Below are 56896 nucleotides of genomic sequence, written 5' to 3'. Positions count from 1 at the left end.
GCTACCTCGATCAGTTACTGTTCAAACCGGGCACGGTACTGACCAAAACCGGCACCTACTTTCAAGTGTTCAGTCAGTTCCGCAAGGTCTGCTATGAACGCCTGCACCGCTCGATGCCAGCCTTGGTAAAAGCCCCCGGCAAACAGGCCGCCCTGAAGCTGGCAAGCGATCCGATTCCCGACGCCGTCAAAGGCTTCGCCACCCCGAGCGAAGCGCTGCGCACCCTGTGGCCCGCCGGTGAAAAGGAAGCGCAACGCCGCCTCGACACCTTCGCCGACGCGCAGATCGATTACTACCAAAGCGAGCGCGACTTCCCGGCCAAACCCGGCACCAGCCAACTCTCGGCCTATCTCGCCGCCGGGGTGATTTCGCCGCGTCAATGCCTGCACGCAGCCCTGCAAAGCAATCAGGGCGAGTTCGAAAGCGGCAAGGTTGGCGCGGTCACCTGGATCAACGAACTGCTGTGGCGCGAGTTCTACAAACACATTCTGGTCGGCTATCCACGGGTGTCACGTCACCGCGCCTTTCGCCCGGAAACCGAAGCGCTGGCCTGGCGTGATGCGCCGGACGAACTGGCCGCCTGGCAAGAGGCGCGCACCGGTCTGCCGATCATCGATGCGGCCATGCGCCAACTGCTCGAAACCGGCTGGATGCACAACCGCCTGCGCATGGTCGTGGCGATGTTCCTGACCAAAAACCTGCTGATCGACTGGCGCGAAGGCGAACGCTTTTTCATGCGCCATTTGATCGACGGCGACTTGGCCGCAAACAACGGTGGTTGGCAGTGGAGCGCTTCGACCGGCACCGATTCGGCGCCGTATTTCCGCATCTTCAACCCGCTGAGCCAGTCGGAAAAATTCGACAGCGAAGGCCTGTTCATCAAGCACTGGCTGCCGCAACTGGCCGGGCTGAACAAGAAGGAAATACACAACCCGGCTAACCTCGGCGGGCTGTTTGGCGTCGCCGATTACCCATCGCCCATCGTCAACCTCAGTGCCTCACGCGAGCGCGCCTTGGCGGCGTTCAAGAACCTGCCTTCGCGCGCCGCGACAGGAGGCGCAGATGAGTGAATTCCTGCGCCGCTTCGCTCAACAATTCTGCGAGTTGAACAAAGACAACCTGCACCGCTTGGGCGAGCTGTACAGCGATGACATTCACTTCACTGACCCGTTGCACGAAGTGCAGGGGCTGGCGCAGTTGCGCGACTATTTCCAGGCGCTGTACGCCAACGTCAGCGAGCTGCGTTTCGATTTTCATGGGTACGACCAGGTTGGCGAGGGCGAAGGTTACCTGCGCTGGGTCATGAGTTATCGCCATTCGCGCCTGGCCGCTGGCCAGGTGATTCGCGTCAGCGGCTGTTCGCATCTGCTATGGCACGACAAGGTTTATCGCCACCGGGACTATTTCGATGCCGGGGCGCTGTTGTATGAGCATTTACCCGTATTGGGCCGGGTTATCGCCTGGCTAAAAAGGAGAATGGGATGAGTCGTACACCTCCACGGCGCTATTGGTTGACCGGGGCCAGCAGTGGCATCGGCGCGGCGCTGGCTGAAGAAATCCTCAAGACCGGTGCACATCTGGCCGTGAGTGCGCGTCAGGTGCCGCCACTCAAAGTGTTGTCGCTGCGTTACCCCGGCCAGGTATTGGTGGTGCCGGGGGATTTGACCAACAGTCAGACCGTCCGCGAAATCGGCGAGCAGATCAGCGAGGACTGGGGATCGCTGGACTCGGTGATCCTCAATGCCGGCACCTGTGAATACGTCGATGCCAAGCAGTTCGATGCCTCGATCGTCGAACATGTGGTGCGCACTAATCTGCTCGCCAGCAGCTATTGCATCGAAGCCGCCCTGCCGTTGTTGCGCAAAGGCACTGCGCCGCATCTGGTCGGCGTGGCCAGTTCGGTGACGTATCTGCCACTGCCCAGAGCCGAAGCTTACGGTGCATCGAAGGCCGGGCTGCGCTATCTGTTCGAATCGTTGCGCATCGATCTGGCGGACGAAGGCATTGAAGTCACCGTGGTCAGCCCGGGTTTCGTCGAAACCCCGCTGACCGCCAAAAACGATTTCCCGATGCCGCTGAGCTGGCCTGTGGATAAAGCCGCGCGGCACATCTTCGCCAAGCTCAAGGATCGGCCACTGGAAATCGCCTTCCCGGCACTGTTCATGGCCGCGCTGTGGCCGTTGTCGAAACTCCCGGCCCGCGCACAACTGGCGATTGGCAAGCGCATGGTGCGCAAGCCGCCACCGCTGCAGGATCCAGCGTGAAAATCGCCATCGTCGGCAGCGGGATAGCGGGGCTCACCTGCGCCTACCTGCTCAATCGCCGCCACGACGTCACGGTGTTCGAGGCCAGTGACTGGGTCGGCGGCCACACGCACACGGTCGAGGTGACGGTCGACGGTCGCCAGTACGCGGTGGACACTGGGTTCATCGTGTTCAACGACTGGACCTATCCGAACTTCATTCGCCTGCTCGACCAGCTTGGCGTGCCGTTCAAGGCCACCGAAATGAGTTTTTCGGTGACCGACCCGGACACCGGCCTGGAATACAACGGCAACAACCTCAACAGCCTGTTCGCCCAGCGCAGCAATCTGTTCTCGCCCGGCTTCTGGGGCATGTTGCGCGACATTCTGCGCTTCAATAAAGAAGCCCAGCGTGACCTCGCCGAACTGCGCATTTCCAGCGACATGACCCTCGACGATTACTTGAAAGCAGGCAACTACGGCGAGCGTTTCATCCTCCATTACATCGTGCCGATGGGTGCGGCGATCTGGTCGATGCCGATGGCCGAGATGCTCAACTTCCCGCTGCAATTCTTCGTGCGCTTCTTCAAGAATCACGGATTGTTGTCGGTCAGCAACCGCCCGCAATGGCGCGTCATCGAGGGCGGTTCCAGTGCCTACATCGCACCACTGACAGCTTCGTTCAAAGAAAACATTCGCCTCAACTGCGCGGTGACCCGGGTTGATCGCGATGAACACGGCGTGGTTATCCACAGCCCGGCGGGCATCGAGCATTTCGACAAAGTGGTGTTCGCCTGCCACAGCGATCAAGCGTTGCAACTGCTGGCGATCCCGAGCGATGCCGAACGGGCGATTCTCGGCGCCCTGCCCTACGCCGACAATGAAGTGGTGCTGCACACCGACACGCGCCTGCTGCCCAGTCGCAAACTGGCCTGGGCCAGTTGGAACTATCGCCTCAGTGGCGCCGGCCATACCCACGCCGCCGTCACCTATGACATGAACATTCTGCAAGGCATTCAGAGCGACACCACGTTCTGCGTCAGCCTCAATCAGAGCGCCGGCATCAGCCCGGCCCAAGTGCTCGCCAGATACACCTACGCTCACCCGCAATACAGCCTCGCGGCGGTGGCGGCACAACATCGCTGGGCAGAACTGGACGGCGCGCAGCACACCCACTATTGCGGCGCCTACTGGGCCAATGGTTTTCATGAAGACGGCGTGGTCAGCGCGTTGCGCGTGGCGTCGGCGTTCGGGGAAACCTTATGAACAGCGCCCTCTACAGCGGCTGGATCGGCCATCGACGCTTTTCGCCGCGCCCGCATGCGTTTCGCTACAAGATCGGTTTGCTCTACCTCGATCTGAGCGAACAGGACGCGGTGCTGGCGTTGTCGCCATTGGCGGGGCGCAGCCGCTTTGCGCCGTTCTCCTTTCGCGAGACCGACTACCTGAAGACCTTCACCGGTCGAGGTGTGCGTTTGATCGATGCCGTGCGCCGGCAGGTTGGTGCCGCCATCGGCCATGAGCCGCAAGGCGCGATTTGCCTGCTGACCCAGGCCCGCAGTTGGGGCTTGTCGTTCAACCCGGTGAGTTTCTTTTATTGCCACGAGGCTGACGGGCAACTGGCGGCGATTGTCTGCGAGGTCACCAATACCCCGTGGCGCGAGCGCTACCACTATGTGCTGCCGGCGCGTACGCCCGCCAACCTGCAGGATTTTCATCAGCACTTCGCCGTGGCCAAGGCGTTTCACGTCTCGCCGTTTCTGCCACGCGATCTCGAATACCGCATGAGCTTCAGTCCCGCCGCGCAAAACCTCGGCGTGCACATGGCTGACTGGCAGGGCGAGGACAAACTGTTCGACGCCACGCTCAATCTGCAGCGCGAAACCCTCGATCGCCAGAGCCTGCATCGGTATTTGCGCCGCTTCCCGTGGATGACCGCGAAAACCGCCTTGGCGATCTACTGGCAAGCGCTGCGACTGCTGCTCAAACGCGCACCGATTTTTGCTCATCAGGCTGCCGACGGCAGCTTTCAAACCGCCACTGTGCCTCCCAAGGAGCACCGCCATGAAATCCTCTAGCCTGTCGGTCAGTCGGCTCAGCACTAACGGTTTGACCGGTTCGCTGTTGCGCCGGGGCGTATTGCGCCAGTTAGGCCAGCTCAAACACGGGCAACTGTTGGTGGTCGAGGATGGCGAACGCCTGATGTTCGGCACCCCGGGCAGCCCGTTGCTCGGGGAAATTCATGTGGCCGATCCGGCCGTCTGGGGCATGGTCGCCGGCAACGGTTCCATCGGCGCTGGCGAGGCGTTTATCCACGGCTACTGGAGTTCGCCGGACCTGACCGCAGTGGTGCGCGTGTTTGTCAGTAACCTTGAGGTGCTCGACGCGATGGAGGGCGGTCTGGCCCGCCTCGGCCGGCCGTTGGTGCAAGGCTTGCACTGGCTCAACCGCAACACGCGCAAGGGCTCGCAGAAAAACATCGCCGCGCATTACGACCTCGGCAATGATCTGTTCGAGCAGTTTCTCGACCCGACCATGATGTATTCGGCGGCGCAATTCCTCACCCCTGAAGACAGCCTCGAACAGGCGCAACTGAACAAGCTGGAGCGGATCTGCCAGAAACTCGCGCTCAAGCCCGGCGACCATTTGCTCGAGATCGGCACCGGTTGGGGCAGCATGGCGCTCTACGCCGCGCAACATTACGGCTGCCGCGTGACCACCACGACCCTGTCGAAAGAGCAGTACGCGTTTACCGCGCAACGCATTGAACAACTCGGTTTGCAGGATCAGGTCACGCTGTTGCTCAAGGACTACCGCGACCTCACTGGCGAGTACGACAAACTGGTGTCGATCGAGATGATCGAAGCGGTCGGTCATCGCTTCCTGCCGACCTACTTCAAACAGTGCGCGCACCTGCTCAAGAGCAACGGCCTGATGCTGATTCAGGCGATCACCATTCGTGAGCAGCGCTATGAACAGGCCAAGCGCGGCGTCGATTTCATCCAGCGGTACATCTTCCCCGGCGGCGCCCTGCCCTGCGTGCAGAAGATGCTCGAAGTGGTCAGCCGCGACACCGATATGAACCTGCTGCACATGGAAGATTTTGGCCTGCATTACGCGCGTACACTGCGCTTGTGGCACGAGAACTTCCGTCGCGCCCATGGCCGTTTGAGCGAGTTGGGTTACGACGACTATTTCCTGCGGCTGTGGGAGTTTTACCTGTGCTACTGCGAGGGCGGCTTCCTCGAACGCACCATCGGCACGGCGCAACTGTTGCTGGCCAAACCGGCCGCGATGCCCGCACCGTTGCTCGGCCGCTTCGATGCTTGAGCGTGTCGCCAATGCCGTTTTGTTCCAGATTGGCTGGCTGACCTGCGTGCTCGGCGGCAACAGCTTGTGGTTGCTGCTGGCGTTGGCGGTGCTGGTGATTCATCTGCGCTGGATCAGCAGTTGGGCGGCCGAGGGCCGTTTGATGTTGAGCGTGGTGATTGTCGGCACGGCGGTCGATAGCATTTTGCGCGCGGCGGGTGTGTTCGAATTTCAGGACCTGTCGCCGCTGATTCCGTTGTGGCTAATGTTGCTGTGGGCGTTGCTCGCGACCACCTTGCGTCATTGCCTGGCCTGGAGCGCGCGGCCCTGGTGGCTGGCGAGTGCACTCGGTGCTGTTGGCGGGGCGTTGTCGTACTACGGCGGCGGGCGACTGGCCGGTGTGGCTTTTCCCTACGGCGAGTGGCCGACGCTGATCGGCATCGGCCTGCTCTGGGCGCTGCTGTTTCCGTTGCTGCATGTGATGGCTCGGCGCTTAAGTCAGTGAGCGTCTGTCAGACCTTTCACACACGCCTCGGTCGCTGCCTTACACTGGCGCCATGAAAACCATCCCCCACCAGCAAATCGCCGAACCGGCCGTTACCTGCTCGACCTGCGCAGCCTGCTGCTGTCAGCTCGAAGTGATGCTGATCACCGACACCGGCGTGCCTGATCGCTTTATCGATACCGATGAGTGGGGCGGTGAAGTGATGCTGCGTCTGGACGATGGCTGGTGTGCAGCGCTGGATCGCGACAGCATGATGTGCACGATCTATGAGAAACGTCCGCTGATCTGCCGCGAGTTCGAAATGGGCGCGCCGGAATGCATTGAAGAGCGCAAAGGCATCACGACCGCTTACCGCTGACCTCAAGAACACCCCAAACCAAATGTGGGAGCGAGCCTGCTCGCGAAAGCGCTCTTCAATTCAACATCTTCGTTGAATGTGAAATAGCTTTCGCGAGCAGGCTCGCTCCCACAGGGTCAGGTGTGTATCAGTTAGAGCGGCATCGTGTAATGCAGCGAGTAACTTTCTACACCGTCGTTACTGCTGGCCAGACCGGCGTTGGAATAGTGCGTCGCACGGATCCCGACTTCATGTCCGCCATTGAAACGCAGACCAAAACCGAAGCGGTCTTCGAACTGGAAAGAGCCGCCCAGATTGTTGGATTCGTACTTGGTGTTAGAGAAGGCCGCCACACCAATCCCCGCCTCGACATACGGTTTCACCGATTGACCGGCAAATTCGTAAACAAAGACCGGCGAGAACGACAGGCTGTTGTTACTGGAGGTCTTGTCGCCTTCCCAGTAGGTGTAGGCGCCGCTCCAGTAACCGGTCAGGCGACCAACGTCACTCTGCAGCCAGCTCTTGTCCCAGTCGAAATTCATGCCCAGGCGGTATGTCATCGTCGAGTCGCTGGTGGCCCCCACTGCGAACTCCACGCCTGCCGCTTGTGCAGTAAAACTTTGCCCCATCAGTGCGGCCGCAATCGCGGCCAAGCAGAATAGTCGCTTCACGTTGAAACTTCCTTTTCCGGAACGATCGTTTGGTTTTCTAGGTAACTCTTCGCTATAGAAGCTAGCGCCTGCTCAGAAGTTCAGCTGATTTTTTAGTTATTTCACAATTTTTTTACAAGTCGAAGTTTTGCACTTCGCCAGCGTTTTGTCCCAGCAGCGGCAAGATGTTTTTCAAGTACGCAGGATCAGCGCTGGTCCAGAATCTGACCGGCTGGTTCGGGCCGGCAGCGAGTAAATCGCGCTCCGCCAAAAGCCGCTGCAGTTGCCGCGCCACGGCAGCGCCGGTATCGATCAGGCTGATGTCCTCGGGGAGCATCGACTTGAGCATCGGCTTGAGAAAGGGATAGTGCGTGCAACCAAGAATAATCGTGTCGCAACCGCTGGCCAGCAGCGGCTCGACATACCCCTGCAGCAACTGGCGCAGCTCGGCGCTGTGCAGATCGCCGCTTTCAATCAGCTCGACCAGACCGGGGCACGGCTGGGTAACCACGCGCACGTCGGTGGCGAAGCGATCAAGCAGCGCGGCGAACTTGGCGCTCTGCAACGTCCCGGTAGTGGCGAGCACGCCGACCACCCCGCTGCGTGTCGCGGCTGCCGCCGGTTTGACCGCAGGCTCCATGCCGACCAGCGGCCAGTCGGGAAAATCACGGCGTAGATCGGCGACACCTGCGACCGTCGCGGTATTACACGCGATGACCAAGGCCTTGGCGCCCTGCTCGCGGAAAAACCCGGCCATCACGCTGCAGCGCTGGCGGATGAACTCCGGGGTTTTCTCACCGTAGGGAATGTGCCCGCAATCGGCGACATAGAGCAGCGATTCATTGGGCAGCAAGCGCTGGATTTCTGCCAGGACCGACAAGCCGCCGACACCGGAGTCGAATACGCCGATCGGCGCTTCACGCATGGCGCGAACCACAGACGCTGCAACCCGGATCACGCTTGACCCGCAGCTCACGGAAACGCGACCCCAAGGCATCGATCAACAGCAAGCGCCCCACCAGCGGTTCACCGAAACCGACCAAGACCTTCAAGGCCTCAAGCGCTTGCAGGCTGCCGACCAGACCGACCAGCGGCCCGACCACACCGGCCTCGCTGCAGGTCAGTTCAGCTTCGCTGCCGTGGCCGTATAAACAGTGGTAACACGGGCTCTCGGCGCGACGCGGATCGAACACCGACAACTGCCCTTCCAGACGAATCGCCGCGCCGCTGACCAACGGTTTGCACGCGGCCACACAGGCAGCGTTGACCGCTTCGCGGGTGGAAAAGTTATCGGAACAGTCGAGCACCAGATCCACCGCCGCCACGGCAGCCGCGAGAGAATCCTCGTCCAGCGCCTGACGATGGGCGATCAATTGAATCTCTGGGTTGATCGCACTCAAACGCTTGAGCGCCGAATCGACCTTGCTCATCCCGACGCTGTCGGTGTCATGAATGATCTGGCGTTGCAGGTTGGTCAGGTCGACCGTGTCGAAATCCGCCAGATGCAACTCGCCGACACCCGCCGCCGCCAGATACAAGGCAACCGGCGCGCCGAGACCGCCGAGGCCGACGATCAACACGCGACTGTCTTTGAGCTTCAATTGCCCGTCGATATCGATGTGTTGCAGCAGAATCTGCCGGCTGTAGCGCAGCAATTCCTGATCATTCAGCACGGCAGGCGTCCCAGACTGATGCGTTGATGGCCGCCCAGATCGGTGCGGCTGTGGACTTCTTCAAAACCGCGCGTCAGCAGCAGATCGCGCACGGCTTCGGCTTGATCATAGCCGTGTTCGAGCATCAGCCAGCCACCGGTCTGCAGATGCTCCGGTGCCTGGGCGACGATCAGACGCAGATCGTCGAGCCCGTCTTCACCGGCGACCAGTGCGCTGGCCGGTTCGAAGCGCACATCGCCTTCGACCAGATGCGGATCGGCGGCGGCAATGTACGGCGGGTTACTGATGATCAACTGGAAACGCTGACCTGCCAGCGCGCTAAACCAATGGCTGCTCAGCACGGTGGCGTTGTTCAAATGCAGGCGCTGACGATTACGCTCGGCCAAGGCAACGGCTTCGAGCACGCGATCCACCGCAGTGACTTTCCACGCCGGACGTTCGCTGGCCAAAGCCAACGCAATTGCGCCACTGCCAGTGCCGAGATCGAGCACTTTCGCCGGGGTCGCGGGCAGCAATTCCAGCGCCGCTTCCACTAGCAGTTCAGTGTCCGGGCGCGGGATCAGCGTGTGCGGTGCGACTTCCAGATCGAGTTTCCAGAAACCTTGCTGGCCGAGAATGTAGGCCACCGGCTCGCCGCCACGACGACGTTGCAGGTACTCGGCAAACGTCAGCGCCGCCTCACTCGGCACGATGCGCTCGGGCCAGGTGTGCAGAAAACTGCGCGACTTGCCCAGCGCAGCGGCCAGAAGCAATTCGGCATCCAGACGCGCCGTCGGTGAATCCGGCAGTTCGGCGGCGCGCAACAGGCTGGCAATGATGGTCATTTATTCACCTATCGCGGCGAGTTGGTCAGCCTGGTATTCGGCCAGCAACGGCTCGATTACCGCTTCAACGCCACCGGCAAGAATTTCATCCAGCGAGTACAGGGTCAGGTTGACGCGATGGTCGGTGACCCGGCCCTGGGCATAGTTGTAGGTGCGGATACGCTCGGAACGGTCGCCGGAACCAACGAGCAATTTACGCTCGCTGGCGATGGCATTGGCCGCCGCGGCGGTTTGCTGATCGTTGAGCTTGGCCGACAGCCAGGCCATCGCCCGGGCACGGTTCTTGTGCTGGGAACGTTCTTCCTGACACTCGACGACGGTGCCGGTCGGTATGTGCGTGATGCGGATCGCCGAATCGGTGGTGTTGACGTGCTGACCACCGGCCCCGGAGGAACGGTAAGTGTCGACGCGCAAATCCGCCGGGTTGATCTCGATGGCTTCGCGCTCGTCCGGCTCGGGCAACACCGCGACGGTGCAGGCCGAGGTGTGGATACGGCCCTGGGATTCGGTGGCGGGTACGCGCTGTACGCGGTGCGCCCCGGATTCGAACTTCAGCTTGCCGTAGACGTTGTCGCCTTCAATGCGCGCGATGACTTCTTTATAGCCACCGTGTTCGCCTTCGTTTGCCGAAAGAATCTCGACACGCCAGCCACGACGCTCGGCATAACGCGAGTACATGCGGAACAGGTCGCCGGAAAAGATCGCCGCCTCGTCACCACCGGTGCCGGCGCGAATTTCGAGGTACACGTTGCGCCCGTCATTCGGATCCTTGGGCAGCAACATGCGTTGCAGATCGTCTTCCAGGGTCACCAGCAATTCTTTGGCTTCGCGGACTTCTTCCACGGCCATTTCGCGCATGTCCGGGTCGTTGTCCTTGAGCAGCGCCTGCGCGCCTTCAAGATCGCTTTGTACGCCGAGCAGCTTTTTATAGGCGTGTACGACCGGCTCGAGTTCGGCGTATTCCTTGGAATAGGCGCGGAATCTGGTTTGATCGGCAATGACTTCGCCGTCGCCGAGCAGCGCGGTCAGTTCCTCGAATCGGTCCTGGAGCACATCCAGCTTATTGAGCAGTGACGCTTTCATTGCGGTTTTTTATCCGAAAAGCTATCCGGTGAGCCCTCAAGGGCAAAGAGTTCCTGGGCCATGGCCAGCGCATCGAGGCGGCCTTCGGCAGAAAGCTTTTTCAGTTGCACGCTGGGCGCGTGCAACAGTTTATTGGTCAGGCCACGGGCCAATTGCCCGAGCACCTCTTCGGCGTTGCCGCCATTGGCCAGCAGGCGCAGGGCTTTTTGCAGCTCCTCATCGCGCAGGCGTTCGCTCTGTTGACGATAGGCCTTGAGCACGTCGACCGCCGCCAGCTCGCGCAGGCGCACCATGAAATCGTCGGCACCGACCGACACCATCTCTTCGGCCGCTTGCGCGGCACCCTGACGGCTCTTGAGGTTTTCGGCGACCACTTCGTGGAGATCGTCGACGCTGTAGAGGTAAACGTCGTCCAACTCGCCGACTTCCGGCTCGATGTCGCGGGGAACGGCAATGTCGACCATGAAAATCGGTTTGTGCTTGCGCAGCTTCAATGCGCTCTCGACCGCGCCCTTGCCAAGAATCGGCAACTGACTGGCGGTGGAACTGATAACGATGTCACTGCGCACCAGTTCGGCCGGGATGTCCGAGAGCAACACCGCGTGGGCGCCGAACTGTTCGGCCAGCAGACTGGCGCGTTCAAGGGTGCGGTTGGCAACGACGATGCGCTTGACGCCCAGCTCGTGCAAATGGCGGGCGACCAGGGTGATGGTCTCGCCTGCGCCGATCAACAGAGCCTGGCTGCGCTGCAAATCACTGAAAATCTGTTTCGCCAGGCTTACCGCGGCAAACGCCACGGAAACCGGGTTTTCACCGATCGCCGTGTCGGTGCGCACCTGCTTGGCGGCATTGAACGTTGCCTGGAATAGCCGCCCCAACAGCGGGCCGATGGTGCCGGCCTCGCGGGCCACGGCGTAGGCCGACTTCATCTGACCGAGAATCTGCGGTTCACCGAGCACCAGCGAGTCGAGCCCGGAGGCGACGCGCATCATGTGACGAACTGCCGCATCATCTTCATGCACATAAGCACTCGCGCGCAGCTCATCGAGGCTTAAATGGTGATAGTCGGCCAGCCAGCGCAGCACGATATCGGCAGAAAGCTGATCCTGTTCTATATAAAGCTCACTGCGATTGCAGGTGGAGAGGATCGCGGCTTCGCGGCTGTCGGTCAGTCGGCAGAGCTGCTGCAAGGCCTCCACCAGCTGTTCAGGAGTAAAAGCCACGCGCTCGCGGACGTCTACTGAAGCAGTCTTGTGGTTGATACCGAGTGCAAGGAAGGCCATTCAAGGTCGCTGATGGTGACGTGAAGCCGGCAATTGTCCACCTTCGAAAGATTCAGAACAACTACCGCTGACTATTGTCCCAATCGTCAGCCCCTATAATGGGCACAATTGAGTCTCGGTTATGTTTGGCCGAAGGCTTGTGTCATGATGATCCGACCGCAGGTTAGTCGTCCTCTTCCTATATGAATAGATCTTCCGCGTTGCTCCTCGCTTTTGTCTTCCTCAGCGGCTGCCAGGCCTTGGCCCCCGTGTCGCCGGACGGTACGTCGCCGGTTGAAGACACCACGCCCGCGCCTGAAAAACCCAAGGTTTACAGCTCGTTCAGCGAAGAAACCGTTTTCAGCCTGTTGAGCGCCGAACTCGCCGGCCAGCGCAATCGTTTCGACATTGCCTTGGACAACTACGTGACCCAGGCCATCAATACCCAGGATCCGGGCGTCTCCGAACGCGCCTTCCGTATCGCCGAATATCTGGGCGCCGATCAACCGGCCCTCGATACCGCGCTGATCTGGGCGAAAAACGCTCCGGACGACCTCGAAGCGCAACGCGCCGCTGCCGTGCAACTGGCGCGCGCCGGGCGTTATGACGACTCCATGGTCTATATGGAGAAAGTCCTGCAGGGCAAGGGCGACACCCATTTCGATTTTCTCGCGCTGTCGGCGGCGGATACCGATCAGGAAACCCGCAACGGTCTGATGAAAAGTTTCGACCGCTTGCTGCAGCGTCATCCGAACAACAGCCAACTGATTTTCGGCAAGGCCCTGCTTTTGCAGCAGGATGGCGACAACAAGGCAGCACTGGCCCTGCTCGAAGACAATCCACCGGAAGACGGTGAGATTGCTCCGATTCTGCTGCGCGCACGCCTGCTTCAGTTGCTCAACCGTGGCGACGAAGCCCTGCCGCTGCTGCAAAAAAGCATCAAGAAGTACCCGGACGACAAGCGCCTGCGCCTGACTTACGCGCGCATGCTGGTCGAACAGGACCGCATGGACGACGCCAAGGCCGAGTTCTCCAGCCTCGTTCAGCAATACCCGGAAGACGACGAGTTGCGTTACTCGCTGGCGCTGGTCTGCCTGGAAGCCAAAGCCTGGGACGAGGCCAAAGGTTATCTGGAAGACTTGATCGCCCGGGAAAGCCACGTCGATTCGGCACACCTGAATCTGGGCCGCATCGCCGAAGAGCGCAATGACCCGCAAGGCGCCCTCATCGAATACGCCCAGGTCGGCCCGGGCAACGATTATCTGCCGGCGCAATTGCGTCAGGCCGATATTCTGATGAACAACGGCAAGACCGCTGAAGCGCAAAGCAAACTCGCCGCCCAGCGTGATGAGCAACCGGATTACGCGATTCAGTTGTACCTGATCGAATCGGAAACCCTGTCGGCCAACAAACAGGACGACAAAGCCTGGAAAGTCCTGCAACAAGCTTTGCAGCAATACCCGGACGATCTGAATCTGCTTTACACCCGGGCGATGCTCGCGGAAAAACGCAATGACCTGGCGCAGATGGAAAAAGATCTGCGCCTGATCATCAAGCGCGATCCGGACAACGCCATGGCGCTGAACGCCTTGGGCTACACCCTGTCCGATCGCACCACACGCTACGCTGAAGCGAAAGCGCTGATCGAACAGGCGCATCAGATCAATCCGGAAGATCCGGCCGTACTCGACAGCCTCGGCTGGGTGAATTACCGCATGGGCAATCTGGATGACGCCGAGAAATATCTGCGTCAAGCACTGGAGCGTTTCCCTGATCACGAAGTCGCCGCCCACCTCGGTGAAGTGTTGTGGACCAAGGGCAACCAACGCGAAGCCAAACAAATCTGGGGCAAATTCCTCAAGGATCAGCCCGACAGCACCATTCTGCGCAGCACCATCAAGCGCCTGACCGGATCCGAGACTCTTTAACTCATGTTTTTGCGCCACGTTATTGTTTTCAGCTTCATCGCCCTGCTCGCCGGCTGCTCGGGTTTTGGCACTCGCGAATCGGTCGAGGGCCACGGCAGCCCGGCTCAATGGGCCGCGAACAAACAGCAACTGACCGGCCTCGACGGCTGGCAGATCGACGGCAAGATCGGCATCCGTGCGCCAAAGGATTCCGGTAGCGGCACGCTGTTCTGGCTGCAACGTCAGGACTACTACGACATTCGCCTGTCCGGCCCGCTGGGTCGTGGCGCGGCACGCCTGACCGGGCGTCCGGGCAAGGTGTCACTGGAAGTCGCCAATCAGGGCCGCTACGAATCGCAATCGCCGGAAGCTTTGCTCGAAGAGCAGCTTGGCTGGAAGTTGCCGGTGTCGAATCTGGCCTGGTGGGTACGTGGCCTGCCGGCTCCAGACACTAAAAGTCGCCTGAATCTGGACGCCAACAGCCGTTTGGCCAGCCTTGAACAGGATGGCTGGAAAGTCGAATACACCGCTTACACCGAACAGAATGGTTACTGGTTGCCTGAGCGCATCAAGCTGCACGGCACCGACCTCGACGTGACGCTGGTGATCAAGACCTGGCAACCGCGCAAGCTGGGGCAATAACGCATGACCGCTGCACGTCTGACGCTGCCCTCGCCAGCCAAACTCAATCTGATGCTGCATATTCTCGGTCGTCGTGAAGACGGTTATCACGAGTTGCAGACTTTGTTTCAGTTTGTCGATTACGGCGATGAAATCACCTTTGCCGTGCGCGATGACGGCGTGATTCAGTTGCACACCGAATTCGAAGGCGTGCCTCACGACAGCAACCTGATCGTGCGCGCGGCGAAAATGCTCCAGCAACAATCCGCTTGCCCGCTCGGCATCGACATCTGGATTGATAAAGTCCTGCCCATGGGCGGCGGCATCGGTGGCGGCAGTTCGAATGCTGCGACGACTTTGCTCGGCCTGAATCATTTGTGGCAGCTGGGTTGGGATGAAGATCGCCTGGCCGCACTGGGCCTGACGCTTGGCGCTGACGTGCCGGTATTCGTCCGTGGCCATGCGGCGTTTGCCGAGGGCGTGGGCGAGAAACTCACCCCGGTGGATCCCGAAGAACCGTGGTATCTGGTGCTCGTGCCGCAAGTCTCTGTTAGTACGGCAGAAATTTTTTCCGATCCTTTGTTGACACGTAACACGCCGCCCATTAAAGTGCGCCCCGTTCCCGAGGGAAACAGTCGAAATGACTGCTTGCCGGTGGTTGCAAGGCGTTATCCAGAAGTACGTAACGCATTGGATTTGTTAGGTAAATTTACCGAAGCAAAACTCACCGGAACTGGAAGTTGTGTGTTTGGGGGCTTCCCAAGCAAAGCTGAAGCTGATAAAGTCTCGGCCCTTCTGACAGAGACCCTTACAGGGTTTGTAGCGAAAGGCAGCAACGTTTCGATGTTGCACCGCAAGCTGCAAAGTCTGCTCTAAAGGAACCAAGTGCTCGGCACTTGATGCAACAGATACAGGGGCGTCGCCAAGCGGTAAGGCAGCAGGTTTTGATCCTGCCATGCGTTGGTTCGAATCCAGCCGCCCCTGCCATTTTCTATACTCATCCAGGTTACCCTCAGCCTCTAGGTACTGCGCGTGTCCAAGATGATGGTCTTTACGGGGAACGCTAACCCCGATCTGGCTCGGCGTGTTGTACGTCAGCTGCATATCCCTCTCGGTGACATCTCTGTCGGTAAGTTCTCCGACGGCGAAATTACTGCCGAGATCAATGAAAACGTTCGCGGTAAAGACGTTTTCATTATTCAGCCGACTTGCGCTCCGACTAACGATAACCTGATGGAACTGGTAGTGATGGCTGATGCCTTCCGCCGCTCCTCGGCTACTCGTATCACTGCTGTTATTCCTTATTTTGGTTATGCCCGTCAGGATCGCCGTCCGCGTTCCGCACGTGTGGCTATCAGCGCGAAAGTCGTCGCTGACATGCTTACCGTAGTCGGCATCGACCGTGTTCTCACGGTTGATCTGCATGCTGACCAGATTCAGGGTTTCTTCGATATTCCGGTAGATAATATCTACGGCTCCCCGGTTCTGGTGGATGACATTGAAGATCAGCGCTTCGAAAACCTGATGATCGTGTCCCCGGACATTGGTGGCGTCGTGCGAGCACGTGCCGTTGCCAAATCCCTGGGCGTGGACCTCGGGATCATCGACAAACGCCGTGAGAAAGCCAATCACTCTGAAGTGATGCATATCATCGGTGATGTCGAAGGGCGTACCTGTATTCTGGTCGATGACATGGTCGATACCGCCGGCACTCTGTGCCACGCGGCCAAGGCCCTGAAAGAGCATGGCGCAGCCAAGGTCTTTGCCTACTGCACACACCCTGTGCTGTCGGGTCGGGCCATCGAGAATATCGAAAATTCCGTGCTGGACGAGCTGGTGGTGACGAACACCATCCCGCTGTCCGCTGCAGCACAAGCCTGTGCACGTATCCGTCAACTGGATATCGCACCGGTTGTTGCCGAAGCGGTTCGCCGCATCAGCAATGAAGAATCGATCAGCGCGATGTTCCGTTAAGGGCCCTGCCCTTCGCGAAATGTCTCGTTGACGAAAAGCGCCCCGCCCCGGCATTCCTGCCGGGGCGGGGCTTTTTTGCCCATACCGTGTTTGGCGCTGGTCGCAAACGCCACTCCGGTCATGGCTATTTTGGAGATACACAATGAACGATTTTACTCTGAATGCTGAAGTGCGTTCCGACCTGGGGAAAGGTGCGAGCCGCCGCCTGCGTCGTCTCGCCGCTCTGGTTCCAGCTGTTGTTTACGGTGGCGAGAAAGCCCCTGAATCCATCAGCATGCTGGCCAAAGAAGTTGCCAAACTGCTCGAAAACGAAGCGGCTTACAGCCACATCATCGAGCTGAACGTTGGCGGCACCAAGCAGAACGTCATCATCAAAGCTCTGCAACGTCACCCGGCCAAAGGCCACGTTCTGCACGCTGACTTCGTACGCGTTGTCGCTGGCCAGAAACTGACCGCTATCGTTCCTGTGCACTTCATCAACGAAGCTGCTCCAGTGAAGAAAGGCGGCGAGATTTCGCACGTTGTTGCTGAAATCGAAGTGACCTGCCTGCCGAAAGATCTGCCTGAGTTCATCGAAGTCGACCTGGCTGACGCTGAAATCGGTTCGATCATTCACCTGTCGGACCTCAAAGCTCCGAAAGGCGTTGAGTTCGTTGCTCTGGCACACGGCGATGACAAGGCTGTTGCCAACGTCCACGCTCCACGTGTTGCTCCAGAAGCTACCGAAGAAGGCGCAGCAGAGTAATTCACTCTGTCATGCCTGAGTGAGCAAGTAACATCGCGGACTGGAACGTAGCGAGAAAGCGGGCGAGAACGCGGAGTTTACATCCATGGTAAATGAGCATTTTTCGTCCACTTTCGCCGCTTTCCCTGATCGCGGCGATGTTACTCACCACTCAAAGGAAGGGCCCCTATCGTGACTGCCATCAAACTGATCGTTGGCCTGGGAAATCCAGGCGCCGAATACGACCAGACCCGGCATAACGCAGGGGCCCTTTTTGTTGAGCGCATCGCCCACGCACAGAATGTGAATCTTGTGGCCGATCGCAAATATTTCGGCCTGACCGGGCGCTATTCGCATCAGGGTCAGGATGTTCGTCTGCTGATTCCCACCACCTACATGAACCGCAGCGGCCAGGCCGTGGCGGCACTCGCCGGTTTCTTCCGCATCAAGCCTGAAGAAATCCTCGTGGCGCACGACGAACTCGACTTGCCTCCGGGCGTTGCCAAGCTCAAGCAGGGCGGCGGCCATGGCGGTCACAACGGGTTGCGCGACATCATTGCGCAACTGGGCAATCAGAATACGTTCTACCGCCTGCGGCTTGGCATTGGCCACCCGGGCGTCGCCAGTATGGTTTCAAATTTCGTCCTGGGTCGTGCGCCACGCGCCGAACAGGAAAAACTCGATGCCAGCATCGACTTTGCCCTCGGCGTGCTGCCGGATATCCTCGCCGGTGAATGGAACCGCGCGATGAAAAACCTGCACAGCCAGAAGGCCTGACTCTACTCCGAGGGGAAACACCATGGGATTCAATTGCGGCATCGTCGGCCTGCCTAACGTCGGCAAGTCCACCCTGTTCAACGCCCTGACCAAATCCGGTATCGCGGCCGAAAACTTCCCCTTCTGCACCATCGAGCCGAACAGCGGCATCGTACCGATGCCGGATCCGCGTCTGGAAGCCCTGGCGGCCATCGTCAATCCGAAGCGCATCCTGCCGACCACCATGGAATTCGTCGACATCGCAGGCCTGGTTGCCGGCGCCTCGAAAGGTGAAGGCCTGGGCAACAAGTTCCTCGCCAACATCCGCGAAACCGACGCGATCGCTCACGTGGTGCGCTGCTTCGAAGACGAAAACGTGATCCACGTTTCCAACAGCGTCGACCCGAAACGTGACATCGAAATCATCGACCTGGAACTGATCTTCGCCGACCTCGACAGCTGCGAGAAGCAACTGCAGAAAGTTGCGCGTAACGCCAAGGGCGGTGACAAGGACGCTGTGGTTCAGAAAGCTCTGCTGGAGCAACTGATCGCGCACTTCACCGAAGGCAAGCCAGCACGCAGCCTGATGAAGAACATGAGCGCTGACGAAAAGGCCGTGATCAAGGGCTTCCACCTGCTGACCACCAAGCCGGTCATGTACATCGCCAACGTCGCTGAAGACGGTTTCGAGAACAACCCGCACCTGGACGTGGTTCGCGCCATTGCCGAAGAAGAAGGCGCGATGGTCGTTCCGGTCTGCAACAAGATCGAAGCAGAAATCGCCGAGCTCGATGACGGCGAAGAGAAGGACATGTTCCTCGAGGCCCTGGGCCTGGAAGAGCCTGGCCTGAACCGCGTGATTCGCGCCGGCTACGAAATGCTGCACCTGCAGACCTACTTCACCGCCGGTGTCGAAGAAGTCCGCGCCTGGACCGTCAAAGTCGGTGCTACCGCGCCGCAAGCTGCTGGCGTGATCCACACCGACTTCGAGAAAGGCTTCATCCGCGCCGAAGTCATCGCCTACAACGACTTCATCCAGTACAAGGGCGAAGCCGGTACCAAAGAAGCCGGTAAATGGCGTCTGGAAGGCAAGGATTACATCGTCAAAGACGGCGACGTGATGCACTTCCGCTTCAACGTGTAAGCGTTAAGCCCAAGAAAAAGCCGCGTTTGATACGCGGCTTTTTTGTGCCTGAGATTTATGGCCGAACCTATTCCACCTGTGGGAGCGAGCCTGCTCGCGAAGAGGGAGTGTCAGCCACATATCTGCGGATGACACACCGCATTCGCGAGCAGGCTCGCTCCCACAGTTGGGGATTGTGTGGAATCAGGTCTTTTTGGTGCGCGGCAAGAAGATCGCCAACACGCCAAACAACGGCAGGAACGAACACAGGAAATACACGTACTCAATCCCGTGAATATCCGCCAGATGCCCGAGCAGCGCCGCGCCAATCCCGCCAAACCCAAACATCAAACCGAAGAACACCCCGGCAATCATCCCGACATTGCCCGGCACCAGTTCCTGCGCGTACACCACAATCGCCGAGAACGCCGAAGCCAGAATGAAGCCGATCACCACGCTGAGAACGGTGGTCCAGAACAGATCGACGTGAGGCATCAGCAACGTGAACGGCGCCACACCAAGGATCGAAAACCAGATCACCGCCTTACGCCCGATCTTGTCGCCAATCGGCCCGCCAAAGAACGTCCCCGCCGCCACCGCGCCCAAGAACAGGAACAAGTGCAACTGCGAACTGGCCACCGACAGGTCGAACTTCTCGATCAGGTAGAACGTGAAGTAACTGGTCAGGCTGGCCATGTAGAAATACTTCGAAAACACCAACAACCCCAACACCACCAGCGCACTGGTCACCCTGCCCTTCGACAGCCCGTGAGTCGCTGCCTGACCGGCCTTGAGCTTGAACAGATTGAGGTGATGGGCGTACCAGCGGCTGATGCGGTACAGCACGAACAGCGCAAACACCGCGAACAGGCCGAACCACGCCACATTGGCCTGGCCGAACGGAATGATGATCGCCGCCGCCAGCAACGGACCAAACGCCGAACCCGCGTTACCACCGACCTGGAAGGTCGATTGCGCCAGACCAAAGCGTCCACCGGACGCCAGCCGCGCAATCCGCGAGGCCTCGGGGTGGAACGTCGAGGAGCCGATACCGATCAGCGCCGCCGCCAGCAGGATCAACGGAAAACTGCCGACCATCGACATCATCACGATGCCAATCAGCGTGCAAATCGAACCGCCCGGCAACAGCCACGGTTTCGGATGCCGATCGGTGTGATAACCGACCCACGGCTGCAACAGCGACGCGGTCAGTTGAAAAGTCAGGGTGATCAGGCCGACCTGAGTAAAGGTCAGGCCGTAGTTAGCCTTGAGCATCGGATAGATGGAAGGCAGTACCGACTGAATCAAGTCGTTGATCAAATGCGCCAGCGCCACCGCACCGATGATACGCATCACCAATGGACTGCTTTGGGGAGCAGCGGGCGCCGAGGCAGCGGCGGTCTGAACGTTGCTGATAGCCATGGAAGTTTCCGGACAGCAGATGGGTGCACGCAGGCAGGTGCGTCAATGTGCCATTTTTCGGTGCGACAGCGCCATCCCCTTAGCCAGCTAACTAACTGACTGGTCGTCGACAGCAAGGTGATAGCGCAACGCCATGGTCTGAATCTTGCCTTGCTCTATCCCTTGAACGCGGCGCCCTTACAAAGGGCACCGACAATGGGAAGTTTCGCTACAGAGCCGGCCTACAGAGCGGGCGAGAGTGAACTTTCGAGGCCTTTTAGCAGGGCACAACATCCAGGTCGAACGACCGCGATGCACGCCAATGGTGCGTGGTGTCCAGAGGAGTCATGGGGCATGCAGGCTTTCCTTTCACCGGGGATCAAATTGCTGGGGCGGTTTGGCTTCGCAGGTAAATTCCAGTTGTTGTTTCTGCTGTTCATTCTGCCGTTGGCCGGCAGCCTGTTGATGATCGGCCAGGACTATCGCGACAAGCTCAATCTGATTTCCGGCGAACGTGCCGGCGTACGGCAGTTGCTCGCACTGGATGCGCTGGACAACCTGCTCGCCGCCCAACGTGACCGCGCCGCCCGTTGGCGCGCCACGGAAACCAATCGCCAGCCGACGCCCGCTACCCTCGCCGCCATGGGCGCGTTCGACGCGGTGCAACCGGCAGTTCTGCAAGCCACCACGGACTTGGGTAACGCGCTGAAAAACGAAGGTGCCGAAGGCGAAACCCTCAGCCGCTATCAGGCGCTGCAAACCGCGCTGAACGGGTTGGATTCGAAAAGCCTCAGCAGCGTCGGCTGGTGGCCAGACGGTTACGACCGTTTCACCAACGCCCTCAGCGCTCTGCAAGCGTTGCGCGAGCAGATCGTCATGGACAATCGCCTGACCCTCGCGCCGTGGCTGGAAACCTACCTGTTGACGCAGATTTCCACGCAACACGCGCCGGACCTGATCGAACGGGTCGGCCGCCTCGCCGCCGTCGGTCAAGCCTCGGTCGTCTCCGGCCAATTCACCCTGCAAAGCCGTCTGCAATTGCGCGACTTGCGCAGCCGCATCGGCGATGCCCGCGAGCAACTGGTGAAAACCGCCACGCTGCTCGAAGCACGCCTGCCGAAAGATCAACAGAGCTGGGCCAGCCAATACCACGACAGCCTGAAACGCCTCGACAGCGGGCTGAAAGTACTCGACGACGGCGTGTTCGGCGGCAGCATCACGCTCAAGCCGGACGACTTCGAACGCAACCTCGATGCCCTGTTGACCGACCTCGCCGCCCTGCGCCAGCAATCGCTGGTGTCGCTGGATCAGCGCCTCGACGCCTACCACAGTTCAGCAATCCGTCAGTTCATCATCGTCGCGGCGATCTTTGGTTGCTTGCTACTGGCGGCGCTGTACTTGTTTGTCTGCCTGCAAGCCTCGATCCGTCGCAGCGCCAGCGGCATCACCCTGCTCGCTGAAGCCCTGCGCGACGGCAACCTGAGCCTGCAAGTGCCGGTGGTGGGACGTGATGAGCTGGCGGCGATCAGCACCGCGCTCAACGTGGCCGTGGTGCAATTGCGCACGAGCATGCTCGGTGTCGATCACGAGACCTCCCAACTAAGCAACGCCGTGCGCAGCCTCAACGAACACTCCAGCGGCGCCCTCAGCGAAGTCGAGGCGCAGCAGTTGCAGATCAGCCAGATCGCCGCAGCCGCCACGCAATTGGCCGCCACCTCGCAAGGTGTGGCGCAGAGTTGCGAACAGGCCTCCGGCAGCGCTCAGCACACCCGGCGCATCGCGGCCGACAGCAGCCGTGACAGCCAACGCACCACGGCGAGCATCCAGCAACTCAATCAGCGTTTGAATGAAACGGCTGCGGCGTTGGGTCGGGTCAGCGAACAAGGCCAGCAGATTCAATTGGTGGTCGACACCATTCGCGGCGTCGCCGAGCAAACCAATCTGCTCGCACTCAACGCGGCCATCGAAGCCGCGCGCGCAGGTGAACAAGGTCGCGGCTTTGCCGTAGTGGCGGACGAAGTGCGCAGCCTGTCGCAACGCACACAATCGTCGACCGCGCAGATCGCCGGAACCGTCGACAGCTTGCGCGCGACGGTCAACGAAGCCGTGAGTTTGATGGAAGCCGCGTGCGGCCAGGCGCAAACCGATGCCGAGTCGGTCACCGGTCTCGGCGAACGCCTGGGCGAAATCGCCAGCGCCATGCAGAGCGTCACCGACACGTTGGCGCAGATCGCCACCGCCGTTGAGGAACAAGCGAGCACCGCCGACGAAGTTAGTGGCAACATCCAGCAGGTCGATCAGGCAGCCGTGCGTTTACTCGAAGGCGCACGCGCAGTGAATCTCGCCGCAGACACCCTCAGCCAAGGCAGCAAAGCACTCACCGACAACACCGCGCGTTTCCGCCTCAGTTGATTACCGCTTCAGGGAAATCCGCTTCCAGCTCAGCCTTGAGCCATTGAATGAACCACGCCACATCCGCCGAGAGTTCGGCGGACGGCGTCAGCACCCGATAGCTCTCAAGCTTCACCTCAGCATCGACGGCACGCACCAGTTTGCCGCTGGCGAGTTCATGGCGCACCAGCACCTCGTTGGCCAGCGCAATGCCCTGCCCGCTCTCGGCGACTGACAGCGCGTGGTCATTGTTGACGTAGAGCATGTCGGAATTGAGATGGATATCGAGATCGTGCGCGGCGAACCACAGGTTCCACCATTCGCCGTCATCGACGTGGATCAGGTCGTTTCTGACCAGGTCAGCGGGACTGCTGATCGGTGCGATGCTGGCCAGATACGCCGGCGTGCAGATCGGGAATACCCGTGGGCAAATCAGCGCCTCCCGTGAGTCGGCATACTGCCCGTCGAGGCCATAAACGATACCGAGGTCGGCACTTTTTCCATCCACTTCGGTGAAGGTCGAATTCGGCTCGATCGCCAGTTTCAATCCCGGGCGCAAATGCCGCAGCGCTTCGATCCTCGGCATCAACCAGCGCTTGGCAAAACCCGGCACCACCATGATTCGCAGCCAACGCTCGGCATCTTTCGGCTGCGCTTCCTTGCCCGCCTCGATGATCAACTGCAAAGCGGCGCTGATCTTGCGGTGGTACTTGTCCCCCGCCGGGGTCAGGTTGACCCCGCGCGAAGTGCGCTCGAACAATTGAATGCCCAACCAGTCCTCGAGCAATTTCACATGGCGGCCAATCGCAGGCTGGGTCACGTGCAGGGCTTTCGAGGCTTCGACGTAGCTGCCCAAACGCGCAGCGGCATCAAAGGCGCGCACCGCGTTGAGCGGTGGCAAACGGTGGTCGGGCATGATTCCTGGCACCTTCGGCTGTTAAATTAACTAACACCTGCCATGTTTAAATTGAAGTGTCGCGCCGCGCAAGCCCTGGCTGATAATCGAGCCACAGCAGAATAAAAAAACAGCTGGTTTCACACCCGAACGCAATCTCGATCCTGCCCAAAAAAATAATATCCATGGCCCGACGGCAACGCTTTGCAAAGCGAGTCGCAGGCGATGGGGGAATCGGAGGTAACGCATGAATGCCCTGCATTCGCTGCAAACGCTGGCGGTCTCGATCCGCTCAGTGCGCAAGGTTTACGGTGATCCGCAGACCGGTCCGGTGGCGCTGAAAAGCATCGACCTGGACATCCGCGACAACGAATTCTTCACCCTTCTCGGCCCGTCCGGCTGCGGCAAGACCACCCTGCTGCGGATGATCGCCGGATTCGAATTTCCCACCGAAGGCGAGATCCTTCTCTACGGCGAAAACATCGCCGATCGCCCGCCCTTCCAGCGTCCGGTCAACACGGTGTTCCAGCATTACGCGCTGTTCCCGCACATGACCATCGCCGAGAACCTGGCTTTCGGTCTTGAATCGCAGCCGATGGGCAAAGTCCTGACCAAGGCGCAAATCGCCGAGCGTGTGCGCGAGATGCTGGCGCTGGTGCAGATGGAACGCTTCGCCAACCGCAAGCCGGCGCAACTGTCTGGCGGCCAGCAACAACGCGTCGCCCTCGCCCGCGCTTTGGCACCGCATCCGAAAGTGCTGCTGCTCGATGAGCCGCTGTCGGCGCTCGATCTCAAGCTGCGTCAGGCGATGCGCGAAGAGCTGAAAAGCATTCAGGCCAAGACCGGTATCACTTTCATCTTCGTCACCCACGACCAGGAAGAAGCGCTGACCATGTCCGACCGCATCGCCGTGCTCTCCGAAGGCGAAGTGCAGCAGGTCGGGCGGCCTGAAGACATCTACGAACGCCCGCGCAATCGCTTCGTTGCTGACTTCATCGGCGAAACCAATTTCATCGAAGGCACCGTCACTCGTGTGGAAGACGGTCAGGCGTGGTTCGCCGGGCCGGCCGGGCATCCACTGCCGGCGCAACCGTGCAGCGATGTGCAGGTCGGCGCCAACGTGACTTTGTCGGTACGCCCGGAGCGCCTGCATCTGCTGCCGGCCAACAGCGAAAACGCGTTGCCGTGCCGGATCGAAGCGCAGATCTATCTGGGCACCGACCTGCAATATCAGGTCAGCCTCAGCGACGGTTCGCGCCTCACCGTGCGTACGCCCAACTGCGTCGACCAGAGCCTGCGCTTTGCTGTCGGCTCTCAGGCCGGTCTGTTGTTCGACCGTGGAAGCGCCAGCGTCCTGCACGATTGAGCCGGAGGAATTGCCATGCACGCCTTACCGATTGCCAACACGCTGGAGCGGCGCAAAGCCTTCCAGAGTTTCCTCGGGGTCAGCCCGGCGCTGATCGCCATCGGCCTGTTTCTGCTGGTGCCGATCCTGATCGTCATCGGCTATTCGCTGATGGAGGCCAACCCCTACGGCGGGGTCAACAAAGTCTTCAGCAGCGACGCCTACACCTCGCTGCTGTTCGAGCGCCAACTGGATGACAGCCTCGCGTTTGCGGATTCGTATTTGATCATTGCCCTGCGCTCGATCGGCATCGCCGGGCTGACCACAATCATCACATTGCTGATCGGTTTTCCGGTCGCCGTGTGGCTGGCCATGCAGCCGGCGCATCGACGCGGTTTGCTGATCTTTCTGATCACCGTGCCGTTCTGGGCCAACCTGTTGATCCGCACCTACGCGTGGATTCTGCTGCTGCGTAACACTGGAGTGATCAACAACAGCCTGATGGGCATGGGCGTTATCCACGAACCTTTGCAGTTGTTGTACACCGACGGCGCGGTGCTGCTAGGGCTGGTTTACACCTATGCGCCGTTCGTGGTGTTGCCGATCTACGCGACGCTGGAAAAGATGGATATCCGCCTGCTCGAAGCCGCGCAGGATCTCTATGCCGGGCGCATCCGCACCTTGCGCAAAGTGGTTTTACCGATCGCCAAACCGGGAATTCTCGCCGGCGCCATCCTCACCTTCGTGCCGTGTCTGGGCGCAATGATCGCCCCGGAACTGCTCGGCGGTGGCACGCGAATGATGCTCGGCAACCTGATCTTCCGGCAGTTCAGCGATGCGCGTAACTGGCCGTTTGGTGCAGCGCTGTCGCTGGTGCTGATGGCTGCGGTGATGCTGGTGCTGACCGTTTATGCCTTGCGCGCCGAGCGCCAGCGCATCGCCAAAGGAGGTGCGTAATGCTCGCGCTATTCAAACGCAAAGGGCTGGGCGTGCAGGACTTCCCCGGCTTCGGCGGCTTCAGTTTTCTGTTCTATCTGTACCTCTACGCGCCGATCGTGGTGCTGGTGGTGTTCTCGTTCAACGCCAACCAATCGGCGACGGTGTGGACCGGTTTCAGCCTCGACTGGTATCGCGCCGCGTTCGCCAATCAGGCCTTGCGCCAGGCCGCCGGCAACAGCCTGTTGATCGCCGTTTGCGCGAGCATGATCGCCACGGCGATTGCCACCCTCGCCGCCCTCGGCACCTCGCGCGGCGCCAAGTTCAAGGGCCTGCAATTGTCGATGGGCGCGATCATGTTGCCGCTGGTGTTGCCGGAAATTGTCGTCGGTGTGGCGACGCTGGCGCTGTTCTCAACCATCGGTCTGTCGCTGGGCTACGGCAACCTGATCATCGCCCATACGGTGTTCTGCATCCCCTTCGCCTACCTGCCGATCCGTGCGCGGTTGAACGATATGGACCTGTCGCTGGAGCAGGCTTCCGCCGACCTCTACGCCGGCCCTTGGCGAACCTTTCGCAAAGTGACCTTGCCGCTGCTGATGCCGGGGATTTTCTCCGGGCTGATGCTGGCCTTCATCGTTTCGCTGGATAACTTCGTCATCTCAATGATGGTCTCGCAGGCCGGCACGACAACGCTGCCGATCTTCATTTTCGGCCTGCTGCGCATGGGCGTGACACCCGACGTCAATGCCGTGTCGACGCTGATCCTCGGCGTCTCGGTGCTGTTCGTCAGCCTCTCTTACCTGTTGGGCAAAAAGAACGCCTGAACCTTCTACGACCTGTGGGGAAATAGCATGAGCAAGTGGATAAAAAGCGTTGGCACTTCGTTGTTCCTGGCTGTGCCGCTGGCGATGGCTGGCAGCGTTCAGGCCGCCGAAAAACTCAACGTGGTCAGTTGGAGTGGCTACTTTTCGCCGGAGATTCTCGCCAAGTTCCAGAAGCAGACCGGCATCGAAGTCACCGTCGATTCCTACGATTCCAACGAGACGCTGCTGGCGAAGTTGAAACAGGGCGGCGCCGGTTATGACGTGGCGATTCCGTCGCACCAGTTCGTGCCGATCCTGATCAAGGAAAACCTGCTGGAACGCTTCGACCCGGTCAAGGAGCCCTACTACGCCAGCGTTGTGGATAACCTGAAAAAACCGAGCTGGGACCCGGAAGGTGCGTATTCGGTGCCGTTCATTTGGGGCACAACCAGCGTCGTGCTGGACTCGGCGCGCTACAAAGGCCCGGCCGACAGCTACAAGGTTTTGTATGAGCCGCCAGCCGAATTGCAGGGACGGATCAACATGTTCGATTCGGTCAGCGACATGGTCGACATGGCCAACCTCTATCTGAACATTCCGCTGTGCAGTGAAGACCCGAAACAGATGCAGCAGGTGCTGACGCTGCTCAAGGCGCAGAAGCCGTTCGTGAAAACCTACAGCTCCAAGGCCGGCTCGATTCGCGAGAACCTCGCCTCGGGTGAAATCGACATGTCGATGTTCTGGGGCGGCTCGTCGATGCGTGCCCGCGAGATGAAACCAACGCTGAAATACCTCTACCCGAAAGAAGGCGTGCTGGCCTGGGTCGACAACATGGTCATCCCCACCGGCAGCAAGAATCCGGCGAATGCCAAGGCGTTCATCGCCTTCCTCAGCCAGCCGGAAAACTCGGCGATGACGCAGAACTTCCTCAAGCACCAGAGCCCGATCAAAGGCGTCGAACCGTTCCTCGACGCAGCGCTCAAGGACGCGCCGGAACTGCACATTCCCGAAGGCACCAACGTGGTGTTCAGCAAGACCTGCGGCGAAGGCGCAATCCGCCTCGCCGACCGTCTCTGGACCAACCTGATGCGTTGATCGCTACCGCCCCGGCGCACTGGCGGGGCGTTTTTCCAGCCGTCTGAAAGGCCGCTTGCAATGAACTCTAATAACATCAGCGAACTGGTCCTGTTGCAGGCCCACGAGCTCGCCGAACGCATCCGCCTGCGTCAAGTTTCCTGCCGGGAAGTGATGCAGACTTACCTTGCCCATATCGAACGCTTCAACCCTTTGGTGAATGCGCTGATCAGCCTCCAATCACCGGAACATCTGCTGGCTCAGGCCGATGAACGCGACGCCGAACTGGCGCGTGGCCAATACCGTGGCTGGATGCATGGTTTGCCTCATGCGATCAAGGATCTGTCGCTGACCCAAGGCATCCGCACCACGCTGGGGTCGCCGCTGTACAAGGACTTTGTCCCTGAGCGCGACGGCATCATGGTCGAGCGGATCAAGGCCGCCGGCGCAATCATTATCGGCAAAACCAACACCCCGGAATTCGGTCTCGGTTCGCAAAGCTACAACCCGTTGTTTGGCGCCACCGCTTGCGCGTATGACCCGAGCAAAACGGCGGGCGGCAGCAGTGGCGGCGCGGCGGCGGCGCTGGCGATGCATCTGGTGCCTGTCGCGGATGGCAGCGACATGATGGGCTCGCTGCGCAATCCGGCGGCGTTCAACAACATTTTTGGTTTTCGTCCGTCGCAGGGTCGCGTGCCGTTTGATGACAGTGCCGATCTGTTTTTTGATCAGCTCGGTTATGAGGGGCCAATGGCGCGCAGCGTGAGGGATGCGGCGTTGCTGTTGTCGGTGCAGGCTGGCGGTGATGCGCGGGCGCCGCTGTCCATCGCTGAATCCGGTGAGGCGTTTGCGGCGCCGCTGGAGCGTGATTTCAAAGGCACGCGGTTGGGTTGGCTGGGCGATTTCGGTGGGTATCTGCCGATGGAGCAAGGCGTGCTGTCGTTGTGTGAGAAGACCTTTGCCGACTTTGAGAGCCTCGGCTGTCACGTTGAGTCAGTTGAGCCTGGTTTCGCGCCTGAGCGGCTGTGGAGCAGTTGGCGCACGTTGCGGCACTGGATGGTCGCGGGGTCTTTGGGCGCGACGTATGCCGATCCGCAAAAACGCGCGTTGTTGAAACCGGAGGCGATCTGGGAAGTGGAAAACGGCCTGAAGCTGTCGGCCAGCGAAGTGTTCGCGGCCTCGGTGGTGCGCAGCGATTGGTATCGGGCGATTTCTCGGCTGTTCGAAAAGTACGATTACCTGCTGCTGCCCAGCGCCCAGGTGTTCCCGTTCGATAAAACCCAACCGTGGCCAACGTCGATTGAGGGCGTGGCGATGGACACCTATCACCGTTGGATGGAGGTAGTGATTCCCGGCACTTTATCGGGTTGCCCCGTAGCGAGCGTTCAGGCCGGATTCAATTCGGACGGTTTACCGATGGGGCTGCAAATCATCGGCAAGCACCAGGCCGACTTCGCTGTCCTGCAATTGGCGCACGCGTATGAACAGGCCAGTCGCTGGTTCCAACGCTGCCCTTCGCCGCTGCTGCGTCAGTGATTTTGATAAACGGTTGAAAGCGTAGAAAAAATTTTTAAATTTACGCTTGACGCTTTTCCATTTCAGGGGAATAATGCGCGCCACTTGGCTACATAGCTCAGTTGGTTAGAGCATAGCATTCATAATGCTGGGGTCCGGGGTTCAAGTCCCTGTGTAGCCACCAAGTACTAAAAACGGCTTACCGAAAGGTAGGCCGTTTTTTTATGCCTCGAGAAAAGTCTCGGTTTTCTGTTACTTCAAAACATCTTTCTCTTCGTTGCTCGCTTTGGTCGCTGCCTGTGCGATCAGTGCGTCGAGCATCTGCGCAATGACCTTCTGCTGGACCTTCGAAAGCTCATTGATTGACTGCAGCCGTCGATACCACGTCGAGGTCAAGCTGCGTCTGGGCGTCTCCGTGTACGAGGGAACGCCGAGCAGGTCTTCAACAGGCACGCGAAGCGCAAATGCCATCTTCACCAGCGTCGTGACCGGCATGCTGCGGGTGCCCTCCTCGTAGCCCTGAAAGGTTTGCCGGGAAAGACCTAAAGCCCGTGCAAACCGAGTCTGTGTGATCTCGTGCACTGTGCGTAAGTGAGCAATGCGACTGCCCATCGCCACCAGAAAATCGCGATCCTCATTGGAAACACTCATGACAATGGCCGACTGAAAATAGAGTTGATTGGCAACGGACTCATCCTTTTCATCTGAAATCCATCCTGGAAAAAACGATAGAAACCATCCTCAGGTAAAGGCGCGTAAGTTGTCGACCTGAAAAATCTGTAGGAGACATGTGGAGCAACCGCCAAGCTGGAGCAAAGTACTACAGGCGCGAAATGCCTTTTCATTCGACTGAATCGGTACCGAGCGATCAGGTTGAAAAACGCTGTAGGAAACGGATTCGATCCTGGTATGAATTAGATCGCGCAGCACAAATACAAAAAAACGGCTTACCGCAAAGTGAGCCGTTTTTTGTGCCCGGAGGAAAGTGCCGGCAGCAAAGACACTGATGATTTACCGCGACCAGTTACCCAACGCCGACAACCCTTTCGCCCAGATTTGCCGAGTGCGCAAACCGACCATCGTCCGCCAGTCCGGATCGGCCGGATAGAACTGCTCCAGCAGATTCAGTTTGATTTCACGTCCTACCGCATCCAGCGGATCGCCATGCAAATGCAGCCAATGATCATCGCGCAAATGTCGGTGCACCTCCGGCCCCGGATACGTTCCGCACTCGATCACGAACGGCATTAACTGCACGTCCGGTAAAGCATTGAGCAACGCTTGGGAGGTGTACCCGGTAGCCGTCGCTGCCACACCGGTTTCGCTCAAGGTGTCGGCGCCGGTGTGCAGCGTGTAAAGCCATGGACCATAAATCGCCTGGGCCTGCGCGAGTACCGGGTAAGGCGCCTGGGTGATGGTCAGCAACATCGGATGACCGTATTCGCCAGCACCGGTGTGCAGGTCAAAACACATCACGGTTTCAGCGCCAGCCAGATGCGCGTCGATGATTTGATGCAAGGTGCGATTCGACCAGCTCGGCGCGCGGCCACCGTAAAACAGCCCGTCGGGATGACTGTGCTGACCGCCCTCGACAATCGACATTACCGCTGGCCAACCGTGTTCTTTTATCTGCGCATCGAGCAAGGCATCGGCGCTTTTGCGCTCGGGGCCGTTCAGATCAGTGCACGCGTAGATTTCATGCAGGGCGGCGTACGCGCGGTTGTCCGGCAGCGGTCCGGTGAAATCCAGGTGATTGCGGTTGAGGTCGATGTTGTCTTCGTTGACCCGCCGTAACCACGCCGTGCCCCATGGGTTGATCAGGTGCACCATGACCACCGCGACATCCTTGGGCAGCGATCCGGGTGCGAAGGTTTTCAGCCAATCGATCTGACAGTCCGAGCCGTAATAGCCCTCGACTCCGTGCGTGCCGCTGAGCGCTACCAGGCGGCGTTTGGCCTGTGGATCACCGAGCACGGCGACGTCGGTGCTCAGGGGTTCGCCGAATGGCCCGCAACGTGGATGTGCGTAGGAAGTGAGTGTGGCGCCAGCTGCGTTGGCGGCGGTGATGAACTGTTCGCGTTGATCGCGGTAGCTGGCTTCGGTAGGGAACTCGCTGTGCATATCGGTCTCTTGTTGATCTTGTAATTGTGGGAGCGAGCTTGCTCGCGAAAGCGGTTGGACATTCAACATTTCTGCCGACTGACACTGCGCATTCGCGAGCAAGCTCGCTCCCACAGGTGCTCAGTGCAGCTCAACGGATTTGCGGTTGACCCTAGCGAACATCCGCCCCGAAAAGAAAGACAAAAATGCCCACCGGTTTGCGTCGCGACCGAGCGGTCGATAAAGTCCCTCAGACTTTTAATCCACGGACGGAGAGCCCGCGTGTTTTCAGCCTTGCCCTTGAGCCGCTTTCGCCTGCCTGCCCTGACGCTGATCATCAGCGCCCTGACCCTCACCGCGTGCAACGCCCCGCCCTCCTCGACCTTGCCGCTGGCACCGGAAGCCGCGTCCGGTTTCCGCACCGATCTGCAAACCCGCCACGCCAGCAAACACATGGCCGCCGCTGCCAATCCCTTGGCTGCTGAAGCCGGGCGGGAGATGCTGCGTCAGGGCGGTTCGGCGATTGATGCGGCGATTGCGATGCAAGCGGTGCTGACCCTGGTTGAGCCGCAATCGTCCGGGATCGGTGGCGGCGCGATGATCGTGTTGTGGGACGGTAAACAGGTGCGCACGTATGACGGCCGCGAAACCGCACCGGCCGGGGCGACCGAGAAGCTGTTCTTGCGCGCTGACGGCCAACCGATGTCGTTCCCTCAGGCGCAGATCGGCGGTCGCTCAGTCGGTACGCCGGGCGTATTGCGTGCGCTGGAAATGGCGCATAAACAACACGGTCGCCTGCCTTGGGCGAAGCTGTTTGAACCGGCGATCAAACTGTCCGAACAAGGCTTTGCGATCTCCCCGCGTTTGCACTCGCTGCTGGAATCAGATCCAGTCATCCGCAAGTCGCCTGATATGGCCAAGTACTTCCTCAATGCCGATGGCAGCGTCAAAGCCGTCGGCACGCGCCTGCAAAATCCGGCGCTGGCTGCGGTGCTCAAACGCATCGCCAATGAAGGCCCGGACGCGCTGTACAAAGGCCCGATCGCTGAGGAAATCGTCGCCAAGGTGCAAGGCCATGCCAACCCCGGCAGCCTGACGCTTAACGATCTGCAGCGCTATCAGGCCAAGGAGCGTGCGCCGCTGTGCACCGATTACAAGCGCTGGCAGGTTTGCGGCATGCCGCCACCGTCGTCGGGCGGGATCGCCGTGGCGCAGATCCTCGGTACGTTGCAGGCGCTGGAAACTCGCGACCCACGCCTCTCACTGACGCCTCTGAAACCGCTGAAGACCGACAAACCGGCCGGCATTGAACCGGATCCGCAAGCCGTGCATCTGATCGCCGAAGCCGAACGTCTGGCCTACGCCGACCGTGCGCAATACGTCGCCGACACCGACTTCGTGCCGGTGCCGGTCAAAGGCCTGGTCGACCCGGGTTATCTCGCCAGCCGTGCCAGCCTGATCGGCGAAGGCAGCATGGGCAGCGCCAAACCGGGCACCCCGCCGGGCGTACAAGTGGCCTACGCCCCGGACCGTTCGCCGCTGCGCATCTCCACCTCGCAAGTGGTCGCGGTGGATGACCTCGGCGGCGCCGTGTCGATGACCACCACTATCGAAGCCGCGTTCGGTTCGCACCTGATGGTTCAGGGCTTCTTGCTGAACAATCAGATGACCGACTTCTCGTTCATTCCCGAGGAGAACGGCCAGAAAGTCGCCAACCGCGTCGAACCCGGCAAACGTCCACGCTCGTCGATGGCACCAACGCTAATCTTCGATCGCCACAGCGGCGAATTCGTCGCCACGGTCGGCTCGCCCGGCGGTTCGCAAATCATCGAATACGTAGCGAAAACCACCGTCGGCCTGCTCGACTGGAACCTCGACCCGCAAAGCGCCATCAGCCTGCCCAACTTCGGCAGCCGCAACGGCCCTACCGAGCTGGAACAAGGCCAATTCAGCCCGGCGCTGATTCAGGCACTAAAAGACAAAGGGCACGCCGTGAATGAAATCGACATGACCAGCGGCACCCAGGCCATCGTGCGGGTCAAGGATGCGCAGGGGAAGGCGTCGCTGGAGGGGGGCGCGGATCCACGGCGTGAAGGCGAAGCGTTGGGGGATTGAGGCTAGAACGCAAACAAAAAAGGCTTACCGCGAGGTAGGCCTTTTTTCATGCAACTGATTTAACTTGGAAGATCATTCGGCTTAGCGATTCGCCACCAGATGCGCACCAAACAACAGATAGCATCCACCCGCGAAGCGATCCAGCCATCGCCGCGAACGCTCATACACACCGGCAATATGCCGACTGGCGAAGAACAGCGCCACGCAGCAATACCAACTGAACGACAGCGTCGCCATGGTCAGCACCGCCAGCGCCAGTAACAGTGGCGGGATGTGAGCCGGCATGGCGGTGGCGAAAATGGTCGCGACGAACAGTGCTGATTTGGGATTGGTCATGTTGCCCAGAAAGCCCCGCCCGTAAGCGCCGAGTAACGTCTGCTCCGAAGTATCGAGCGTGCCCGGGACGATCGGCGCCTTGCGCTTGAACTGCTTGAGTCCGAGGTAGATCAGGTAGCAGCCGCCGGCAATCTTGAAGCTCAGGTACAGCGTCGGCGCGGCGCTGAACAGCGACTGAATGCCCAAGCCACCCGCCAGCCCCCACAACACGGTTCCGCTGGCCACGCCGAGTGCCGCGACGACACCGTGGCGGCGGGAACGACTGACCGCCAGTTGCGCGATATTGAAGAAGTTCGGGCCGGGCGTGACCACGGCCACCGTCCACAACAGGGCCAACGACAGCAACGGCGCCAGATAACTCGAAAGGGAAAAATCCATGGGGCATGCGCCTGATTGGGTTCGACGATGCCCTGTACCTTGCAACATCCGGCAATGTTTTGCCATCAGCCGCTATTCACACCGCTAACGTCTTGCCATCCACCGCATCACCAATCTTCAGGAAATGCCCGCCCGCCACGTGGTGCAAGGTACGCAAACCGTCATGTCCTTCGAAATGCCAGCGCCCTTCGCTGAACACGCGATCATCGGCGTGGGCGGCGATGACTTCGGCGAGGAACAGGTCGTATTGCTCGTGATTGCGCGGCTCCGGGAGCAAACGGCATTCGAGCCAGGCCACGCAGCCGTCGAGCAGAGGGGCTTGGACTTGTTCGCCGGCAAACGTCTGCAAGCCGTACGCCTGAAACTTGTCTTGCCCTTGGGTTTGATTGATCTCCAGGCCCGAGGTATTGCCGACGGTTTGCACGATGTCGGCCTGATTGACGCACGGGACGTTGAGCACGAAGGTGCCAGAGGCTTCGAGCAGTTGGCGGGTCCAGGTGGATTTATCGAGGACGACGGCGACTTTCGGTGGTTCGAAGTCCAATGGCATTGCCCAAGCGGCGGCCATGATGTTGCGTTGGCCATCGTGGGCGGCGCTGACCAGTACGGTCGGCCCGTGGTTGAGCAAACGGTAGGCTTTGTTCAGGGGCACCGGGCGGCGGTGGGAATCGCTCATGGGATCTGCTCCGGGGAAAAGGAGCCGATTGTAGCGCTGCCACTGAAGAAACACAGAACCTGTGGGAGCGAGCCTGCTCGCGAAAGCGGTGTGTCAGTCAACAGCACTGCTGAGTGAACTGAAGCCTTCGCGAGCAGGCTCGCTCCCACAATGGATCAGTGGAGATTAGTGGGAGAGTTGGTTGGCGAACTGGCCTACCGCATTCACGACTTTCTGCGCACCGTCCTGAATCTCGACAATCACCGTGCCCGCCTCTGCCGCCAGCGCCAGCCCTTGTTCGGCCTGAAGCTTGCCGTCGGTCATCAGGGCCACGGCGTTGCGCGCCATTTCCTGGTTCTGCCGCACCACGGTGACGATCTCTTCGGTCGCCTGGCTGGTACGCGAGGCCAGTTGTCGCACTTCGTCGGCCACCACGGCAAAACCACGGCCCTGCTCACCGGCGCGCGCCGCCTCAATGGCAGCGTTGAGCGCCAGCAGGTTTGTCTGTTCGGCAATGCCGCTGATGGTTTTGACGATGGTGCCAATCACCTGCGACTGCTCGTTGAGTGCTTCGATACCCTCACCGGCGGCTTGCATGTGTCGCGACAGATCTCGCATTACGTTGACCGCTTCAGTCACCACCGTGGTACCGCGCTGGGCGGTGCTGTCGGTTTGCTGCGAGGTGCTGTAGGCAATGCTCGCCGCGTCGGCTACTGCTTGTTCGCGATTGACCTGATCGGTGATCACGGTGGCGAATTTCACCACTTTGTACAGTTTGTTGTTGGCATCGACCACCGGGTTGTAGGACGCCTCCAGCCACACCGTACGACCATGGCTGTCGAATCGTTTGAAGCGGTCAGCGACGAACTCGCCGTTGTTCAAACGGCGCCAGAAGTTCTGGTACTCGGCGCTGTTGTACTCCTCCGGAGCGCAGAACGTCCGGTGATGTTTGCCCTTGATCTGCGCCAGGCTGTAACCCATACCGCTGAGGAAGCGATCGTTGGCGTTCAGCACGTTGCCGTTGAGGTCGAACTCGATCACCGCCGTCGAACGCACCAGCGCACCGATCAGGTTTTCGTGTTCACGGGAGGCTTCGATCGTGCGGGTCAGGTCGCTGGCGAACAGCGAAATATGCTTGATCCGTCCATCCGAAGAGCGCACCGGTTGCACGATCGAACGCAGCCACGCTTCTTCACCATTGCCACGCAGCAAGCGCACGGCACCGGCGAAATGCTCGCCGCGGGTCATGGCGTTTTTGAAGCGATGATGGAATTCGTCCGACTTCACATGCGCCGGGACGATGTCTTCAATCGCCCGACCGATCAGGTCCTGGCTCTTGTAGAGCATCTCGGTGAGGAAGTTCTGGTTGACCGATTGAATGCGCCCGTCGGGCTCAAGGTTCAGCACCAGCATCTCGCTTTCCAGGCTTTCCTTCACTTGCACAAGGCTGGAGAGTTCTTCACGAAGAGCGGCCAGCTCTTGCTTCAGGCGTTTGTTGAACATGGGGAAGTACCGATGGGCAGGATAGAAAGCGGGATGCAGCCTAACCATCGGCCTTGAAAATCTTTTCTGAAGAGCGCTCGCGACCGGTCAGTCAAAAATAATCTCAAGAGGCCATTGGTCTCATCTATCCCCTTCCGGGCGGAAGCAAAACCCAGCGCTCTGGGCCGGCCATTTCGGGTATTCTCAAGGCAAATTGCAACAACATGTTGCAGCTATCCGCCCGATAAGGAGTCCCGTTTTGGATTTATCGACCGCTGCCTGGATGGTTCACGACACCCGCCTGATTCTCTGCTGCCTGCTGGCCATTGCGACGATCATCGTGTTGATCAGCGCGACTAAACTGCCGCCGTTTCTATCGATCCTGATCGGTACGTTCATTGCCGGTGTCGGCGCCGGTTTGCCGCCTGAAGACGTGGCCAAGGCGTTCAGCAAAGGCGCCGGGGCGATTCTCGGTGAGGCGGGGATCATCATTGCGCTGGGTTCGATGCTCGGTGCGCTGATGGCCGAATCCGGCGCCGCCGACCGCATTGCCTCGACTTTGCTCGGGCTGGGCAAAGGCAAGTCGCTGCCGTGGGTCATGGCGCTGGTGGCGATGGTGATTGGCCTGCCGCTGTTCTTTGAAGTGGGGCTGGTGATGATGGTGCCGATCATCTTCGTCATGGCTCGCCGCTCAGGTCAGCCGCTGCTGAAAATCGCGATTCCGGCGTTGGCCGGGATGACCACGCTGCATGCCCTGATGCCGCCGCATCCCGGGCCGTTGATTGCCGTCAGCGCGTTGCATGCCGACCTTGGGCTGACCATGTTGCTGGGGTTCAGCATCGCCATCCCGGCGGTGATTCTGGCAGGGCCGCTGTACGGCAACTGGCTGTCGAAACGCATGCACGTCGATGAGCCGGCCGAACTCGGCGCCCTGTTCAGTGCGCCGCCGAAAGCGCCGCGCCAGCCGAGTTTCGGCATGTCGCTGTTGATCATTCTGCTGCCAGTGCTGCTGATGCTCGGCAGCACTCTGGCGAAAGTCGCGATGAGTCCCGAAAGCAGCGTCGCCCTGACCCTGAAGTTCCTTGGCGAACCATTAGTGGCGCTGGGCATTGCAGTGATGGCGGCGGTGATCTGCCTCGGCTGGGCCAATGGCATGCCCCGCGAAGACGTCGGCGGCACCCTGCGTAAAAGCCTTGCGCCGATTGCCGTGCTGTTGCTGACGATCGGCGCGGGTGGCGGCTTGAAGCAGACCTTGCTGGATGCCGGCGTCAGCCAGACCATCAGCAAAGTCGCCGAAGGCGCACACATGCCGTACCTGTTGCTGGCCTGGCTGATAGCCGTGGCATTGCGCCAGGCCACAGGCTCGGCGACGGTTGCGACCACGACGACGGCGGGGATTCTGGCGCCGATGATGGCGGGCCTCGCCGCAACGCAAAGTTCGTTGGTGGCGTTGGCGATTGGCGCCGGCTCCGTGTTCTTCTGCCACGTCAACGACGCCGGTTTCTGGATGGTTCGCGAGTACTTTGGCTTGCAGCTGAAACAGACGATCTGGGTCTGGTCGATCCTGCAAACCATCGTCTCGGTGGTGGGCTTGATCGGGACCTTGCTGTGGTGGCACTGGCTGAAGTGACGGCCTCGGCGGGTTGCCGCTGGGGCCGTCAATCAGCCTTCAGGAACAGGGCGCCACGCTGCGGCGCCCGACACCGGGCATGCGCACACCAAAGTACGCCGCGCTGACGATGCCGACCACGCCCATCACCGCGCAGAACATCACACAAATCCACGGGCTCCACGGCATCAGACCGATCAGCAACAGCGGTGTGATGCTGGCCCATGCGGCGTAGGCAATGTTGTAGGTGAAGGAAATGCCTGACACGCGAATACGCGCCGGGAACAAGCCGACCATCACCGACGGCACCGCGCCGACGACACCGCACGCCAGACCGGCCACGGCGTAAGCCAGGCCTACCCAATCACCGCCCATGATCAAGCAGCCATACAGCACGCCGATGCCCAGCGGCAGCAGCAGGCTATACAGCATGACCGTGCGCCAGGCACCGATGCGGTCGACCAGCAGTCCGGCAATCACGCAGCCGACATTAAGGAAGACGATGCCCAATGCACTGAGCGCGAACGTGTGGCTGGCGGTCATGCCGAAGGTTTTCTGCATCATGGTCGGCGTGATGACGACGAACACCACCACCGCCGAGGTCAGCACGCAAGTCAGCAGCATTGCCGGTAGCATCGCCAGCCGGTGTTCGCGCAGTACCGTGCGCAACGGCAATTCAACGCGTGCCTCACGTTGCGCCTCCATGGCCATGAACACCGGGGTTTCGCTCAGCCAACGGCGCAGATAAACGCCAATCACACCGAACACGCCGCCGAGCAGGAACGGATAGCGCCAGGCGTAATCAAGGATTTCCGCCGGGGTGAAGACTTGCGCGAGAAACGTCGCGGTGAGCGCGCCAATCAGATAACCGAACGTCAGCCCGGCCTGCAAAAAGCCCAAGGCGTAACCGCGATGGCCGCTCGGCGCATGCTCGGCGACGAACACCCAGGCGCTCGGCACTTCACCGCCGACCGCCGCACCTTGCAGGATCCGCAGCGCCAGCAGTAATAGCGGGGCGAAGTAACCGATCTGTGCATAAGTCGGCATGATGCCGATCAGCAGGCACGGCAGCGCCATCATCAGAATGCTCAGGCTGAAGACTTTCTTGCGCCCGAGTTTATCGGCGAAATGCGCCATCAGAATCCCGCCCAGCGGCCGCGCCAGATAACCGGTGACGAAGATGCCGAAGCTTTGTAGCAGACGCAGCCATTCGGGCATTTCCGGCGGGAAGAACAACTGGCTGAGGGTCAGGGCGAAGAAGACGAAGATGATGAAATCGTAGATTTCCAGCGCGCCGCCAAGGGCCGCAAGGCCGAGGGTCTTGTAGTCGGAACGGCTGAACGGCGCGGGTTTGGCCGTGGATTGGGCAGTCATGGCAAAGAACTCTGAATCAGGCAAAAAACCAAGGCGCCCATGGTCTACGCAAATGCGCGGATGAACAACCCGTTAGACCATAGTCCCGGTTTTGCAAAAGCTGCTCACAAAGCATCGGCAGTTGAATTACTGTTAATGCCTGTCCAGCGGGTTAGCCCCAGTCTCCGACAACCGAAGAAACACCTGTGGGAGCGAGCTTGCTCGCGAAGAGGCCGGTACATTCAGAATCGATGTCGATTGACCGACCGCCTTCGCGAGCAAGCTCGCTCCCACAGGTAGGGTGTGTTTAGAGAAATCGGAAACCCGCGGACCACAATAACCATAAAAATCCGAGGTACTCCTGTGGCCGTTGATATCGAAGATAGCCGCTCCGCGCGCTTTGCCCTGCGCTGTTCAAGTTTCGCCGAACGCTGGTTTCCCGATTCCTGGGTATTCGCCGCGCTGGCGGTGATCATCGTGGCAGTCGCCACGCTGGCCATGGGCGCCAAACCCACCGATGCCGCGATGGCCTTCGGTGACGGCTTCTGGAGCCTGATTCCGTTCACCATGCAGATGGCTTTCGTGGTGATTGGCGGCTACGTGGTCGCCAGCTCGCCGCCCGCTGTAAAACTGATTGATCGCCTGGCACGTATCCCGAAAAACGGCCGCTCTGCCGTGGCCTGGGTCGCGTTGATTTCGATGGTCGCGTCCCTGCTCAACTGGGGCCTGTCGCTGGTTTTCGGCGGTTTGCTGGTCCGCGCCCTCGCCCGCCGCACTGACTTGAAAATGGATTACCGCGCCGCCGGTGCCGCTGCGTATCTGGGCCTGGGCGCGGTGTGGGCGCTGGGCCTGTCGTCGTCGGCTGCACAATTGCAGGCCAACCCCGCCAGCCTGCCGCCGTCGATCCTGTCGATCACCGGGGTGATTCCGTTCACCGAAACGATTTTCCTCTGGCAGTCCGGCGTGATGCTGCTGGCGCTGATCGTGGTCTCGATCATCATCGCCTACGCCACCGCTCCCGGCCCGAATTCAGCGCGTGACGCCAAGGCCTGCGGCATCGACCCGGCCTTCAACCTGCCACCTCTGCAACCGCGCACGCGGCCGGGCGAGTGGCTGGAACACAGTCCGCTGCTGATCATCGTGCTGGTGCTGCTGGCGGCGGGATGGCTGTTTCACGAGTTTTCGACCAAACCGGCAATCACCGCGATTTCCGGGCTGAACACTTACAACTTCCTGTTCATCATGCTCGGAGCGTTACTGCACTGGCGCCCACGCAGCTTTCTCGATGCCGTGGCCCGTGCGGTGCCGACCACCACCGGCGTACTGATTCAATTCCCCCTGTACGGCTCGATTGCCGCCCTGATGACCACGGTCAAAGGTGCAGATGCGCAAACCCTGGCGCATCACATCTCGACCTTCTTCGTCAGCATCGCGTCGCACGACACCTATGCGCTGTTGATGGGCGTGTACTCGGCGATTCTCGGCTTCTTTATTCCATCCGGTGGCGGCAAATGGATCATCGAGGCGCCGTATGTGATGCAAGTCGCCAATGATCTGCAGTACCACCTCGGCTGGGCGGTGCAGATTTATAACGCGGCGGAAGCGCTGCCGAACCTGATCAACCCGTTCTACATGCTGCCACTGCTCGGCGTACTCGGACTGAAGGCGCGGGATCTGATCGGTTTCTCGTTTGTACAACTGTTGGTGCACACGCCGCTGGTGCTGCTGTTGCTGTGGGCGCTGGGAACGACATTGGCGTATACGCCGCCGGTTATTCCCTAAGTTGATTCGATTGCATCTGCCTCCGGGCAGATGCAATCAATTCTGCTCGGCGGAAAGTGCAGTCAGAAGCTCAGGCAGAGCGACTGTTCGAGGTAATCGCCGAGCCGGTTTTCGATCATACGGGACGAGCCTGATCCAGAACCTGCTGCCGAAACTTCAGCGGTAGATCTCCTGGTGTCAGCAGATCGACAGTCACGCCTAACAAGTCCTCGAGCTCCACTTGCAGGCCGCCGAGATCGAACAAGGTGGTACCGGGAAGTGGATCGACCAATATATCAAGATCACTGCCTTCCAGATCAGTCCCCAGTGCGGCGGAGCCAAATACACGGGGATTGGCCACACGGAATCTTCCGACAACCTCACGGATAGCAACGCGTTGCAAATCAAGAGCAGTGGAAGGCTTCATGGAGCACCTTGGCCAGATTCATTAATGCAGCAGTCTAGCAGTGCTTAAGGGCGCTAGACACCGCACCATTTGTAACCCAACCGTCACATCCCCTTGCTAGCGTCCGCCCGAAACATACTGAAACATTTAAGCAAAACGGGCTGAGACATGAGCGACGACACAGACGGTATCGAGACACCCTCCTGCGCTGATTCCAACAACCCCACCGACACCAGTCGCCGCCGCTTCCTCGGTGGCGTCGCGGTACTCGGTGTCGGTGCCACGCTGGCCGGGTGTGGCAGCGCCAGCGATCAACCAGGCAAACCGGCGGAGCGCCCGCTGACGCCAGCCGAGCTGGACAAAGCCCTGCGCGACCAAGTGAAAACCGTGGTGGTGATTTACGCCGAGAACCGCAGCTTCAATAACCTGTTCGGTGATTTCCCCGGTGTCGAAAAACCGCTGTCAGCGCTCAAGCCCGCCGAATACCAGCAACGCGATCGCGACGGCTCGCTGCTGCAAACCCTGCCGCCCGTCTGGGGCGGGACCTTGCAGATCGGCCCGCAAACTCTCGATGGCGTGACTTACCCCAGCGCCACGCAGTTTCAGGAAAACCTGCCCAATGCGCCATTCGCCCTCAAAGGTCCGAACGGTGAAGACTTGCCGTTCGGCCTGGTAACGCGCGATTTGTGGCACGTGTTCTATCAGAACCAGATGCAGATCAACGGCGGCAAGAACGACGGCTTCGTCGCCTGGGCCGACTCCGGTGGCCTGACCATGGGCCATTACGCGCAGAGCCGATATTCCCTGCGGCTGTGGGACGTCGCGCAGGAGTTCGTGCTGTGCGACAACTTCTTTCAGGGCGCATTCGGCGGCTCGTTCTTGAACCACCAATACTTGATCAGCGCCACCGCGCCGTTTTATCCGGATGTGGCCAACTCCGTGGCCAAGTCGCAGATTGCCGCGCTGCAAAGCGACGATCCTGCTGATCCACGCCTCAAGCCGCTGGAACAATCCCCCGCCAGCGCCATGACCGGCCCACCGCAGTTCGGCCCGAGTGCGCTGACCCCGGACGGCTTCGGCGTCAACACGCTCGCCCCGCCCTACTGGCCAACCTGGATTCGCGACCCGGAGCGCCCGGCGTATTCCAAAGCGGATCTGCCCAACGTCATGGTGCCGCAGACCCACGAACACATCGGCGACAAGCTGTCGAAGAAGAATATCGACTGGGCGTGGTACGCCGGTGCGTGGCAGGCAACGCTGGAGCAGTACAAGGATTCCGGCGGCATTCCGAAAATCCCCAACTTCCAGTATCACCATCAGCCGTTCAACTACTTCAAACAGCAAGGCCCGGAAAACCCGGACGAACGTCAAAAACGCTTGCGCGATGCCGGTTTGGGGGACGAGTCGAGCAGCAACAAATTCTTCGCTGATGCCGAAGCGGGCAAGCTGCCGGCGGTGAGTTTCTACAAACCCCAGGGCAATCTGAACATGCACGCCGGTTATGCCGACGTGGCGTCCGGTGACCGGCACATCGTCCGCGCATTGAAGGTGCTGCGCGAAAGCCCGCAGTGGCAAAACATGGTGGTGATTGTGACCGTCGACGAAAACGGCGGCTGGTGGGACCACGTCGCACCGCCCAAGGGCGACCGCTGGGGCCCGGGTTCGCGGGTGCCGGCGCTGGTGGTGTCGCCGTTTGCGCGCAAGGGCACGGTGGACCACACCGTCTACGACACCGCATCGATCCTGCGACTGATCACCCGCGTCTTTCAACTGGAAACCCTTGATGGCCTCAAGCAACGTGACGAGGCGATGATCGCCCGAGGCCAGAAACCCATGGGTGATCTGACCAACGCCCTGCATTTTCCAGTCTGAAAATGAGCCCTGCGAGTTTGCGCAAAAATCTGCCCATGACGGCTTCTCTGGCAAACGCGGCTGATCCACTATGAGGCGCCCCCGATACGCGGGGAACCCACGCTGAAAAGGATCTGAGCATGTTCAAACTCGCAGGACTTATTCCTACAACACTGGCCCCCACCGCCCTGGCCCTCGCCGCGCTGACACTGAGCGCGGCGGCCCACGCCGATGTCGATCTGAAATTGGGCAGCACGGAGCGCGTCACCCGCCTCTTCGCTTACCCCAACAACTGCAACGTGATCTGCTTCCGCAATTGGACGCTGGAACAGACCGTCGCCCATTACCTGTCGCAGAGCGTGCAACGCGATGGTTATGCCGACGCCAAGGTGCTGGTGAAAACCGATAACGGCCAGCTCTACGCCGAAATCACTGGCGTGCCGAAAGGTTACGACAAACCGTTGTCGGCGCTGCTGGATGCGGGAGATCTGGCCTACACCGGCGCCAGCAAACTCAACGCCGACGGTAAGTGGGCCTACAGCTGGTATCTGTTCCTGCCGCTGGGCATGGCCCTGGAAAATCGTAAAAGTGTCGAGTTGCTGCACTTCCCGCCGGATTACTCGCTGACCCAGGCGCAGGATTATCTGCGTTCGAACACCACCGACCGCTGGGCCACGCTGCTGACCGACAACGGCATTCCAGCCGCGCAGACGCCGGCTTATCAGACCATCATCGATATCGCCCCGATCGCTGCGCCGTCCAACGCCGGCAGCGATCTGGAAGGCGTCTATGACTACTTCAAGGATTACCAGACCACGCTGGTCAAGCAGTTCAGCCAGACCGCCAGCGGCACGACGTTGCCGATGGTCGCCTTCGGCGCACCGGTGCGTAACTGGATCAAGCAACAATACGGGCCGACGGTGAATGTATTGGGCCTGGCGACCATCAGCCCGAGCGAAGGCGTGAAGGTGCCGGTGCTGGGCTCCAACCACCCGAGCTACATCTGGTACGCCGCCGACCCGAAGAGCTACACCGGCGACGATGCGCAAGCCAAGGCCGATGCCGCGGGCCTGAAGGTCATGGGCCAGGATTTGAGCGCCGCCTGTTGGCAGGCCGGCATGGGCAGCAAGCCGGGCAGCGATCCGCAAACGACGCTAAACAGTTGCACGCAGACCTGGCAGGTCACGCAGAAAGTCAAAACCTGCGAGCTGTTCTACACCTCGATCCGCAACCTGACCCCGGAACAGGCCACTGCCAAGTGCGCGACCACGCCTATCAAAGCGCAACTGAAGCAACTGCAGGCGCCCTTGCCAGCCGCCGCAATCCCCGCACCGCACCTGTAATCGTTAAGCGTGGTTCCCGTGTCAGCCAATGCTGACGCGGGAAAGCGTCTAAATCGCCTGTCAGATCTGACAGTAGACCGGCTATACCTAATAGCAGAGGATTGGATCCAAGTAATAACATTGCAGTAATGACAGGACGTCACTCCAAGGAAAGTCGCCTCCCGGCGACAAGGATCGCAATGAATACCCACGTCATGGCGCAACCTGCACCACGCGACAGCGAAGGCATTTATCCCTTCGCCGGCCTGCCCGTGCGCCTCGGGTTCCCCTCCAGCAGCGACTACGAAATCGTTCAGGACGGCTATGGCACCCCAACGGGGGTCGTGGCGCGTAGTGAGTTTCTGCAAAACCGGCGGATGTGCAGGTTTTCAGGCCAGCTGTTGCCCTATCGCTGCCGCCAGACCCGCCAACTGCTGACGGGCATTCACCTCTACGACCCACGCTTTTGCGGATTGATCGAACACGCCTGCGATCCCAACGTGTTTCTCGACATGAGCGAATTGTGGCTGTGGGCTTTGAAAGATATCCACAGCGGCGAACGCCTGACCATGGATTACACCGCCACCGAAGACAAACTGCTGCATCAATTCGCCTGCGGTTGCGGTTCGCCGCGTTGCCGAGGGTGGATCACCGGCTACAACGAACCACCCAGCCTGGAAGGCCATCACTTCCTGCAGCGCTGGCGGCATTCCGGCTTGCGCTGAAAGGTACGCCGAAAAGTGAGTTACACCGCGCCGACCGGACGCAGACGATACTGCGGCGGTAATTGCTCGAAACCACTGATGGTGGTGTTCAGACTTTTCCAGCGGCCATCCTTGATGCCGTAGATGCAACCGTGGATCGACAGGCTCTGCCCGCGATGCCAGGCGTTCTGGATGATGCTGGTGTGGGCGACGTTGGCCACTTGCTGGATCACGTTGAGCTCGCACATGCGATCAACCTGCTCCTCTTCGGTCGGCAACTTGGCCAGTTCTTCGCGTTTTTCGTAATACAGATCGCGGATCGAACGCAGCCAGCCGTCGATCAGGCCAAACTGACGATCCTGCATCGACGCGCGCACACCGCCGCAACCGTAATGGCCGGTGACGAGGATGTGTTTGACCTTGAGCACGTCCACCGCGTACTGGATCACCGAGAGGCAGTTGAGGTCAGTGTGCAGCACCACGTTGGCGACGTTGCGGTGAACGAACAGATCGCCCGGCAGCATGCCGACGATTTCGTTGGCCGGCACGCGTGCGTCGGAACAGCCGATCCACAGATATTCCGGCGTTTGCTGGCGGGCCAGTTTGGCGAAGAAATCCGGGTCTTCCTTGGTGATCGCGTCAGCCCAACGCTCGTTGTTATCAATCAGGTCTTGTAAGTCGTGCATGCTGTAAGGCCTCAAGAAAGATGCGCAGGTATGACAGACGACCGCCCGTCGGGGTCACGCCGCCAGCGCAAGTGATTTCATTGGAATTCTCGTGTGCCCGGTGAGTCCACCTAAGTAAGGCCCACAGTATGAGGAATTGCCATGACTGATTCACGACGCCCTTACGATGCCGTGCAACCGGAACCCATCGATGATAACGAAGACCGCATGGGTTCGGTGCATGAGCTGGATTTCGATGAAGACGAGCCGAGCGCGAAAATCGGTGATGAGATCCCGGAACGTGAACGCGAGCAGTTGATGCCCGATGAGCGCGTGCGTGAGGCGGGCATGACCGGGGCTTCGGTCAGCGACCATGAGCCGACTGACGATGACCTGAGCCCGGAGACGCTGATTCATGAGGATGGCGCGCGGGATGCCGAGGAAGCGGGTGAAGGCAATCAGGCGGATTGGGATTTGAGCATTGTCGACGAGGATGACATCGGCGGCGGCAATGGACTTGATGAGGCGGAGCTGGCGCGGCGCGATCCGCTGGATGGTAACCGCTGATCTTCGCTGCCTGACAGGACGCTTTTGCGAGCAGGCTCGCTCCCACAGGGGTTTTGGGGTACGCACAAAATGTGTGAACGCCATTGAATCCAATGTGGGAGCGAGCCTGCTCGCGAAGCTGTTAAGGACAGTCAGTCAACGAGGGTGCAGGCCATGACCACCGCGTCTTCACGCCCACCCACCGCCGGATAATAATCCCGACGCCGGCCAATCTCATTGAAGCCATAACGCTCATACAACTTGAACGCGCCAGTGTTGCTGTCACGCACTTCCAGAAAACATTCTCGCGCAGAAGCCGCATACGCCCGCGACATCAGGTGCTCGAGCAACTTCAAGCCCAGCCCGCGCCCCTGATTCTCCGGTTTGACGGTGATATTGAGCAGATGCGCCTCATCGAGAATGATCTGCACCACACCATGCCCGACCTGTTGCTGCCCTTCGAACATCAGCCAGATCTGGTACTTGCCCAAACCGTCGAGAAAAATCCCGCGAGTCCACGGGTGGCTGTAAGCGGCGTACTCGATTTTCAGCACGGTTTCCAGATCCGCCTCGGTCATCGGGCGGAACGATACAGCGTCACTCATTCGATTCTTTCCAGCGCGCCATCAGCCGACGCATGGCTTGCCACACAGCGGCCTTGCGCTGTGGCTCTTCCATTAACAATTCCAGACCGGGAATGGCCCAGGCCGAGCCCAGACCTTCGATCTGCAATTCACGATTGAATGCTTCGGCATCCGCTTCACCGGCAAAACGCACCGCCGGCAGGCCGATCAGCCACAGACAGGCACACGGTGCGGCTTCCATTTGTACCGAAAGGAAACCCTGCACAAAGTCACGCGCCGCTTCCGGGCCCTGATCCATGGTGCCGCGATTGAGCCACGGCCAGCGCACTGGCTCGCCGACGATTTGCGGCGCATCCGGCAGACCAGCGGCGCGCAGCATGTCTTTGAGCAACAAATAAGCAGGATCGCGGCTCTGGAACGGTTCGCCTGTGGGTAACTCGACCAGCAGCAGGCAGCGCCCGGCACGCAGCAGTTGCAAAGCGAAACGCGGTGGCGGCACCGGCGCCGGTTTGGCGACGACTGGCGTGTCGTCGGCCTCTTCCACCGGTTTGGCGTTGGTTCGCGTACTGGCCAGCGAAGGGCGCGGCACTTCGATCTTCGGCCGCTCGCTCGGCCGCGCGACAGGCTGCACAGGTGCTTCGGCCTGCGGCGCGAGCACCACCGGCGTTTCTACCTCCGGCTCGGGCATGTCCAGCAGCTCGGGCCGCGACGGCGCGGCGAAGGGCAATTCGGTGCGCGGCAGCCAGTTGACCACCTGCATGGCGTTCAAATAGGCGCGGCGGCGGGACTCGATTAGCAAGGGTCGGCCACTTGTGGATAACTGAAAGTGCGCTGATTCTACCGCCCTTCGTTCAAGATCGCTTGCTGTTGATCGATAGCCTTTACCGAAGCTCTCTCCCTGAGAAAATGCGACAGCCCGTCCCGAGAGTGAATCGCATCCTTCGTGATGCAGTACAATCGCGGCTTTTAATCGCCAACCAGCCGGCCATTCCGATGATCGAACCCAAGCGCGTCTTGCGCGCCCTCGCTGAACACTGGGCACTTCTGGAGCCACTGTGCGAGCACTTCGACCAAGGCACCTTGAGCCTCAACGAACTGCGCACGCAACTGGCCGCCCAACAACTGGACAGCACGCCGCAGGACATCACCAGCCTGCTCGACGTGTGGATTCGTCTCGATATTCTGATTCCGGTGGCAAAAAGCCCGAACCGTTTCGAGCTGAACGCGCAGATCCACGACTTCCTCGCTTACCTTCGCCGTGAGCACCGTCTGGGCCTTTGCCTGGAAATCGAAGCCTACCTGCGCCACCTCGAACGTCTGGCCGGTTACATTCAGGACGCGTTCGACATCCGCGACGGCCATGACCTCGCTCGCCAGTTGCGCCTGCTCGACATGCGCGTGCGTGACGTGCTGAAGAAACTCGACAACGATGAACAGGCGCTGGTGGCCGTGGCCGAACGGGCGAAGACCAGCGACCGGCAGATTCCATTGCGTCAGCGTTACGCCGAAGTACTGGCGACGTGGGACGAATACGTCGAGCCGATGATCGATCTGGTGAACGCCGACGGCGCCTTCGAACAAGGCGTGCGCAAGGTCGAAACCGTGCTGTTGAAGATGCTCAGTGAGCAACAGCGCCTCGGCCATCTGGTCGATGACGACATGCTGCTGCGCACCCACGCGCGCATCCTCGAAATGCAGACCAGCGCGCAACTGACCCTGCGTCATGCCCGCGAACTGCTGCTGCCGCTGCGTGAAGAAGCGCGTCGGCATAACGCCGTGACCCGTGGCGCCGCGTTGGCCTTGGCGGCGATTCGCCGCAAAGGCATCGATGCCGTGCCACAAGCGGCGATGCCGCTGTTTACCCGGCCGCAAAGCACCTTCCTCGGCAGCGCCAGTCAGGTCGAGGCCTACGTGTATGCGTTGGCGCGTTTTGAGCCGAAACCGGCGCGCTTCCCGAAAGCGCACAAAACCCAGAAAGGCGAAGCCCCACGCGCCCCGCGCACCGTGCGCGAGATGGTCGACCGCTGCGAAGAAGCCCTGCCGATGCCGGACCTGATGACCTGGCTGCTGGAGCAGGAACCGGACGGCGCCACCGACGAATTGCTTTATTGGTTCTCGCGCCTGTCGCGGGAAAAACGCTTCAAGCGCGAGCGTCTGGAACGCCGCGAATACCACACTCACGAGCACCAGGTCAGCCTGCGCTCCTTCGCCCTGCTCTCGGCCAGCGACAGCGCCGCCGAGAATTCTGCGAGCATCCCCAATGCATCTTGATCTTTCCGAACTGTCGCAACTCGCGCCGATCTTCCGCGAGCTGTTCAAGGGTTACCACGTCAGCCGCCGTGATCCGGAGCTGTACGCGCAACTGTCGAACTTCCAGGACCAGTACCGCACGCTGTTCAAGGCACTGGGCTTTGAACTGGTCTGCGATACCCGTGGTTTCTACTACTTTGTGCCGGACATGGCCGCTGCGGCGGTGAACAAGACTGCCCAGCGTCTGGCGCTGTTCACCTTCATCCTCGTCGAGCATCTGGCCGATCAGGGCCGCGACCCGATCGCCGTGCTTGATGGCGGCAGCCTCGGCCGCGAAGAGTTGCCATCACTGCTGGAAAAATACCGCGACCTGTTCATTCAGGCCGAAGTGCAGACCGTGGAAGAACTCGAAGAAAAGATCATGCGCCGCATGACTCAACTCGGTTTCGCTGGCGAAGAAAACGGTGTTTACCGCTTCCTGCCGCCGATGCACCGGTTCCTCGACGTGTGCCTGTCGGTGCAGCAGGACCGCGATCTGGCCGCCAGCGTGCACAGCGTATTGCCGCTGCCGGCACCGGTGCTGATCGACGAAGCCGCCGAAGCCAAATTCCTCGAAACCGACGATCCGCTCGATCTCACCGAATTCGATGAAGAAAGCGAAGAAGACGCACTCGCCCGCGCCATTGCCGAAGAACAGGAGTCCGACGCATGAGCCAGGAACGCTACGGCATCCGCCGCTTTGCCCTTTTGAACACCGCCGGTTACAGCCTCGGCCTGTTCCCGCTGGAAGAACCGTTGTCGGTTTACGGCGCGAACAACCTCGGTAAATCGGCGTCGATCAACGCCCTGCAGTTCCCGATTCTGGCGCGCATGTCGGACATGAGTTTCGGCAAGTACAGCCTCGAACAATCGCGGCGCTTCTACTTTGCGTCCGACACCAGCTACATCCTCGTCGAAGTGAATCTGCCCCACGGTCCGCACGTGATCGGCGTGGTCGGGCGTGGCCCGGGCGGTGGTTTCGGTCACCAGTTCTTCGCTTACGCCGGCAAGCTCGATCTGGCGCATTACCAGAAAAACGACACCTGCCTGCGTCAGAAAGAGTTGTTCAGCAACCTTGAGAAAGAAGGCCTGAAAGCCTACGAGCTCAAGCCGGATGAGCTGCGTCGTTTGCTGGTGGGCGGTCATACGTCGATTCCGCTCGACCTGACGCTGATTCCGCTGCGCTCCACCAGCGAGCAGAGCCTGAAGACCTTCCGCGCTTTGTTCATCAACCTGCTGCACATGCGCGAAATCACTGCGGCCAAGTTGAAGCAGTTGTTCCTCGATGCCTTCGAACACAGCCTGCGCTCCGGCAGTGTCGATTACATTGCCGCGTGCGAAGAAGCCTTCCGCGACGTACGTCGCATGGAACAGGACTACAACTCGCTGGTCGCTGCCGGCCCGTTGGTTGAAGCCTTGGCCAATGGCGTGAAACAGCGCGACGTGCTGCGCGGCAAACTGCATCGCCTGTCGCCGCTGCTCGATTCGTTGCTCGGCACCTGGTCGGATTACGCCAGTGCGCGCAAAGAAGAACTGACCATTCAGGCCGACCACTACCGTGGCGAGCAGGACAGCCTGCAAAACGATCAACGCGGCGGCACCCAGGAACTGATGCGTCTGGAGCGGGAAATTTCCGGCATTCAGCGCTGGCTCGGCGAGCTGTCGGTGTTGAAGAATCGCTTCGCCTTGGTCGATGACGTCAAAGTGCTGGAGCAACAGTTGCTCGCGGCCAAAGACGCGCACGACGAACTGGCCGGCGCCCTGGCGCAATCCCGCCAGTTCAGTGCGGAAGATCTGGAAGAGCGTCTGCGCGATCTGGAAAAACGCCTGAAGTCGGTGAAGTTGCAACTCGATCACGCCGACAACAACAGCTATGCCCGTCTGCGCGAAGAATTCTCGCAACAGGACGTCGAGCGCCTGATGCGCCTGTTCAACAGCGCGCTGTTCAGCCTGCCGCTGGGCGAGCACGGCATCACCCTCGACGACGACGGCGAGTGGGTGAAATCGGTCGAGCTGATTCTCGATGGCTTCAAAGGCGAGCGCTTCGAAGTGCCGGGCCTGTCGATCGACATCTCGCACATCGAGCCACCGGCGCTGCAAGCCTTGGCTGACCGCGCGGCATTGCGCGATCAGAAAGAGCGTCTGGAAAAAGAGCTGAAACAGCTCAAGACCCAACAGGCCGTTGCTGCTGACCGCGCCGCGAGCAAGACCCAGACCGAAGCGCTTTACCAGCAAGTGCTGGACGCGCAGAAAGCCTTGGAAGATTTCCGTCGCACGCAGACTTTGAGCGCTGAAGAGAGCGACAAGCTCGAACAACTGGCGCAGATGGAAGGCGCGCAGGACGAACTCAAGCGTTCCAGCGATGCGTTCACCGAGCGCGTCCAGCAACTGTCGGCCAAGCTGCAACTGGTCGGCCGCCAGATCGCTGACATGGAAGCCAAGCAACGCACTCTCGACGATGCCCTGCGTCGTCGTCAGTTGCTGCCGGCGGATCTGCCGTTCGGTACGCCGTTCATGGATCCAGTCGACGATTCGATGGACAACCTGCTACCACTGCTCAACGACTATCAGGACAGTTGGCAAGGCCTGCTGCGCGCCGATGGCCAGATCGAAGCGCTGTACGCGCAGGTCCGTCTGAAAGGCGTGGCCAAGTTCGACAGCGAAGACGACATGGAGCGCCGTCTGTCGCTGCTGATCAACGCTTACGCGCACCGTACCGATGAGGCGCTGACGCTGGGTAAGGCCCGTCGTGCGGCGGTCACCGACATCGCCCGCACGCTGCGTAACATTCGCAGCGACTACGACAGCCTCGAGCATCAACTGGCGCTGTTCAACCGCGAGATCAACAAGCGTCAAGTTTCCAACCTGCAGAGCTTCCGTATCGTCCTCGCGCCGAACAAGGAAGCGCTCAAGCACATCGACCAGATCATCCACAGCGCCGGTCAGTACGAAGAAGGCGAAACCCTGTCGGTGTTCGACCTGAGCCAAAGTGCCGAGCAGGACAACAAGAACGAAGAGGCCAAGGAATACCTGGCGCGGCTGGTGGCAGCGAACCACAACCAGCTCGGTCTCAAGGACTTGTTCGAACTGGCGTTCGAGATCACCAAGGTCAACGGCCAGCCGGTGATTCACACCGACATCGACGGCGCGGCGTCCAACGGCACGACCATGACCATCAAGGCGCTGACCAACATGTACTTGTTGCTGCACTTGATGGATCGCGATCAGGCCGGCCGCGTGCGTCTGCCGTACTACCTCGACGAGGCGGCAGACATCGACGAGAAGAACCAGGCCGCGCTGCTGGAAACCAGCCTGCAACTGGGCTTCGTGCCGATTCTGGCGAGTGTGAAGCCGCAGGTCTGCGCCAGTGTCGCGATTGACCTGGAAGGCGGCAGCGGCCCGGCGGGGATCTACATTGATGAGGCGGACTGGAAGTACATCCGTCGCCATGATGTGGTGAAGGCTACGGTCAATGTTGAGGCAGATGAGCCGGAGCTGGATGCGGTTTGATCGGCGTTAACTGAAGGCAATAAAAAGGGCCGCGATCTGGTTGAATCGCGGCCCTTTTTTATGGCTGGGGATTTGTGCTGGGCTTTGAGGCCTCTTCGCGAGCAGGCTCGCTCCCACATTGAAACGCATTCCAAATGTGGGAGCGAGCTTGCTCGCGAAGGCGTCTTTGTAGACGCCACATCAACTTCAGGTTATTTACCGAGTGAAATCTTCGGCGCCCACGTCAGCCACTCATCCTCAAATTTGTCGAACAGCGGGAACGTCTGCTCAGCCCGCGCCGAGTTGCCCATGCGCTCGCCATCCGGCGTGGCGAAAGCAATCCCGCCCTGAATCGCCGTCTCCAGCGACTCGGTGCGCACTGTCAGTCCGTTGAACAAACCGATATCGAAACCGACACCGCTGGTGTTCCAGAACCGGCTACCGCTACGCACCAACGGCGCATATTTCGGCTCGATTAGAATGTGCACCAACACACGATCGGCAGTCTGGCCCAATTCATAGCCGGTGACTTTACCCACGGTAATTTCGCGATACGTCACCGGCACACCCGGTTTCAGCGAACCTCGACGGGCAGCGCTCAACACCAGACTCAGACCCGCCTCTTGCTTGGTCACTTCCGGCGCATTGGCCAACGCGACGAAGTTCTTCTGCGGGCCAAGATTTTTCGCCGCCGGCTGCACTTCGATGTACTGCCCGGTCACCAGAGTTTCCAGGTTTGCTGTCTTGATCAGTCCCAGTTCCGGTTTGACCACCCAGAACTGACTGCCGACCCGGGCGATCTTCTCTGGCACTTCGGTGATGCGCGCCGTGAGGATCACCGATTGCAGATCGTCAGTCAGATCGACACTTTCAATCTTGCCGACATCCAGTCCCTTGAAGCGCACCGGGGTGCCGCTGCGCAGACCATCCGCGCGATCGACCTTGATCGTCACCAGCGTGCCTTTCTGATTCGCCTCATCATGGTTGGCGAACAGGCGGAAACGTGGAATACGCTTTTGCAACGGCGCCTTGGCTTGTGGGGTTTCGAAGGCGATGCCGCCTGCCATCAAAGTCTGCAGCGATTCGCTCTTCACTTGAATGCCACCGGTCAGTCCGCCGGTCAGTGTGATGCCGCTGACATTCCAGAAGCGGGTCGAAGCGTTGACCAGGTTTTCGTATTCCTTCTCGATGTGAACACCGATGACCAATTGCTTGCGGGTCTTGGAGAACTGATAGCTCTGCACCGAGCCGACCTTGACCTGTTTGTACAGAATCGGGCTGCCGACATCGATGGAGCCAAGGACATCAGTGAACAACACCAGATGCAGACCCGGCGAACGCAGATCCAGTGGCGGTGCTTTCGGCCGCGCCTCGAATTCACGCTTCGGCGCTGCGCCCTTGTCACCCGGACGCACGGCGATGTAGTTACCTTTCACCAAAGCTTCCAGACCGGTGATACCGGCCAGAGAAATCGACGGTTTGACCACCCAGAACTGCGTGCCGTCGACCAGATAATCTTCGGCCAATGGATCCAGGGTCAGCTCGGCCGTGGCGCTGTTCAGATCCGGATCGACCTTCAGTGCTTTCAGGTTGCCAACCTGAATACCTTTGTACATCACCGGCGTACGGCCCGCCTGCAGGCCTTCGAAATCGCTGAGTTTGACCTTCACGCGGATCCCGGCAGCGGCGGCGTCGAAGTCTTCGTAGAGACGGAACGGCAGGCTTGGATCGGTCGGCGGGCTGTCCTTGCGGTTCTCCGGCGTAGCGAAGGCGATACCGCCGGCGACAATGCTGGCGAGCGACTCGCTGCGCACCTTCACGCCGGACAGGTTGGCGTCGATGCTGATGCCGCTGGCGTTCCAGAAACGCGTGTGTTTGCGCACCAGTTTGGCGTAGGTCGGTTCGATGAAGACTTTGAGTTCAACGGTGCTCTGATCTTCCGAAAGCACGTAACTTTTGATCTGCCCCACCTTGATCTGCTTGTAGAACACCGGGCTGCCGCGGCTCAATGAACCGAGACGATCAGCCTTGATGGTCAGGTGCAGACCCGGCTTGGCGTCGGACAGCGGCGGCTCTTCGGAAAGCGCCTTGAACTTGCGCACCGGCTCGCCTTCGCCGGGGCTGATGGCCACGTAGTTACCCGAAACCAGGGTTTCCAGACCGGTGATACCGGCCAGGGTCACGCTCGGTTTGACCAGCCAGAAGCGCGTGCTGGTCTTGAGGTATTGCTCGACGTCTTTATTCATTTCGACGGTGGCAATCACGCCTTTGGAGTTGCCTTCATCGTCGAGTTTGAGCGCCTTGACCTTACCGACTGACATGCCTTTGTACATGACCTCAGTCTTGTTGGCCTGGATGCCTTCACCACTCTCGAAGCGGATCTGAATTTCGATACCGGTTTCGGAGTAGGCACGCCAGCCGAGCCAGCCACCGATGATCAGCGCGATCAGAGGCAGTACCCAAATGGCAGACCAGTTCGAGGCCGGTCGGGTTTTCGCTACGGGCAAATCAGTCATGGTCGTCGTCCGACTCCGTGTTATCCCAAATCAGTCGGGGATCGAAAGTTACTGCGGCGAGCATCGTCAGAATCACCACACTGGCGAAGGCGATGGCGCCAAGATTGGCTTCGACACTGGCAAGCCGGCCGAAGTTGACGACCGCCACGAGAATGGCGATCACAAAAATATCGAGCATCGACCAGCGGCCAATGAACTCGATAAAACGGTACATCCAGATGCGCTGGCGAGCCGACAACGGCTGACGTCTTTGCACCGAAAACAACAACAGCGCGATGCCGACCAGTTTGAAAGTCGGCACCAGAATACTGGCGATGAACACCACGGCGGCGATCGGGATCATGCCGTGCTGCACCAACTGAATCACGCCGGACATGATGGTGCTCGGATCGCCCTGCCCCAAAGAACTGACAGTCATGATCGGCAATACATTGGCCGGAATATAGATAATTGCAGCGGTGATCAGCAGCGCCCAGGTGCGCGCGAGACTGTTCGGACGCCGGGCATGCACCAGTGCACCGCAGCGGGTGCAGGTTTGCTCATCGGTGTCCGCTTCCTGCTTGTTCAATTCGTGGCATTCGGTACAAATCAGAATGCCCGCATCAATCGCCCGCATGAGCGTCTTCTCCTGATAACGCCTGCCAGATCTGATGCGGTGACATCACCACTTCCAGCCAGACCTGCACCAACAACAAACCAATGAAACATGCCAGGCCGAGGCCTACGGTGATAGCTGCCATGTCCGCCAGCTTAACGATCGCCACCAACACGCCCATGAGATAGACCTCGAGCATTCCCCAGTCTTTGAGATGATGGTAAATGCGATAAAGCAGCAAACCGTAGCTACGACCGATATCGAAACGGATCGTCAGTAGAACGAACAACTGGCAGAGCAACTTCAGCAGCGGGATGGCCATGCTGCACAGGAAGACGACGATCGAAACACCCTGCATGTTCGTATTGAACAGACCGAGTACGCCGCTCCAGACCGTATCCTGCGAAGATTGTCCGAGGATATTGAGTTGCATGATCGGTAAAAAGTTTGCCGGGATGTACAGCAATAATGCTGCGATCACCAAGGCGAGGCTGCGCTGCACCACGTTATGGCGGTGGGCATATAACTCGTAACCGCAGCGAGGACAGAGCGCTTTCTCGCCGTGGGCAAGCGTGGGCTTGCGCATCAGCAGGTCGCACTCGTGACAGGCCACCAAGTCTTCCAGCGGTAAATCTGACAGCCCGGGGGCGTCAACCGACTCTGACATAAAGGCTCTGGCTCCGAATAAGGTGGGGCTATTCTAGTGTTCTGATTCGAAAATAACTGTGCAAATTTGTTCGCTGCCGCGAGTAAAAACTTTTCTACAGGCAAAACAAAACCCCAACTG

Annotated in this window: 51 protein-coding genes, 2 tRNA genes and 2 pseudogenes (1 of these 55 cut by a window edge); 33 read left to right on the top strand and 22 right to left on the bottom strand. The window is 60.0% G+C overall.

The features are described 5' to 3' along the window. The 8 genes in view from phrB to A8O26_RS25545 are tightly spaced (at most 52 nt apart) and all read left to right on the top strand, a layout consistent with a single transcriptional unit that may run on beyond the window. On the top strand, positions 1–1070 hold the 3' portion of the coding sequence (gene phrB / locus A8O26_RS25580; RefSeq protein WP_064120454.1) for a deoxyribodipyrimidine photo-lyase. 376 nt of this gene lie to the left of the window's left edge; 1070 of the gene's 1446 nt are visible here — the last part of the coding sequence; the start codon falls outside the window, past its left edge; its stop codon occupies positions 1068–1070. Further along, positions 1063–1485 carry a nuclear transport factor 2 family protein gene (locus A8O26_RS25575; protein WP_064120453.1) on the top strand — a complete coding sequence of 141 codons (423 nt, stop codon included), beginning with the start codon at positions 1063–1065 and terminating at the stop codon, positions 1483–1485. Before phrB ends, A8O26_RS25575 begins: the two co-directional genes overlap by 8 nt. After that, positions 1482–2264, top strand: coding sequence for an SDR family NAD(P)-dependent oxidoreductase (locus tag A8O26_RS25570; RefSeq protein ID WP_064120452.1), 783 nt, complete (start codon positions 1482–1484; stop codon positions 2262–2264). Before A8O26_RS25575 ends, A8O26_RS25570 begins: the two co-directional genes overlap by 4 nt. Further along, on the top strand, positions 2261–3508 hold the full coding sequence (locus A8O26_RS25565; protein ID WP_064120451.1) for an NAD(P)/FAD-dependent oxidoreductase: 1248 nt from the start codon (positions 2261–2263) through the stop codon (positions 3506–3508). Before A8O26_RS25570 ends, A8O26_RS25565 begins: the two co-directional genes overlap by 4 nt. Further along, positions 3505–4320, top strand: coding sequence for a DUF1365 domain-containing protein (locus A8O26_RS25560; protein ID WP_064120450.1), 816 nt, complete (start codon positions 3505–3507; stop codon positions 4318–4320). Before A8O26_RS25565 ends, A8O26_RS25560 begins: the two co-directional genes overlap by 4 nt. Beyond that, on the top strand, positions 4307–5572 hold the full coding sequence (locus A8O26_RS25555) for an SAM-dependent methyltransferase (RefSeq protein ID WP_064120449.1): 1266 nt from the start codon (positions 4307–4309) through the stop codon (positions 5570–5572). The genes A8O26_RS25560 and A8O26_RS25555 overlap by 14 nt, the downstream gene beginning before the upstream one ends. Then, positions 5565–6056: a DUF2878 domain-containing protein gene (locus A8O26_RS25550; RefSeq protein WP_064120448.1), complete on the top strand. Its 492-nt coding sequence runs from the start codon at positions 5565–5567 to the stop codon at positions 6054–6056. Before A8O26_RS25555 ends, A8O26_RS25550 begins: the two co-directional genes overlap by 8 nt. Before the next feature lie 52 nt (positions 6057–6108). Beyond that, positions 6109–6414 (top strand): YkgJ family cysteine cluster protein, encoded by a 306-nt coding sequence (locus A8O26_RS25545; RefSeq protein WP_064120447.1) that lies wholly within the window; start codon positions 6109–6111, stop codon positions 6412–6414. Between the two features lie 131 nt (positions 6415–6545). On the opposite strand, the gene A8O26_RS25540 is transcribed toward A8O26_RS25545, so the two are convergent. The 6 genes from A8O26_RS25540 to hemA form a co-directional block, all read right to left on the bottom strand. After that, positions 6546–7064 (bottom strand): acyloxyacyl hydrolase, encoded by a 519-nt coding sequence (locus tag A8O26_RS25540; RefSeq protein ID WP_064120446.1) that lies wholly within the window; start codon positions 7062–7064, stop codon positions 6546–6548. Positions 7065–7176: 112 nt separating this feature from the next. After that, positions 7177–7968: a glutamate racemase gene (murI, locus tag A8O26_RS25535; RefSeq protein ID WP_064120445.1), complete on the bottom strand. Its 792-nt coding sequence runs from the start codon at positions 7966–7968 to the stop codon at positions 7177–7179. Then, positions 7961–8716, bottom strand: a complete 756-nt coding sequence (locus A8O26_RS25530) for a molybdopterin-synthase adenylyltransferase MoeB (protein ID WP_064120444.1) — start codon at positions 8714–8716, stop codon at positions 7961–7963. The genes murI and A8O26_RS25530 overlap by 8 nt, the downstream gene beginning before the upstream one ends. After that, a complete protein-coding gene (prmC, locus tag A8O26_RS25525) occupies positions 8710–9540 on the bottom strand; it encodes a peptide chain release factor N(5)-glutamine methyltransferase (protein ID WP_064120443.1) in 831 nt (276 codons plus the stop codon). The genes A8O26_RS25530 and prmC overlap by 7 nt, the downstream gene beginning before the upstream one ends. Beyond that, positions 9541–10623, bottom strand: coding sequence for a peptide chain release factor 1 (gene prfA / locus A8O26_RS25520; RefSeq protein WP_064120442.1), 1083 nt, complete (start codon positions 10621–10623; stop codon positions 9541–9543). Next, entirely contained in the window at positions 10620–11906 is a 1287-nt protein-coding gene (hemA, locus tag A8O26_RS25515; RefSeq protein ID WP_064120441.1) for a glutamyl-tRNA reductase, read from the bottom strand. The genes prfA and hemA overlap by 4 nt, the downstream gene beginning before the upstream one ends. A gap of 182 nt (positions 11907–12088) precedes the next feature. Between hemA and A8O26_RS25510 the strand changes: the two genes are divergently transcribed. The 8 genes from A8O26_RS25510 to ychF all read left to right on the top strand — a co-directional run bounded on the left by A8O26_RS25510 (position 12089) and on the right by ychF (position 19011). Continuing rightward, positions 12089–13813 carry a tetratricopeptide repeat protein gene (locus A8O26_RS25510; protein WP_064120440.1) on the top strand — a complete coding sequence of 575 codons (1725 nt, stop codon included), beginning with the start codon at positions 12089–12091 and terminating at the stop codon, positions 13811–13813. Positions 13814–13816: 3 nt separating this feature from the next. Further along, positions 13817–14434 (top strand): lipoprotein insertase outer membrane protein LolB, encoded by a 618-nt coding sequence (lolB, locus tag A8O26_RS25505; RefSeq protein WP_064120439.1) that lies wholly within the window; start codon positions 13817–13819, stop codon positions 14432–14434. A gap of 3 nt (positions 14435–14437) precedes the next feature. Further along, positions 14438–15289 (top strand): 4-(cytidine 5'-diphospho)-2-C-methyl-D-erythritol kinase, encoded by an 852-nt coding sequence (gene ispE, locus A8O26_RS25500; RefSeq protein WP_064120438.1) that lies wholly within the window; start codon positions 14438–14440, stop codon positions 15287–15289. Between the two features lie 36 nt (positions 15290–15325). Further along, positions 15326–15400 (top strand) — tRNA-Gln (locus tag A8O26_RS25495). A gap of 45 nt (positions 15401–15445) precedes the next feature. Further along, on the top strand, positions 15446–16387 hold the full coding sequence (locus tag A8O26_RS25490; RefSeq protein ID WP_003171603.1) for a ribose-phosphate pyrophosphokinase: 942 nt from the start codon (positions 15446–15448) through the stop codon (positions 16385–16387). Positions 16388–16529: 142 nt separating this feature from the next. Further along, entirely contained in the window at positions 16530–17132 is a 603-nt protein-coding gene (locus A8O26_RS25485; RefSeq protein ID WP_007912900.1) for a 50S ribosomal protein L25/general stress protein Ctc, read from the top strand. A 171-nt stretch (positions 17133–17303) separates the two neighbouring features. Beyond that, positions 17304–17888, top strand: a complete 585-nt coding sequence (gene pth, locus A8O26_RS25480) for an aminoacyl-tRNA hydrolase (protein ID WP_008079560.1) — start codon at positions 17304–17306, stop codon at positions 17886–17888. A 22-nt stretch (positions 17889–17910) separates the two neighbouring features. After that, the gene (gene ychF / locus A8O26_RS25475) at positions 17911–19011 is read left to right on the top strand and encodes a redox-regulated ATPase YchF (protein WP_064120437.1); all 1101 of its coding nucleotides are present in this window, start codon (positions 17911–17913) and stop codon (positions 19009–19011) included. Between the two features lie 183 nt (positions 19012–19194). Here ychF and A8O26_RS25470 read toward each other — a convergent pair whose 3' ends face one another. Beyond that, complete coding sequence (locus A8O26_RS25470) at positions 19195–20412, bottom strand: MFS transporter (protein ID WP_064120436.1); 1218 nt, start codon at positions 20410–20412, stop codon at positions 19195–19197. 333 nt (positions 20413–20745) lie between these two features. On the opposite strand from A8O26_RS25470, the gene A8O26_RS25465 reads away from it, so the two are divergent. Further along, complete coding sequence (locus A8O26_RS25465) at positions 20746–22803, top strand: methyl-accepting chemotaxis protein (RefSeq protein WP_064120435.1); 2058 nt, start codon at positions 20746–20748, stop codon at positions 22801–22803. Here A8O26_RS25465 and A8O26_RS25460 read toward each other — a convergent pair. Then, positions 22796–23698, bottom strand: coding sequence for a LysR substrate-binding domain-containing protein (locus tag A8O26_RS25460; RefSeq protein ID WP_064120434.1), 903 nt, complete (start codon positions 23696–23698; stop codon positions 22796–22798). The two genes, A8O26_RS25465 and A8O26_RS25460, sit on opposite strands and share 8 nt — an antisense overlap. Before the next feature lie 226 nt (positions 23699–23924). Here A8O26_RS25460 and A8O26_RS25455 point away from each other — a divergent pair, with 226 nt between their 5' ends. The 6 genes from A8O26_RS25455 to A8O26_RS25430 all read left to right on the top strand — a co-directional run bounded on the left by A8O26_RS25455 (position 23925) and on the right by A8O26_RS25430 (position 29537). Continuing rightward, positions 23925–25043 carry an ABC transporter ATP-binding protein gene (locus tag A8O26_RS25455; RefSeq protein ID WP_064120433.1) on the top strand — a complete coding sequence of 373 codons (1119 nt, stop codon included), beginning with the start codon at positions 23925–23927 and terminating at the stop codon, positions 25041–25043. A gap of 15 nt (positions 25044–25058) precedes the next feature. Further along, positions 25059–25979 carry an ABC transporter permease gene (locus tag A8O26_RS25450; protein ID WP_064120432.1) on the top strand — a complete coding sequence of 307 codons (921 nt, stop codon included), beginning with the start codon at positions 25059–25061 and terminating at the stop codon, positions 25977–25979. Further along, positions 25979–26785, top strand: a complete 807-nt coding sequence (locus tag A8O26_RS25445; RefSeq protein ID WP_025109361.1) for an ABC transporter permease — start codon at positions 25979–25981, stop codon at positions 26783–26785. Before A8O26_RS25450 ends, A8O26_RS25445 begins: the two co-directional genes overlap by 1 nt. 27 nt (positions 26786–26812) lie before the next feature. Further along, positions 26813–27859 (top strand): ABC transporter substrate-binding protein, encoded by a 1047-nt coding sequence (locus A8O26_RS25440; RefSeq protein WP_064120431.1) that lies wholly within the window; start codon positions 26813–26815, stop codon positions 27857–27859. 60 nt (positions 27860–27919) lie between these two features. Next, a complete protein-coding gene (locus tag A8O26_RS25435; RefSeq protein WP_064120430.1) occupies positions 27920–29374 on the top strand; it encodes an amidase in 1455 nt (484 codons plus the stop codon). Between the two features lie 86 nt (positions 29375–29460). Next, a tRNA-Met gene (locus A8O26_RS25430) sits at positions 29461–29537 on the top strand. Positions 29538–29605: 68 nt separating this feature from the next. Here A8O26_RS25430 and A8O26_RS25425 read toward each other — a convergent pair. Then, the gene (locus tag A8O26_RS25425) at positions 29606–30004 is read right to left on the bottom strand and encodes a helix-turn-helix domain-containing protein (RefSeq protein WP_253757026.1); all 399 of its coding nucleotides are present in this window, start codon (positions 30002–30004) and stop codon (positions 29606–29608) included. A 360-nt stretch (positions 30005–30364) separates the two neighbouring features. Beyond that, the gene (locus A8O26_RS25420; protein WP_064120428.1) at positions 30365–31474 is read right to left on the bottom strand and encodes a DUF2817 domain-containing protein; all 1110 of its coding nucleotides are present in this window, start codon (positions 31472–31474) and stop codon (positions 30365–30367) included. Positions 31475–31735: 261 nt separating this feature from the next. Between A8O26_RS25420 and ggt the strand changes: the two genes are divergently transcribed. Next, a complete protein-coding gene (gene ggt / locus A8O26_RS25415; RefSeq protein WP_064120427.1) occupies positions 31736–33568 on the top strand; it encodes a gamma-glutamyltransferase in 1833 nt (610 codons plus the stop codon). An 81-nt stretch (positions 33569–33649) separates the two neighbouring features. Here the strand turns inward: ggt and A8O26_RS25410 are convergent, their stop codons facing one another. The 4 genes and pseudogenes from A8O26_RS25410 to A8O26_RS30705 form a co-directional block, all read right to left on the bottom strand. Further along, positions 33650–34282 (bottom strand): LysE family translocator, encoded by a 633-nt coding sequence (locus tag A8O26_RS25410; protein ID WP_064120426.1) that lies wholly within the window; start codon positions 34280–34282, stop codon positions 33650–33652. A gap of 76 nt (positions 34283–34358) precedes the next feature. After that, positions 34359–34958 (bottom strand): flavin reductase family protein, encoded by a 600-nt coding sequence (locus A8O26_RS25405; protein WP_064120425.1) that lies wholly within the window; start codon positions 34956–34958, stop codon positions 34359–34361. Between the two features lie 165 nt (positions 34959–35123). Next, positions 35124–35561: pseudogene (locus A8O26_RS30710) on the bottom strand (methyl-accepting chemotaxis protein); the annotation flags it as partial. A gap of 102 nt (positions 35562–35663) precedes the next feature. After that, a pseudogene (locus A8O26_RS30705) lies at positions 35664–36440 on the bottom strand (PAS domain-containing protein); the annotation flags it as partial. A gap of 238 nt (positions 36441–36678) precedes the next feature. On the opposite strand from A8O26_RS30705, the gene A8O26_RS25395 reads away from it, so the two are divergent. Continuing rightward, positions 36679–38049, top strand: a complete 1371-nt coding sequence (locus A8O26_RS25395) for a GntT/GntP/DsdX family permease (protein WP_064120423.1) — start codon at positions 36679–36681, stop codon at positions 38047–38049. A gap of 39 nt (positions 38050–38088) precedes the next feature. On the opposite strand, the gene A8O26_RS25390 is transcribed toward A8O26_RS25395, so the two are convergent. Then, complete coding sequence (locus tag A8O26_RS25390; protein ID WP_064120422.1) at positions 38089–39402, bottom strand: MFS transporter; 1314 nt, start codon at positions 39400–39402, stop codon at positions 38089–38091. A 342-nt stretch (positions 39403–39744) separates the two neighbouring features. On the opposite strand from A8O26_RS25390, the gene A8O26_RS25385 reads away from it, so the two are divergent. Next, entirely contained in the window at positions 39745–41163 is a 1419-nt protein-coding gene (locus tag A8O26_RS25385) for a short-chain fatty acid transporter (protein ID WP_064120421.1), read from the top strand. 115 nt (positions 41164–41278) lie between these two features. Here the strand turns inward: A8O26_RS25385 and A8O26_RS25380 are convergent, their stop codons facing one another. Beyond that, positions 41279–41569 (bottom strand): nucleotidyltransferase family protein, encoded by a 291-nt coding sequence (locus A8O26_RS25380; protein ID WP_064120420.1) that lies wholly within the window; start codon positions 41567–41569, stop codon positions 41279–41281. Positions 41570–41716: 147 nt separating this feature from the next. Here A8O26_RS25380 and acpA point away from each other — a divergent pair, with 147 nt between their 5' ends. From acpA to A8O26_RS25365, 3 genes are all read left to right on the top strand, one after another. Then, positions 41717–43420, top strand: a complete 1704-nt coding sequence (acpA, locus tag A8O26_RS25375; RefSeq protein WP_064120419.1) for an acid phosphatase — start codon at positions 41717–41719, stop codon at positions 43418–43420. A 119-nt stretch (positions 43421–43539) separates the two neighbouring features. Beyond that, on the top strand, positions 43540–44742 hold the full coding sequence (locus tag A8O26_RS25370; protein WP_064120418.1) for a hypothetical protein: 1203 nt from the start codon (positions 43540–43542) through the stop codon (positions 44740–44742). A 179-nt stretch (positions 44743–44921) separates the two neighbouring features. Continuing rightward, entirely contained in the window at positions 44922–45446 is a 525-nt protein-coding gene (locus tag A8O26_RS25365) for an SET domain-containing protein-lysine N-methyltransferase (RefSeq protein ID WP_064120417.1), read from the top strand. 20 nt (positions 45447–45466) lie between these two features. Here A8O26_RS25365 and can read toward each other — a convergent pair whose 3' ends face one another. Further along, positions 45467–46111 (bottom strand): carbonate dehydratase, encoded by a 645-nt coding sequence (gene can, locus A8O26_RS25360; RefSeq protein ID WP_064120416.1) that lies wholly within the window; start codon positions 46109–46111, stop codon positions 45467–45469. A gap of 141 nt (positions 46112–46252) precedes the next feature. Here can and A8O26_RS25355 point away from each other — a divergent pair, with 141 nt between their 5' ends. After that, a complete protein-coding gene (locus A8O26_RS25355; RefSeq protein WP_064120415.1) occupies positions 46253–46657 on the top strand; it encodes a hypothetical protein in 405 nt (134 codons plus the stop codon). Positions 46658–46788: 131 nt separating this feature from the next. Here A8O26_RS25355 and rimI read toward each other — a convergent pair whose 3' ends face one another. Both rimI and A8O26_RS25345 read right to left on the bottom strand, forming a co-directional pair. After that, positions 46789–47241 (bottom strand): ribosomal protein S18-alanine N-acetyltransferase, encoded by a 453-nt coding sequence (gene rimI, locus A8O26_RS25350; RefSeq protein ID WP_064120414.1) that lies wholly within the window; start codon positions 47239–47241, stop codon positions 46789–46791. Further along, a complete protein-coding gene (locus A8O26_RS25345) occupies positions 47234–47980 on the bottom strand; it encodes a hypothetical protein (RefSeq protein ID WP_064120413.1) in 747 nt (248 codons plus the stop codon). Before A8O26_RS25345 ends, rimI begins: the two co-directional genes overlap by 8 nt. A gap of 233 nt (positions 47981–48213) precedes the next feature. On the opposite strand from A8O26_RS25345, the gene mksB reads away from it, so the two are divergent. The 3 genes from mksB to mksF are packed head-to-tail and all read left to right on the top strand — an operon-like array spanning position 48214 to position 53019. After that, positions 48214–49491, top strand: coding sequence for an Mks condensin complex protein MksB (gene mksB / locus A8O26_RS25340; RefSeq protein WP_064120412.1), 1278 nt, complete (start codon positions 48214–48216; stop codon positions 49489–49491). Then, complete coding sequence (gene mksE / locus A8O26_RS25335; protein WP_034156067.1) at positions 49481–50182, top strand: Mks condensin complex protein MksE; 702 nt, start codon at positions 49481–49483, stop codon at positions 50180–50182. The genes mksB and mksE overlap by 11 nt, the downstream gene beginning before the upstream one ends. Then, positions 50179–53019, top strand: coding sequence for an Mks condensin complex protein MksF (gene mksF / locus A8O26_RS25330; protein ID WP_064120411.1), 2841 nt, complete (start codon positions 50179–50181; stop codon positions 53017–53019). The genes mksE and mksF overlap by 4 nt, the downstream gene beginning before the upstream one ends. A gap of 191 nt (positions 53020–53210) precedes the next feature. Here the strand turns inward: mksF and A8O26_RS25325 are convergent, their stop codons facing one another. The 3 genes from A8O26_RS25325 to A8O26_RS25315 are packed head-to-tail and all read right to left on the bottom strand — an operon-like array spanning position 53211 to position 56776. Continuing rightward, positions 53211–55514: a PqiB family protein gene (locus tag A8O26_RS25325; RefSeq protein WP_064120410.1), complete on the bottom strand. Its 2304-nt coding sequence runs from the start codon at positions 55512–55514 to the stop codon at positions 53211–53213. Further along, the gene (locus A8O26_RS25320; protein ID WP_064120409.1) at positions 55507–56130 is read right to left on the bottom strand and encodes a paraquat-inducible protein A; all 624 of its coding nucleotides are present in this window, start codon (positions 56128–56130) and stop codon (positions 55507–55509) included. The genes A8O26_RS25325 and A8O26_RS25320 overlap by 8 nt, the downstream gene beginning before the upstream one ends. Continuing rightward, positions 56117–56776 carry a paraquat-inducible protein A gene (locus A8O26_RS25315; protein WP_064120408.1) on the bottom strand — a complete coding sequence of 220 codons (660 nt, stop codon included), beginning with the start codon at positions 56774–56776 and terminating at the stop codon, positions 56117–56119. The genes A8O26_RS25320 and A8O26_RS25315 overlap by 14 nt, the downstream gene beginning before the upstream one ends. Positions 56777–56896: the final 120 nt, after the last annotated feature.

Source organism: Pseudomonas fluorescens (assembly GCF_001648775.1).
In the GTDB taxonomy this organism is placed as follows: Bacteria; Pseudomonadota; Gammaproteobacteria; order Pseudomonadales; family Pseudomonadaceae; genus Aquipseudomonas; species Aquipseudomonas fluorescens_M.
This window is presented reverse-complemented; position numbering and strand designations above follow the sequence as displayed.

Coding starts and splice junctions, on each gene's coding strand:
- A8O26_RS25575 (WP_064120453.1), top strand. CDS start 1,063: ATGAGTGAATTCCTGCGCCGCTTCGCTCAACAATTCTGCGAGTTGAAC.
- A8O26_RS25570 (WP_064120452.1), top strand. CDS start 1,482: ATGAGTCGTACACCTCCACGGCGCTATTGGTTGACCGGGGCCAGCAGT.
- A8O26_RS25560 (WP_064120450.1), top strand. CDS start 3,505: ATGAACAGCGCCCTCTACAGCGGCTGGATCGGCCATCGACGCTTTTCG.
- A8O26_RS25555 (WP_064120449.1), top strand. CDS start 4,307: ATGAAATCCTCTAGCCTGTCGGTCAGTCGGCTCAGCACTAACGGTTTG.
- A8O26_RS25550 (WP_064120448.1), top strand. CDS start 5,565: ATGCTTGAGCGTGTCGCCAATGCCGTTTTGTTCCAGATTGGCTGGCTG.
- A8O26_RS25545 (WP_064120447.1), top strand. CDS start 6,109: ATGAAAACCATCCCCCACCAGCAAATCGCCGAACCGGCCGTTACCTGC.
- murI (WP_064120445.1), bottom strand. CDS start 7,968: ATGCGTGAAGCGCCGATCGGCGTATTCGACTCCGGTGTCGGCGGCTTG.
- prmC (WP_064120443.1), bottom strand. CDS start 9,540: ATGACCATCATTGCCAGCCTGTTGCGCGCCGCCGAACTGCCGGATTCA.
- prfA (WP_064120442.1), bottom strand. CDS start 10,623: ATGAAAGCGTCACTGCTCAATAAGCTGGATGTGCTCCAGGACCGATTC.
- hemA (WP_064120441.1), bottom strand. CDS start 11,906: ATGGCCTTCCTTGCACTCGGTATCAACCACAAGACTGCTTCAGTAGAC.
- A8O26_RS25510 (WP_064120440.1), top strand. CDS start 12,089: ATGAATAGATCTTCCGCGTTGCTCCTCGCTTTTGTCTTCCTCAGCGGC.
- lolB (WP_064120439.1), top strand. CDS start 13,817: ATGTTTTTGCGCCACGTTATTGTTTTCAGCTTCATCGCCCTGCTCGCC.
- ispE (WP_064120438.1), top strand. CDS start 14,438: ATGACCGCTGCACGTCTGACGCTGCCCTCGCCAGCCAAACTCAATCTG.
- A8O26_RS25485 (WP_007912900.1), top strand. CDS start 16,530: ATGAACGATTTTACTCTGAATGCTGAAGTGCGTTCCGACCTGGGGAAA.
- ychF (WP_064120437.1), top strand. CDS start 17,911: ATGGGATTCAATTGCGGCATCGTCGGCCTGCCTAACGTCGGCAAGTCC.
- A8O26_RS25470 (WP_064120436.1), bottom strand. CDS start 20,412: ATGGCTATCAGCAACGTTCAGACCGCCGCTGCCTCGGCGCCCGCTGCT.
- A8O26_RS25465 (WP_064120435.1), top strand. CDS start 20,746: ATGCAGGCTTTCCTTTCACCGGGGATCAAATTGCTGGGGCGGTTTGGC.
- A8O26_RS25460 (WP_064120434.1), bottom strand. CDS start 23,698: ATGCCCGACCACCGTTTGCCACCGCTCAACGCGGTGCGCGCCTTTGAT.
- A8O26_RS25455 (WP_064120433.1), top strand. CDS start 23,925: ATGAATGCCCTGCATTCGCTGCAAACGCTGGCGGTCTCGATCCGCTCA.
- A8O26_RS25450 (WP_064120432.1), top strand. CDS start 25,059: ATGCACGCCTTACCGATTGCCAACACGCTGGAGCGGCGCAAAGCCTTC.
- A8O26_RS25445 (WP_025109361.1), top strand. CDS start 25,979: ATGCTCGCGCTATTCAAACGCAAAGGGCTGGGCGTGCAGGACTTCCCC.
- A8O26_RS25440 (WP_064120431.1), top strand. CDS start 26,813: ATGAGCAAGTGGATAAAAAGCGTTGGCACTTCGTTGTTCCTGGCTGTG.
- A8O26_RS25435 (WP_064120430.1), top strand. CDS start 27,920: ATGAACTCTAATAACATCAGCGAACTGGTCCTGTTGCAGGCCCACGAG.
- A8O26_RS25425 (WP_253757026.1), bottom strand. CDS start 30,004: ATGAGTGTTTCCAATGAGGATCGCGATTTTCTGGTGGCGATGGGCAGT.
- A8O26_RS25420 (WP_064120428.1), bottom strand. CDS start 31,474: ATGCACAGCGAGTTCCCTACCGAAGCCAGCTACCGCGATCAACGCGAA.
- A8O26_RS25410 (WP_064120426.1), bottom strand. CDS start 34,282: ATGGATTTTTCCCTTTCGAGTTATCTGGCGCCGTTGCTGTCGTTGGCC.
- A8O26_RS25405 (WP_064120425.1), bottom strand. CDS start 34,958: ATGAGCGATTCCCACCGCCGCCCGGTGCCCCTGAACAAAGCCTACCGT.
- A8O26_RS25390 (WP_064120422.1), bottom strand. CDS start 39,402: ATGACTGCCCAATCCACGGCCAAACCCGCGCCGTTCAGCCGTTCCGAC.
- A8O26_RS25380 (WP_064120420.1), bottom strand. CDS start 41,569: ATGAAGCCTTCCACTGCTCTTGATTTGCAACGCGTTGCTATCCGTGAG.
- acpA (WP_064120419.1), top strand. CDS start 41,717: ATGAGCGACGACACAGACGGTATCGAGACACCCTCCTGCGCTGATTCC.
- A8O26_RS25370 (WP_064120418.1), top strand. CDS start 43,540: ATGTTCAAACTCGCAGGACTTATTCCTACAACACTGGCCCCCACCGCC.
- A8O26_RS25365 (WP_064120417.1), top strand. CDS start 44,922: ATGAATACCCACGTCATGGCGCAACCTGCACCACGCGACAGCGAAGGC.
- can (WP_064120416.1), bottom strand. CDS start 46,111: ATGCACGACTTACAAGACCTGATTGATAACAACGAGCGTTGGGCTGAC.
- A8O26_RS25355 (WP_064120415.1), top strand. CDS start 46,253: ATGACTGATTCACGACGCCCTTACGATGCCGTGCAACCGGAACCCATC.
- rimI (WP_064120414.1), bottom strand. CDS start 47,241: ATGAGTGACGCTGTATCGTTCCGCCCGATGACCGAGGCGGATCTGGAA.
- A8O26_RS25345 (WP_064120413.1), bottom strand. CDS start 47,980: ATGCAGGTGGTCAACTGGCTGCCGCGCACCGAATTGCCCTTCGCCGCG.
- mksB (WP_064120412.1), top strand. CDS start 48,214: ATGATCGAACCCAAGCGCGTCTTGCGCGCCCTCGCTGAACACTGGGCA.
- mksE (WP_034156067.1), top strand. CDS start 49,481: ATGCATCTTGATCTTTCCGAACTGTCGCAACTCGCGCCGATCTTCCGC.
- mksF (WP_064120411.1), top strand. CDS start 50,179: ATGAGCCAGGAACGCTACGGCATCCGCCGCTTTGCCCTTTTGAACACC.
- A8O26_RS25325 (WP_064120410.1), bottom strand. CDS start 55,514: ATGACTGATTTGCCCGTAGCGAAAACCCGACCGGCCTCGAACTGGTCT.
- A8O26_RS25320 (WP_064120409.1), bottom strand. CDS start 56,130: ATGCGGGCGATTGATGCGGGCATTCTGATTTGTACCGAATGCCACGAA.
- A8O26_RS25315 (WP_064120408.1), bottom strand. CDS start 56,776: ATGTCAGAGTCGGTTGACGCCCCCGGGCTGTCAGATTTACCGCTGGAA.